45 protein-coding genes and 1 pseudogene (2 of these 46 cut by a window edge) are annotated in these 57,671 nt (G+C 67.3%); 19 read left to right on the forward strand and 27 right to left on the reverse strand.

Annotation, left to right across the window (positions count from 1 at the left end):
• The 5 genes from QXH22_RS16065 to QXH22_RS16085 form a co-directional block, all read right to left on the reverse strand.
• Positions 1–341: the 5' portion of an MmpS family transport accessory protein gene (locus QXH22_RS16065; protein ID WP_306244575.1), read on the reverse strand. It extends 115 nt beyond the left edge of the window; only the first 341 of its 456 coding nucleotides appear in the window; its start codon is at positions 339–341; the stop codon falls past the left edge of the window.
• A 165-nt stretch (positions 342–506) separates the two neighbouring features.
• Positions 507–1,565, reverse strand: a complete 1,059-nt coding sequence (locus QXH22_RS16070; RefSeq protein WP_306244573.1) for a dihydrodipicolinate reductase — start codon at positions 1,563–1,565, stop codon at positions 507–509.
• A gap of 46 nt (positions 1,566–1,611) precedes the next feature.
• Entirely contained in the window at positions 1,612–2,712 is a 1,101-nt protein-coding gene (gene pe / locus QXH22_RS16075; protein WP_306244570.1) for an acyltransferase PE, read from the reverse strand.
• 83 nt (positions 2,713–2,795) lie between these two features.
• Entirely contained in the window at positions 2,796–5,795 is a 3,000-nt protein-coding gene (locus tag QXH22_RS16080) for an RND family transporter (RefSeq protein WP_306276285.1), read from the reverse strand.
• A 162-nt stretch (positions 5,796–5,957) separates the two neighbouring features.
• Entirely contained in the window at positions 5,958–7,379 is a 1,422-nt protein-coding gene (locus QXH22_RS16085; RefSeq protein ID WP_306244566.1) for a condensation domain-containing protein, read from the reverse strand.
• A gap of 305 nt (positions 7,380–7,684) precedes the next feature.
• Between QXH22_RS16085 and QXH22_RS16090 the strand changes: the two genes are divergently transcribed.
• Complete coding sequence (locus QXH22_RS16090; protein ID WP_306276286.1) at positions 7,685–18,733, forward strand: SDR family NAD(P)-dependent oxidoreductase; 11,049 nt, start codon at positions 7,685–7,687, stop codon at positions 18,731–18,733.
• On the opposite strand, the gene QXH22_RS16095 is transcribed toward QXH22_RS16090, so the two are convergent.
• From QXH22_RS16095 to QXH22_RS16105, 3 genes and pseudogenes are all read right to left on the reverse strand, one after another.
• Complete coding sequence (locus tag QXH22_RS16095; protein ID WP_306276287.1) at positions 18,730–19,152, reverse strand: PPOX class F420-dependent oxidoreductase; 423 nt, start codon at positions 19,150–19,152, stop codon at positions 18,730–18,732. The genes QXH22_RS16090 and QXH22_RS16095 overlap by 4 nt on opposite strands.
• A 4-nt stretch (positions 19,153–19,156) precedes the next feature.
• Positions 19,157–20,263: an acyl-CoA dehydrogenase family protein gene (locus QXH22_RS16100; protein WP_306248400.1), complete on the reverse strand. Its 1,107-nt coding sequence runs from the start codon at positions 20,261–20,263 to the stop codon at positions 19,157–19,159.
• A gap of 7 nt (positions 20,264–20,270) precedes the next feature.
• A pseudogene (locus tag QXH22_RS16105) lies at positions 20,271–21,427 on the reverse strand (acyl-CoA dehydrogenase family protein).
• Between the two features lie 231 nt (positions 21,428–21,658).
• On the opposite strand from QXH22_RS16105, the gene QXH22_RS16110 reads away from it, so the two are divergent.
• From QXH22_RS16110 to holA, 3 genes are read left to right on the forward strand one after another with little or no spacing between them, the layout of a single operon-like run.
• Complete coding sequence (locus QXH22_RS16110) at positions 21,659–22,486, forward strand: ComEA family DNA-binding protein (protein ID WP_306248404.1); 828 nt, start codon at positions 21,659–21,661, stop codon at positions 22,484–22,486.
• Positions 22,487–22,530: 44 nt separating this feature from the next.
• Complete coding sequence (locus QXH22_RS16115) at positions 22,531–24,039, forward strand: ComEC/Rec2 family competence protein (RefSeq protein ID WP_306248690.1); 1,509 nt, start codon at positions 22,531–22,533, stop codon at positions 24,037–24,039.
• 30 nt (positions 24,040–24,069) lie between these two features.
• Positions 24,070–25,029, forward strand: a complete 960-nt coding sequence (gene holA / locus QXH22_RS16120) for a DNA polymerase III subunit delta (protein WP_306248692.1) — start codon at positions 24,070–24,072, stop codon at positions 25,027–25,029.
• A 28-nt stretch (positions 25,030–25,057) separates the two neighbouring features.
• Here the strand turns inward: holA and rpsT are convergent, their stop codons facing one another.
• Positions 25,058–25,321, reverse strand: coding sequence for a 30S ribosomal protein S20 (rpsT, locus tag QXH22_RS16125; protein ID WP_306248406.1), 264 nt, complete (start codon positions 25,319–25,321; stop codon positions 25,058–25,060).
• 141 nt (positions 25,322–25,462) lie between these two features.
• On the opposite strand from rpsT, the gene QXH22_RS16130 reads away from it, so the two are divergent.
• The 3 genes from QXH22_RS16130 to QXH22_RS16140 are packed head-to-tail and all read left to right on the forward strand — an operon-like array spanning position 25,463 to position 28,982.
• Entirely contained in the window at positions 25,463–27,157 is a 1,695-nt protein-coding gene (locus QXH22_RS16130; RefSeq protein ID WP_306248407.1) for a circularly permuted type 2 ATP-grasp protein, read from the forward strand.
• The gene (locus tag QXH22_RS16135) at positions 27,157–28,143 is read left to right on the forward strand and encodes an alpha-E domain-containing protein (protein ID WP_306248409.1); all 987 of its coding nucleotides are present in this window, start codon (positions 27,157–27,159) and stop codon (positions 28,141–28,143) included. Before QXH22_RS16130 ends, QXH22_RS16135 begins: the two co-directional genes overlap by 1 nt.
• Positions 28,143–28,982, forward strand: coding sequence for a transglutaminase family protein (locus QXH22_RS16140; protein WP_306248412.1), 840 nt, complete (start codon positions 28,143–28,145; stop codon positions 28,980–28,982). Before QXH22_RS16135 ends, QXH22_RS16140 begins: the two co-directional genes overlap by 1 nt.
• A 7-nt stretch (positions 28,983–28,989) precedes the next feature.
• Here QXH22_RS16140 and QXH22_RS16145 read toward each other — a convergent pair whose 3' ends face one another.
• From QXH22_RS16145 to QXH22_RS16155, 3 genes are all read right to left on the reverse strand, one after another.
• Positions 28,990–29,319: a PE family protein gene (locus QXH22_RS16145; protein ID WP_306248414.1), complete on the reverse strand. Its 330-nt coding sequence runs from the start codon at positions 29,317–29,319 to the stop codon at positions 28,990–28,992.
• A 116-nt stretch (positions 29,320–29,435) separates the two neighbouring features.
• Complete coding sequence (locus QXH22_RS16150) at positions 29,436–30,827, reverse strand: PE family protein (RefSeq protein ID WP_306248416.1); 1,392 nt, start codon at positions 30,825–30,827, stop codon at positions 29,436–29,438.
• Between the two features lie 134 nt (positions 30,828–30,961).
• Positions 30,962–31,801 (reverse strand): ribonuclease Z, encoded by an 840-nt coding sequence (locus QXH22_RS16155; RefSeq protein WP_306248417.1) that lies wholly within the window; start codon positions 31,799–31,801, stop codon positions 30,962–30,964.
• Between the two features lie 131 nt (positions 31,802–31,932).
• Between QXH22_RS16155 and QXH22_RS16160 the strand changes: the two genes are divergently transcribed.
• Positions 31,933–32,361 carry a CBS domain-containing protein gene (locus tag QXH22_RS16160; protein ID WP_306248419.1) on the forward strand — a complete coding sequence of 143 codons (429 nt, stop codon included), beginning with the start codon at positions 31,933–31,935 and terminating at the stop codon, positions 32,359–32,361.
• An 87-nt stretch (positions 32,362–32,448) separates the two neighbouring features.
• On the opposite strand, the gene QXH22_RS16165 is transcribed toward QXH22_RS16160, so the two are convergent.
• Positions 32,449–33,060 (reverse strand): type II toxin-antitoxin system PemK/MazF family toxin, encoded by a 612-nt coding sequence (locus QXH22_RS16165; RefSeq protein WP_306248421.1) that lies wholly within the window; start codon positions 33,058–33,060, stop codon positions 32,449–32,451.
• On the opposite strand from QXH22_RS16165, the gene lepA reads away from it, so the two are divergent.
• Positions 33,027–34,991 carry a translation elongation factor 4 gene (gene lepA / locus QXH22_RS16170; RefSeq protein ID WP_371934236.1) on the forward strand — a complete coding sequence of 655 codons (1,965 nt, stop codon included), beginning with the start codon at positions 33,027–33,029 and terminating at the stop codon, positions 34,989–34,991. The two genes, QXH22_RS16165 and lepA, sit on opposite strands and share 34 nt — an antisense overlap.
• A 39-nt stretch (positions 34,992–35,030) precedes the next feature.
• On the opposite strand, the gene QXH22_RS16175 is transcribed toward lepA, so the two are convergent.
• Entirely contained in the window at positions 35,031–36,983 is a 1,953-nt protein-coding gene (locus QXH22_RS16175; protein WP_371934237.1) for a glycoside hydrolase family 15 protein, read from the reverse strand.
• A gap of 200 nt (positions 36,984–37,183) precedes the next feature.
• On the opposite strand from QXH22_RS16175, the gene QXH22_RS16180 reads away from it, so the two are divergent.
• The 5 genes from QXH22_RS16180 to QXH22_RS16200 all read left to right on the forward strand — a co-directional run bounded on the left by QXH22_RS16180 (position 37,184) and on the right by QXH22_RS16200 (position 41,533).
• The gene (locus tag QXH22_RS16180; protein WP_306276897.1) at positions 37,184–37,387 is read left to right on the forward strand and encodes a hypothetical protein; all 204 of its coding nucleotides are present in this window, start codon (positions 37,184–37,186) and stop codon (positions 37,385–37,387) included.
• A 352-nt stretch (positions 37,388–37,739) separates the two neighbouring features.
• Entirely contained in the window at positions 37,740–38,780 is a 1,041-nt protein-coding gene (locus QXH22_RS16185) for a sulfate ABC transporter substrate-binding protein (RefSeq protein WP_306276289.1), read from the forward strand.
• On the forward strand, positions 38,777–39,649 hold the full coding sequence (gene cysT, locus QXH22_RS16190) for a sulfate ABC transporter permease subunit CysT (RefSeq protein WP_306276290.1): 873 nt from the start codon (positions 38,777–38,779) through the stop codon (positions 39,647–39,649). Before QXH22_RS16185 ends, cysT begins: the two co-directional genes overlap by 4 nt.
• Positions 39,646–40,458, forward strand: a complete 813-nt coding sequence (gene cysW, locus QXH22_RS16195; RefSeq protein ID WP_306248428.1) for a sulfate ABC transporter permease subunit CysW — start codon at positions 39,646–39,648, stop codon at positions 40,456–40,458. The genes cysT and cysW overlap by 4 nt, the downstream gene beginning before the upstream one ends.
• A 22-nt stretch (positions 40,459–40,480) precedes the next feature.
• A complete protein-coding gene (locus tag QXH22_RS16200) occupies positions 40,481–41,533 on the forward strand; it encodes a sulfate/molybdate ABC transporter ATP-binding protein (RefSeq protein ID WP_306248430.1) in 1,053 nt (350 codons plus the stop codon).
• Positions 41,534–41,549: 16 nt separating this feature from the next.
• Here the strand turns inward: QXH22_RS16200 and QXH22_RS16205 are convergent, their stop codons facing one another.
• The 5 genes from QXH22_RS16205 to QXH22_RS30485 form a co-directional block, all read right to left on the reverse strand.
• Positions 41,550–41,786 carry a DUF6480 family protein gene (locus QXH22_RS16205; RefSeq protein WP_306276291.1) on the reverse strand — a complete coding sequence of 79 codons (237 nt, stop codon included), beginning with the start codon at positions 41,784–41,786 and terminating at the stop codon, positions 41,550–41,552.
• 231 nt (positions 41,787–42,017) lie between these two features.
• On the reverse strand, positions 42,018–42,749 hold the full coding sequence (locus QXH22_RS16210; protein ID WP_371934238.1) for a sirohydrochlorin chelatase: 732 nt from the start codon (positions 42,747–42,749) through the stop codon (positions 42,018–42,020).
• A complete protein-coding gene (locus tag QXH22_RS16215; RefSeq protein WP_306248436.1) occupies positions 42,728–43,468 on the reverse strand; it encodes a phosphoadenylyl-sulfate reductase in 741 nt (246 codons plus the stop codon). Before QXH22_RS16215 ends, QXH22_RS16210 begins: the two co-directional genes overlap by 22 nt.
• Positions 43,465–45,135 carry a nitrite/sulfite reductase gene (locus QXH22_RS16220; protein ID WP_306248438.1) on the reverse strand — a complete coding sequence of 557 codons (1,671 nt, stop codon included), beginning with the start codon at positions 45,133–45,135 and terminating at the stop codon, positions 43,465–43,467. The genes QXH22_RS16215 and QXH22_RS16220 overlap by 4 nt, the downstream gene beginning before the upstream one ends.
• A 112-nt stretch (positions 45,136–45,247) precedes the next feature.
• Positions 45,248–45,349 carry an Ms4527A family Cys-rich leader peptide gene (locus QXH22_RS30485; RefSeq protein ID WP_371934239.1) on the reverse strand — a complete coding sequence of 34 codons (102 nt, stop codon included), beginning with the start codon at positions 45,347–45,349 and terminating at the stop codon, positions 45,248–45,250.
• A gap of 149 nt (positions 45,350–45,498) precedes the next feature.
• Here QXH22_RS30485 and hemW point away from each other — a divergent pair, with 149 nt between their 5' ends.
• On the forward strand, positions 45,499–46,671 hold the full coding sequence (gene hemW, locus QXH22_RS16225) for a radical SAM family heme chaperone HemW (RefSeq protein ID WP_306248440.1): 1,173 nt from the start codon (positions 45,499–45,501) through the stop codon (positions 46,669–46,671).
• A gap of 6 nt (positions 46,672–46,677) precedes the next feature.
• Here hemW and QXH22_RS16230 read toward each other — a convergent pair whose 3' ends face one another.
• Both QXH22_RS16230 and QXH22_RS16235 read right to left on the reverse strand, forming a co-directional pair.
• Positions 46,678–47,919, reverse strand: a complete 1,242-nt coding sequence (locus QXH22_RS16230; RefSeq protein ID WP_306248442.1) for a sodium-dependent bicarbonate transport family permease — start codon at positions 47,917–47,919, stop codon at positions 46,678–46,680.
• A 286-nt stretch (positions 47,920–48,205) separates the two neighbouring features.
• The gene (locus tag QXH22_RS16235; RefSeq protein ID WP_306248444.1) at positions 48,206–48,415 is read right to left on the reverse strand and encodes a hypothetical protein; all 210 of its coding nucleotides are present in this window, start codon (positions 48,413–48,415) and stop codon (positions 48,206–48,208) included.
• Positions 48,416–48,753: 338 nt separating this feature from the next.
• Between QXH22_RS16235 and QXH22_RS16240 the strand changes: the two genes are divergently transcribed.
• The 3 genes from QXH22_RS16240 (at position 48,754) to QXH22_RS16250 (ending at position 52,090) form a co-directional block, all read left to right on the forward strand.
• Positions 48,754–50,109, forward strand: coding sequence for a salicylate synthase (locus tag QXH22_RS16240; RefSeq protein WP_306248445.1), 1,356 nt, complete (start codon positions 48,754–48,756; stop codon positions 50,107–50,109).
• A 185-nt stretch (positions 50,110–50,294) separates the two neighbouring features.
• Positions 50,295–51,059, forward strand: coding sequence for a sigma 54 modulation/S30EA ribosomal C-terminal domain-containing protein (locus QXH22_RS16245; protein WP_306248447.1), 765 nt, complete (start codon positions 50,295–50,297; stop codon positions 51,057–51,059).
• A gap of 8 nt (positions 51,060–51,067) precedes the next feature.
• Positions 51,068–52,090 (forward strand): acyl-ACP desaturase, encoded by a 1,023-nt coding sequence (locus QXH22_RS16250; RefSeq protein WP_371934240.1) that lies wholly within the window; start codon positions 51,068–51,070, stop codon positions 52,088–52,090.
• Here the strand turns inward: QXH22_RS16250 and QXH22_RS16255 are convergent.
• The 4 genes from QXH22_RS16255 to QXH22_RS16270 are packed head-to-tail and all read right to left on the reverse strand — an operon-like array spanning position 52,077 to position 56,281.
• A complete protein-coding gene (locus QXH22_RS16255) occupies positions 52,077–52,988 on the reverse strand; it encodes a MerR family transcriptional regulator (protein WP_306248451.1) in 912 nt (303 codons plus the stop codon). The genes QXH22_RS16250 and QXH22_RS16255 overlap by 14 nt on opposite strands.
• Positions 52,985–54,463, reverse strand: coding sequence for a flavin-containing monooxygenase (locus QXH22_RS16260; RefSeq protein WP_371934241.1), 1,479 nt, complete (start codon positions 54,461–54,463; stop codon positions 52,985–52,987). The genes QXH22_RS16255 and QXH22_RS16260 overlap by 4 nt, the downstream gene beginning before the upstream one ends.
• A gap of 2 nt (positions 54,464–54,465) precedes the next feature.
• Entirely contained in the window at positions 54,466–55,386 is a 921-nt protein-coding gene (locus tag QXH22_RS16265) for a ferritin-like domain-containing protein (protein WP_306248453.1), read from the reverse strand.
• Positions 55,387–55,420: 34 nt separating this feature from the next.
• On the reverse strand, positions 55,421–56,281 hold the full coding sequence (locus tag QXH22_RS16270; protein ID WP_306276293.1) for an SDR family oxidoreductase: 861 nt from the start codon (positions 56,279–56,281) through the stop codon (positions 55,421–55,423).
• Between the two features lie 196 nt (positions 56,282–56,477).
• On the opposite strand from QXH22_RS16270, the gene QXH22_RS16275 reads away from it, so the two are divergent.
• Complete coding sequence (locus QXH22_RS16275) at positions 56,478–56,906, forward strand: hypothetical protein (protein WP_306276294.1); 429 nt, start codon at positions 56,478–56,480, stop codon at positions 56,904–56,906.
• Positions 56,907–57,049: 143 nt separating this feature from the next.
• Here the strand turns inward: QXH22_RS16275 and usfY are convergent, their stop codons facing one another.
• The gene (gene usfY / locus QXH22_RS16280; protein WP_306248457.1) at positions 57,050–57,334 is read right to left on the reverse strand and encodes a protein UsfY; all 285 of its coding nucleotides are present in this window, start codon (positions 57,332–57,334) and stop codon (positions 57,050–57,052) included.
• A 134-nt stretch (positions 57,335–57,468) separates the two neighbouring features.
• A protein-coding gene (locus tag QXH22_RS16285; RefSeq protein WP_306248459.1) for a hypothetical protein crosses the window boundary here: on the reverse strand, positions 57,469–57,671 show its 3' portion. The gene runs 175 nt beyond the window's last position; 203 of the gene's 378 nt are visible here — the last part of the coding sequence; its start codon lies beyond the right edge, outside the window; its stop codon occupies positions 57,469–57,471.

Genomic DNA, 57,671 nt, shown 5'->3' on the forward strand with positions numbered 1-57,671 from the left:
GCCACGATGTTGGCGCTGACCGAGGGCAGTGTCGTCGAGATCGTGAACGTCCACGGCAGCGGCGCCGCGTTGACCTGGTGAGTGTTCGCGTCGGCATCCCAGTAGTTGATGTTCGCGGTGGCCCCGGCCGGCCCGAAGATGTCGTACTTCACGACCTTGGGGTTGAACTGGACGATCTCGATGCCCGCACCGGCGTTGGCGTTGAGGTCCTGGGATCCGAAGATCTTGTGCAGCCGCGACACGACGAGTCCGGAGACGGCCAGCACCACAATCAGAACCAGCGGTATCCATGCCTTGCGGAAAAAGCGGGTAGTGGGACCCGCGATCGCACCAGCCTTCATCGCCACCGCCTTTTACGAGTCTCCGGCCACCTGAAGGGTTGTAACGCGCCGTGGGACAGCTTGCTTCCCCCGGCGCCCCGCCAGAATATTTGCTCGGCTAAGTATGTTAGCCCTTAGTGGACGGCAGCGTTCCGTCAGGGGCCGGTACTGTGCCGCAGGACACAGTCAGTGCGCGACCCGGCCGGTGACCGGCGGCAGGTCGGCGAGCGTCACGATGCCCGGCCTGGCGGCCACCACGGCAGGCACGGCGTTGGTCACCGGCATCGCGGTGTAGATCATGCCCAGGCCCATGAATCCGGGTTCGGTCCAATCCTTCGGCGGCAGGCAGTGCAGCACCGTGCGCATGTTGGGCAGGCCGAACACCTGAATCACGTGTCCGTGCTCGAGCGGCTTGGGTGGCACGACGTGATCGCCCATCGTCCAGTTGAATCCGACGCTGACGACGTTGCGGTCGCCTTCCCAGGCGCGGTGATATCCGTAGACGCCACCGACAGTGCCGGCGGGGATGGTCATGAACCCCAAATCTGTGTCGCCGGTCGCGGCGGTGAAGGTGACGTCGAAGGTCATCCGGTCCACCCGCGCGCCGATGGCATCGGCCATCATCGCGGCCGACTCGGCGAACACCTCGCTTTCCCGTCGCACGCTCTCGGCCAGGCCGGGTGTGGCGGGGTCTTGGGAGAAGCCCATCGCGGTCTGGGTTCCCGCCGACTCATAGGTCGAGCAGTCGACCGACTCGGTGATACGGATCTCGTCGACACGCTCGCAGGACGCCGAGAGCACCATGCCGACCATGTTCGTCATCCCCGGGTGCGCGCCGCTGCCGAAGATGCTCGAGTCGCCCCGTTCGCACGCCGCGAGGATGCGCTCGCGGTCCTGCGTAGTCTGCTTGCCGCCGGTGATCCACGCCGCGCTGGTGCACACGTTGACGCCCGATTCCAGCAACCGCACCAGCTCATCGATGTTGGGCCACAACGGGTTATAGCAACACGCGTCGGCGCCCAGCGCGATCAGCGCGTCGATGTCATTGGTCGCCTGCACCCCGGTCGGCTCCGGCCAGCCGGCCAGCTCGGCGGCGTCCACGCCTACCTTGTCCGCCCCGTGCGCGTAGACCCCGACGAGTTCCATGTCCGGGCGCCCGATGATGGCGTGCAACGAGCGGCGCCCGATGTTTCCGGTGGTCCACTGGATCACCCGCAGGGGACGGTCGGTGCTGGCTGTACTCATCGGGCTCCTTCGCTGTGACGGCAGCCATTATTGCCGCACCCGTCTTTTACCGGGCACCCCGGTTCAGCACGGACATGGCGCCCGACAGGATCTGGGAGAGCGGGTCGGCCCCACCACCGAAGGTGGCCTGGGTGGCCGGCGCCGTGACGGCCGCCGGGTCGTAGCCGTTCACCGGGTCCACCTGGACCGGAGCGGTCAGTGGATCGTCGTTGCGCGTGTACCCGGCATTGACCATCGGCAGCAGCACCGCGTCGAGCTCGTTGAGCGTCTGCTCGGGCACGCCCGCGTACTGGAACGGCAACACCAGCGGCAGATGCCGTTCCGGGATCAGATAGGTGGTCGTCGTCGCGCCCCGGGAGTTGACCGTCGTCCGGATGTTCTGCGGCGGCACCATGCTCGGGTTCGTGAACGCCACCGCGGTGTGGCCGGTCATGAGCCCCACGAGCGTGTTGGCCAGCGACATCCAGTTGTCCGGCCGGTCGGGGAAGTCGGCGATCGAGTCATAGGCGGAGATGAACATCTTGGTGTCGTACTGGCTTTCGACGGGCGGCGGTACCGGATAGTCGAGCGCGGGAACCACACTGCCCACGGGGAACATGGCGGTCAGAAAGCTCTGGCCGAAGGCATGTCGCGCCACCGGGTCGCCGAAAGTGGCGAACGTCAGTTGATCGGGGGGCGGAGCGGTCGGATCGGTGGCGAGCCGGGCCTGCAGGGCGTTGAGTACGAGCGCACCCTCGGACAGGCCGATGGCCGTTCCCGGGCCGCCCTGGCGGATCGCCGCGTCCAGGTTGTCCGCCCCGGTGACGACCGATTCGCCGACACTCGGTCCGTCCGCGCCCAGGCCCGGAAACATCTCATCGAGCTGACCGATACCCGGAAAAAGTCGTCCCAGCACGTGCCCCTGTACCTGGCCGGCGGGGTAGTCGACGATCTGGCGCCGCAGCCCAGGAAACCACTCGGCACCTTCGCGCCGGATGTACTCGTCGTACGGGATGCCCAATACGTGCGCGCCACCGAGTGCATACGCCGTCCCACCACCTGGTGGGGGATCGGCCGGCGTCTCGTCTGCGGTGGCCGCCGGGCCGCCGAAACACCCTGTGGCCGCGACGATTCCCAGCGCGGTAACCCCCGCGAGTAGCTTCTTCATCCCCACTCCTGGCCTGATCGGGGCCTGATCGGCTCGGTTCCGCGAGTCTCGCACACCCGCACGCGGTCCCGCTAATTCGGTCGTCACCCGGCGCGTCCGGACAGCGGCCGCCGCGTGTTCAGCCGCTTACCCAGTCGTGAAGGCCACCAGCTCGCCCGTCCGATCAGGGTGGCCACGGCCGGCACCGTGATGGTACGGACCAGGAAGGTGTCCAGCAGGATGCCGACACCGATCACGAAACCGCCCTGGACCACCGTGCCGATGCTCGAGAACAGCAGACCGCCCACCGAGGCCGCGAAGATCAGGCCGGCCGCGGTGATCACGCCGCCGGTCGAGCCCAGGGCGCGGATCACGCCGTACCGCACGCTGCCTGGCGACTCGTCGCGCATTCGCGAGATGAAAAGCATGTTGTAGTCGGCGCCCACCGCGACCAACACCACGAAAGCCAATGGTGGCACCGACCAGTGCAATTGCTGGCCGAGCAGGAATTGAAAGACCAGGACACCGATCCCCACCGCGGACAAGAACGAAACGACTACGGATCCAACCAAATACAGCGGCGCGACAACCGCACGCAGCAGCGCCATCAAGGTCAGCAATACGACGATCAGGGTGACGGCGATGATGAATCGAATGTCGTGCCGGTAATAGTCGCGGGTGTCGCGCAGCGTGACGGGATATCCCGTCATCGAGATCGAGGCATCCGACAGGGCGGTGTTCGGTTGCGCGCTGCGCGCCGCGTCAGTGATGGCGTTGACCTGATCCATCGCTTCCGCGCTGAATGGGTTGAGTTTTGTTTGCACCAGGTAGCGCACCGAATGTCCGTCCGGCGAAATGAAAAGCCGGGCCGCCTTCTTGAACTCGTCCATACGCAGTAGCTGTGCCGGAATGTTGAAACCGGCCATCGACGGTTCTGCGGCTTCGTTTTTCAAAGTCAGCAGGAATGCCGCCGCCTCACCGAGACCGGCGCCCAGTTCTTTGACCTGGCCGACGAGCTGTTCCACCCCGTCGGCCACTTGCCGGCTTCCGCCCGCGGCCCGGTCGGCACCGCGCTGGAGATTGTTCAGGCCGGCCTGCAGGCCACCGGGCTGGTCCAGGCCCATGGCATGCACCGCTTTGTTGAAGCTGGTCAGTGCGTTGCGCAGGCGGTCGACCGTCGCGTTCAGGGTTTGCCGGTCCTGGAAGGTTTCCATCTGGCGCGCCAGATCGTTGATCTGGTCGAGGCTGCCGTCGTCGCGTGCGGCGACCAGCCGTTCGAATTGCGCACGGGTGGCGCTGCACGAGGTGTTCAGGTCGCAGACCGGGTTGCCCTGCAGCGCCACCAGCACCGGGGCCACCCAGGCGAACATGTCTCGCACGGCGGTGAAGTTCAGGCCCATGGAGTTGCCGAGCGCATTGATGCTGTTGACCAGCTTGGCGGCGGTGGAGACCTCCCTGACCAGAGTGTCGCCACCGTACTGGTTCTTCATCGACGAGAACGAGTCGAGCAGTCCCTGCATGCCCGAAACCATCTGGCTGACCTGGCCGCGGACGTCGCCGAGGTTGTCAGCCAGGGTGTCGGCGCCTTTGGCCAGCCGGTTCAGGTCATCGTTGCGGTCGCTGATCATCGCCGAGCCCTCGCCCAGCCGCGCGCCGATGGCGCCCGCCTGATAGGTGGCCCGAAACTCCTCCGGCACCGCTCCGGTGGGCCGGGTGATGCCGCTGACGGCGGCGATGTTTGGCAGCTGGCTGACCCGGTCCGCCATCTGCTCCAGGTCGGCCAGCGCCCGCGGGGTGCGCAGGTCGTGCGGGGACTGGACCAGGATGTATTCGGGAATGGTCTGGTTCACCGAGAAGTGCCGGTCCAGCGCGGCGTAGCCGAGCGAGCTGGGAGCCGACGCCTGCACGGCCTTGCGGTCGTCGTAGTTGTACCGCACCAGGCCCGCGCAGCCGGCCAGGATGATCAACACCAGCACGCTGGCGACCAGGTGGGTCTTCGGCCGGCGCACGATGCGTATCCCGGAGCGTCGCCAGAACCCCGCGGTCAGCTCGCGCCTGGGCTTGACCCAGCCGCGTGGTCCCGCCACGACCAGGATCGCCGGCAGCAGCGTGACCGCTGCCAGGAACGCGACGCCGACGCCGATCGCCGAGGACACCCCGACCGTGGAGAAGACGCCCATCCGGGCGAAGCTGATGCCCAGGAAGGTGAGCCCCACCGTGGCCGCGGAGGCGGCGATCACCTTTCCGATGGAAAGCAGCGCCCCCCGCACGGCGTCGTCGAAATCCGCGCCGCGCCGCAGATAGTCGTGATAGCGGCTGATGAGAAACACCGCATAATCGGTTCCCGCCCCGGCGATCATGGCGCTCAGGAAGACGATCGACTGGTTGGACACCCCCAGCCCGCTCGCCTGCGAGACTCCGCCGACCACGGCCTGAGCGATCACCATCGAGATGCCGATGGCAATCAGCGGCAGCAGCATGGTCACCGGGTTTCGGTAGACCAACAGCAACACGACGAGCACCAGAACAGCGATCGCGAGCTCGATCGGCAGTCGATCCTTCTCACCCGCCACCGTCAGGTCGGCGACCGTGGCGGCCGGACCGGTCAGGTTCGCGGTCAGTGACGTGCCGGCGAGGTTCTGTTTGACCACACCGGTGACCTGCGTGAAGGCCGCGTAGGAGCGGGGAGTGCCCAGTTCGCCGGCGAGGCCGACCGGCAGCACCCAGGCCTTGCGGTCCTTGCTGGTCAGCACCGAACGCAGCGGGGGCGTACTGACAAAGTCCTGCAACATGACGACGTTGCGGGTGTCCGCCCGCAGCGCGGCCACCAGCTTGCGGTAGGTGACTTCGTCGGCGGGCCCGAGGCCCTTCTCGTTGGTGAGGACCACCAGCAGCAGGTCCTCGTTGCCCGACTCGTGGAACGCCTCGGTCATCTTCCGTGCGGTGACGGCGGAGGGCGCATCGCTGGGCAGGATGGCGAGCGGGTGCTTTTCGGCCATGTCGCTCAGCGACGGCAACGTGAGCGGCAGTGCGACCGCCAGCGCCACCCAGAGCCCGATTACGGCCCAGGGCCAGCGCACCGCAAAATCGGCTAATCGTCGCAAATTGTCCCCACCTCAGGTTCTCGCGTTCCGCGCCCGCAGGCTACCGCCGTTGCCATCCGGCCGTTCATATTGTGTGTCGCCCCCGCCGCGACTTTGGGCATTTTCGCCGAACGGCGACCATAGAAATCCGCAGCCTCCGAAGATCTCCCAAGTCCTCCCAGACTACGTGACGCGTCCCCAATGCCCGCTATCGGCGACCCGCGTGCAGACGGATTTCATCGCCTCGACATATCGGGCGACTGATTTCTGCGCGATGGGATTGTCGGGGAACATGACCGCCATGGCGGTGCCCTGCTCATACCGGAATATGTAAATGGTCAATTGATAGGAATATCGCCGGTCCGAATAGATTCCGATGCTCTTCGCGGCACTCATTTCCGCAGCGGCGATCACGGCATTCAGTGGAGCCGCGCCCCCGTGCAGAAAATTGGTTACCGGAAAATTTGGCCGCGGCCATTCCAGCCACGGGGCAATTTCCAGCACCCGGTAATACGGCACCTTTGCCATGTCCAGGCTCGAATCGAACGATTCCTGTGCCGACCACGCGGCTTCTGCGAACGACGCCGCGGCGATGGGAATGATGATGGGTACCAGGCCGGTAAACCAGCCCTGGGTCATGAAATTCTCGTCGCTCTTGCGGGAGTCCCGGGGAGTCAGCGCGTAATAAGTGGATGCCCCGGTGAACTCGTGGTCCACCAGTGCCATGCAGGCGAAAAGGCCGCCGACGAAGCGCGCCCCGGCCGCCGTGCAGGCGGATTCGAATCGGGCGGTCTGTTCGGCGTCCATCAGGTTCTCGGTGACCATGTCGCTGTTGGTCAGCTCCAGCGGGTTTCCCAGCGGAAGGGGGAATTCGGGAAGGCTGCCATTGTTGTTCTCGGCGAAATCGATCCATTTACGGACCTGTGGCGAATCCAGGCCCAACTCCGAGGTGCGCTCGCGCTCCCGGACGCAATAATCGTCGTAGCTGCCGGTGTCGGGCAGCGCCAGGCCCTCGTTGCCGCCCACCATGGATGCGTACACGGCGTTGGATTCCAGCATCGTGATGCCGATCAGCGTCGCATCGCCGTGCACATGGTCGATGCTTGCGTAGAACGTGAAGTGATCGTCGCTCTGGATGATTCCGAACGAGAAGCAGCCCCACTGCAGCGGGTCCGGTGTCGCCACCACGTGGTCGTGTATCTGTTCGACGGTCAACTCGCCGTGATCGACGGGTATGAATTCGATGTGAGCTGAATCCGTCATCGTATGCCTGACGATGTCGCCGTTATCGTCGAACTCGAACCAGCTGCGGTACGTGTCATGCCGGCGCAGATATGTATTGAGCGCCTGGTTCATGATCGCAATATCGCAATGTCCGGGCGCCTCACAAGTGGCGATGAGCAGTCGCGAAAAGTCGAGACCGGCATCTTTTCTCTGGCGGTAATTCTGCAGATGCTGGCCCTGCATATAACTCACCGGCACCGAACTGACCGGTGCCAAACGTGCCTTTTCCCTCGCGGCCTGGGTCGGATGCCAGGAAATTAAGGTGCCGGGGCGTACCGTCCAATCCTCGAGTGAGCCGATGGTGATTTTCCCGATTTGCAAATCTTCCTCCCGGGTCGCGCCACCTTTCGCTGGCAGCGGTCGGCGCCGATAACACGATAACCGCTTCGGCAATCACGGTACCGGCCACGTCGGAATGCGAGCGGCGACTCGCATTCGGCCACCGGCTATGGTAAAGGCTGGTACCCGAGCGCACGACGGCCGCGCCACCTGGTAATTTCCCGATGTCGGCGCGAGGCGCATTCCTGCTTGTAATAATCGCGGTGGGGGAGATCCGTCTGCTGCTCGACCGGGCCGTGGCACAGAGGGAAACCAGTCTCCACCGGCCAAGCTAGAGAGGACAGTGCATGGCAACCGCCGATGCAGAGGTGACGGCGCCGCCAGCCGGGTTTGCGATAGTCGGCTACGCGGCCCGCTTCCCGGGCGCCGGCGATGCAGCCGAGTTCTGGGACCTGTTGCGCGAGGGGCGTGACGCCGTCTCGGAGGTGCCACCGGAGCGGTGGGACGCCGACGAGTTCTACGACCCGGACCCCGATGCGCCCGGGAAGGTGGTGACCCGGCGCGCGGGCTTCATCGACGATGTCACCGGCTTCGACGCTCCCTTCTTCGGGCTGTCGGCACGCGAGGTCAGGTTGATGGACCCGCAACACCGACTGCTGCTGGAGACGGCGTGGCGTGCGGTGGAGCATTCGGGTACCGCGCCGACGTCCCTGGCGAACACCAACACCGGGGTTTTCATCGGCCTCTCCACCCACGATTACCTGGGCATGGCCTCCGACGAACTGGACTATCCCGAGATCGAGGCCTACATGGCGATCGGGACGGCGGCGGCCGCGGCGGCGGGCCGCATCAGTTACCGGCTGGGTTTGCAGGGACCGGCGGTCACGGTGGATACGGCGTGCAGCTCGTCGCTGGTGGCGATCCATCAGGCATGCCAGGCGCTGCGGCTGGGTGAGTGCGATCTCGCGCTGGCCGGTGGTGCCAACGTGCTGCTGAGCCCGGCGACCATGATCACCTTCTCGCATGCGCACATGCTGGCGCCGGACGGCCGGTGCAAGACCTTCGATGCCGCCGCGGACGGCTACGTGCGCGGTGAGGGATGCGGTGTCATCGTCGTCAAGCGGCTTGCCGACGCGATCCGCGACGGCGACCGGATCCGCGCCGTCATCCGCGGCAGCGCGGTCAACCAGGACGGTGCCTCCGGCGGTCTGACCGTGCCCAACGGTGTTGCGCAGCAACGGGTCATCGCTGAGGCGCTGCAGCGGGCCGGCGTCGCGCCGGCCGACGTCGGGTATCTGGAGGCGCACGGGACCGGGACGTCGCTGGGCGACCCGATCGAAGTCCAGGCCGCCGGGGCCGTGCTCGGGGCCGGACGCGAGGGCGCGGCACCCCTGCTGATCGGGTCGGCCAAGACCAATATCGGGCATCTGGAGGCCGCCGCCGGGATCGCCGGCATCATGAAGGTCGTCCTGTCGCTGGAACACGAGCTGTTGCCGCCCCACCTGAACTTCCGGGACCCGTCGCCCCACATTCCCTGGGACCGGCTGGCGGTGCGGGTCGTCAAGGAGGCCACCCCCTGGGAACGCAACGGCCGCCGGCGTCTGGCCGGTGTCAGTTCGTTCGGTTTCTCCGGCACCAACGCGCACGTCATCCTCGAGGAAGCACCCGCGGGCCCGGTTCAGGCCGAGGCCGCACCCGATTCGGCGCCGCAAGGGTTCAGCGTGCTGCCGCTGTCGGCGCGAACCCCCACAGCGTTGATCCAGCTCGCCGAGCAGTATCGCGGCTGGCTGAGCGAGCACCCCGAGGCCGCACTGGCCGACGTGAGCTTCTCGGCCGGCGTGCAGCGAGCCCATTTCGAGTACCGCGCCGCGCTGGTGGCCAATTCGACGGAATCGGCCCGGGAGTTGCTCGCTGCGCTTGCCGACGACCGCCCGGCGCCGGGACTGGTGCGCGGTGAGTGCGCCGACCCGCCGAAGACCGCGTGGCTGTTCCCCGGGCAGGGCAGCCAGTTCCCCGGCATGGCCCGCGAATTGTTCGACAGCGAGCCGATTTTCGCCGACACGCTGACGCGGTGCGCGACCGTGGTGGCCGATGTGCTCGAAAGGCCGTTGCTGGACGTCATTTTCGAGACGGACAGCCCGGACGGCCAGGACATGTTGCGCCAGACCGCATACGCCCAGCCTGCGTTGTTCGCCGTGGAGATGGGCCTGGCCAGGCTCTGGCAGTCCTGGGGTTTTGAACCCGACGTGGTGCTGGGGCACAGCGTCGGTCAGTACTCGGCGGCCTGTGTGGCCGGCATGGTCAGCCTCGAGGACGGGGCGTTGTTGCTGGCCGAGCGGGGCCGCTTGTTCGGAGCGCTGCCGTCCGGCGGGCGGATGGCGGCGGTGTTCGCCGACAGCGAGCGGGTGGAAAGCCTCACCGAAGAGTTCCCACGTCTGTCGGTGGCCGCCTACAACGGCGCCAACACCGTGCTGTCCGGGCCGGGTGAGGAGCTGGGCCGGGCGGTGGCCCGGCTGCAGGCCGACGGCGTGCGCTGCGAATGGCTGGACACCAGCCACGCGTTCCACTCGGCACTGTTGGATCCGGCCCTCGACGAATTCGAGGCTTATGCCAACCGGTTCGAATTCCGTTCGCCGCAACGGATTCTGGTCTGCAACCGGACGGGGGCGGCGCTGGGCCGGCAGGTGAAACTGGACGGCCTGTACTGGCGCCGGCATGCCCGCCAGCCGGTGGAGTTCGCCAAGAGTGTCGCCACCCTGGCCGACCTCGGCTGCAAGCTGCTGCTGGAAGTCGGTCCGCAACCGGTGTTGACCGCGGCAGCGTTGCGGGCCTGGCCGGACCCGTCGACCGCGCCGCGCGCGATCGCGTCGATGCGCCGCAACGGCGACGAGCGCCGTCAGCTCACCGAAGCCGTCGCCGACGCCTACGTCGCCGGGCACCTGCCCCGATTCGGCGCGCTGCAGCAGGGACCGCGGCGCAAGCTGGATTTGCCCACGTACCCGTTCCAGCACCGCCAGTACTGGTTCCGGGACAACCGAGCTCAGCCGACCGTCAAGACCGACCGGTCGGCGGGCCTGCGCACCGAAGCCGTCCGGCTTCTCGAGGACGGCCGGATTGACGAACTCGCCGCGTTACTGGACGGGGTGGGTGGCAACCAGCAGACCGTGGATGTGCTGACAAGGCTTGCGGCGCAACACAATCAGCAGCGTGAGACTCAGTCCATCGCCGGGGACCGGTACGAGATCCGTTGGGAGAAGCGGGTTGTGCCGGCGGCCGGCGCGGATGCGTCCTGGCTGCTCATCGCCGACGACGCGGAGGCGGTGCGGCCGCTGGTGGACGTGCTGGCCGCGCGCGGGCATCAGCACCGCGTTCTGGGGTTACCGGGGTCCGACGCCGACGAAGAACGACTCGAAGAGCTGCTGCGCGAGGCGGCCGCCGACGGGGCTGCGCTGCGCATCCTGGTGCTCTCGGCCATCGAAACGGACACCGCGCCCTCGATGCGGTCGTTGCTGCGGATGCAGCACCGGGTACTGGGCGGAGCGCGGCGTCTCTTCCGCGCCGCGGCGGCCGCCGAAGTCCGCCACCCGATCTGGCTGGTGACCTCCGGCGCGCAACGGGTTACCGACACCGACGCGGTGTCGCCGGTGCAGACCAGCCTGTGGGGTTTCGGCCGGGCCGCATCGCTGGAACACCCGCAGGTGTGGGGCGGGCTGGCGGATCTGTCCTCGGGCAGCGCGGACGAATGGTCGCGGCTGGTCGACGCCGCCGCGGGCGGGACCGAAGACCAGGTGGCGCTGCGCGATCAAGCGGTATACGTCCCGCGCCTGGCGCGGCGTGCCGGCGCACCGCCCGCAACACCGCTGGCGCTTCGCGCCGATGCGACCTACGTGGTGACGGGTGGGCTGGGCGCAGTCGGCCTGGAAATCGCCGGCTATCTGGCCGCACACGGCGCCCGGCACCTGGTCCTGACCGGCCGGCGGGCGCCGAAGGACGACACCCGGCAGCGCATCGACGCGCTACAACAGCAGACCGGTTGCGAATTCCGGATCGCGGCGGCCGACGTCGCCAACCCGCACGACGTCGATCGTCTGATCGCCATGGTGCACGCCGAGATGCCGCCGCTGGCCGGTATCGTGCACGCCGCGGGCGAGATCGGGACCACCCCACTGCGTAGCCTGGACGACGCCGAGGTTGATCGTGTGTTCGCCGGAAAAGTCTGGGGCGCATGGAATTTAAGTGAAGCTACCGCGGACATGCGGCTGGACTTCTTCCTCAGCACCTCCTCGATCGCCTCGGTGTGGGGCAGCTTCGGCCAGACGGCCTACAGTGCGGCCAACGCGTTCCTCGACGGCTTGGCCTGGCGGAACCACGCGCAGAACTATCTCAGCGCCAACTTCGGTCCCTGGTCGGCAGGCATGGCCGACGAGGAGGCCCGCGCCCAGCTGAAGAAGCGCGGCGTGGTCACCCTGGCGCCGGGCGACGCACTGGCCGGCATGGCCGAGCTCATCGTCACGCACTCGGCCCAGGGAGTGGTCGCCCGTATCGACTGGGCGCGCTTCCTGCCGATCTACCAGCAGACCGGCAAGCGGCCATTCCTGGCCGAGCTCGCGCGGGAGTTGCCCGAGACCGAGCCGGAGGTGACGGCCTCCGGGACCACGCGGCTGGTCGAGCAGCTCACGGTGGCCCCGGTGCAACAGCGCAAGAAGCTGGTCGTGGACTACCTGCGCGACGTCGTCGCGGAGGTCACGCGGGTCGATGCCGCGGAGATTCGGGACGAGGCCGGGTTCTTCGACCTCGGCATGGATTCCCTGATGGCCGTCGAATTGCGGCGCCGGGTCGAGCACGGCGTGGGCAAATCGCTGCCGGCGACGCTGGCGATGGACTACCCACGTCTGGTCGACGTGGCGGATTATCTGCTTACCGACGTGCTGCGGCTGAATGCTCCGGCGACGGCGAAAACCGTTACACCCGTGGCGACTTCGGCGACCGCCAGCGCCGTGGACGAGCCGATCGCGATCGTCGCGGTGGCCTGCCGCTTCCCGGGCGCCAACGATCCGGAGGCGTACTGGGAGCTGCTGGCCAACGGGGTCGATGCGATCCGCGAGATTCCGGATGACCGCTTCGACGTCGACGAGTACTACGACCCGGATCCAGAGACGCCGGGCAAGATCTACAGCCGCTGCGGGGGCTACCTCGAGGGGATCGACGGATTCGATCCCGAATTCTTCGGCATCTCGCCGCGCGAAGCCGTGTGGATGGACCCGCAGCAGCGGTTGATGCTCGAAATCGCCTGGGAGGGCCTGGAACGTGCCGGCTATTCGCCGGCGTCGTTGCGCGGCAGCCGAAGCGGCATCTTCGTCGGGGTGGCGGCCAACGAGTATTCACACCTGTTGACGGCCGAGTCCGTCGACAGCATCGAAGCCCACTTCATCACCGGCAACGCGCTCAACGCCATCGCCGGCCGGGTTGCCTTCGCGCTCGGGCTGGAGGGGCCGGCCGTGGCGGTGGATACCGCCTGCAGCTCGTCGCTGGTGGCTGTGCACGAGGCCTGCGGGGCGCTGCGCTCCGGGGACTGCGATCTGGTGCTGGCCGGCGGGGTCAACGTGTTGCTGAGCCCGGCGTCCCTCATCGCGGCCTCCCGCGCCCGGATGCTGTCCCCGGACGGCCGGTGCAAGACGTTCGACGCCGCCGCCGACGGCTACGTGCGCAGTGAAGGCTGCGGCATCCTGGTGCTCAAGCGGCTCAGCGACGCGGTGCGTGACGGCGATCGGGTCCAGGCGGTGATCCGGGGCAGCGCGGTCAACCAGGACGGCGCGTCCAGTGGCCTGACGGTGCCCAACGGTGGTGCGCAGCAACGGCTTATCGCCGCGACTCTGGCGCGGGCCCAGGTGGCCGGCACCGACGTCGATTACCTCGAGGCGCACGGCACCGGCACGTCGCTCGGTGACCCGATCGAAGTGCAGGCCGCCGCGGCGGCCTACGGCGCGGGGCGCGACCCGAACCACCCGCTGCTGATGGGTTCGGTGAAAACCAACATCGGCCACCTGGAGTCGGCCGCCGGGGTCGCGGGTCTGATCAAGATCGTGCTGTCCCTGCAGCACGAAGTGCTGCCTCGCAACCTGCATTTCGAGAACCCCTCGCCGCATATCCCGTGGAGTTCGCTCCCGGTCCGCGTCGTCGATCAGCCGACCCCGTGGCACGGCAACGGCCGGCCGCGCCGCGCCGGTGTCAGCTCCTTCGGGTTCACGGGCACCAACGCGCACGTCCTCATCGAGGAGGCCCCGCCGGCGCCGGCGGACGCGTCCGCCGAGGTCGCGGACGGCCCGGTGCATGTGCTGCCGTTGTCCGCGCGCTCCGAGCAGGCTCTGGTCTCAATGGCGCAGCGATACGCCTCCTGGCTGGACGCTCACCCGGACGTCGACATCAGCGACGTCTGCTACACCGCCGGTGTCGGCCGTTCGCATTTCGAACACCGGGGTGCGCTGGTGCTGGATTCCGGTACAGCGCCGGTACCGGGGACGCGCGACCTGTTGGAAGACCTTGCCGCAAATAGGCTGCGCCCCGGCGTATTGCGTGGCGTGTGCGGCGACCCGCCGACCACCGCGTGGTTGTTCACCGGCCAGGGCAGCCAGTACCCGGGCATGGCCCGCGAGCTTTTCGACACCGAGCCGTTGTTCGCCGAAACTGTGCAACGCTGCGCGGACGCGATCGACGGCATGCTGCCGCGCCCCTTGCTGGAGGTGTTGTTCGCCAGCGATCGCGAAATTGCGGAAACGTTGCGGCACACCTCCTTTGCCCAGCCGGCCCTGTTCGCGATCGAGATGGGCCTGGCTCGGCTGTGGCAGTCCTGGGGCATCGAGCCCGACGTGGTCCTCGGGCACAGCGTGGGCCAGTATGCGGCGGCGTGTGTGGCCGGAGTGTTCAGCCTCGAGGACGGGGCGCGGCTGATGGCCGAACGGGGCCGGCTGTTCGGCAGCCTGCCCGAGGGCGGGCGGATGGTGGCGATCTTCGCCGACGCGCGCCACGTGGAGGAGGTCGCCAGCGGGTCCGCGCAGGTGTCGGTCGCCGCGTACAACGGCCCCAACACCGTGTTGTCAGGTCCCGGTGCGGATCTCGAACAGCTCGTCGCCACGTTCAACGAAGAAGGCATTCGGTGCACCTGGCTGGACACCAGCCACGCCTTCCATTCGGCGTTGCTGGACCCGGTGCTCGACGAGTTCGAGGCGTACGCGGCGGGGCTGGAGTTCACTGTGCCGACGCTGCCGCTGGTCTGCAACCGCACCGGCACGGTCCTCACCGCGGAAACCCCGCTCAACGGCCAGTATTGGCGCCGCCACTCGCGTCAGCCCGTACAGTTCGCCGACAGCGTGCGCACGGTGGCGGCACTGGGATGCACGGTGCTGATGGAGATCGGCCCGCAACCGGTTCTCACCGCGGCCGCGGTGCAGGTCTGGCCGGAACATGCGGCGCCGCCGCGCGCCATCGTCTCGCTGCGCAAGGGCGCCGATGCCCGCCGGCAGATCTCCGAAGCCCTGGCGTCTGCGTACGTCGCCGGGCATCGGCCGGACTTCGCCGCCCGTTACCGGCGGCCGGGGCACCGGCTCGAGTTGCCCACCTATCCCTTCCAGCGCCGCCACTTCTGGCCCAAGAGTTCCGGCGTCACCCCTGGCGACGGCGCGGTGGTGTCGGGAATTCTGGGCAGTGCAAAGGATCTCGCGTCCGGCGACGCCGTCTACACCAGTCGGCTCTCGGTCAAGACGCAACCCTGGCTGTCCGATCACGTCATCTACGGCACGGTGGTGGTGCCCGGCGCGACCTACGCGGCGATGGCCCTGGCCGCCGTCGGCACTCCGGCGCACGTGCGGGACGTCTTCTTCTATGAGCCGATCATCCTGCCCGACAAGAGCTCTCGTGAGGTTCAGCTGACCCTGCACCCGCTCGAGGACGGCGGCGGCTGGACGTTCCGGGTACACAGTCGCCCCTATGGCGTCCGCGAGTCGGAGTGGGCGCTGAACGCCGACGGCACCGTCCTGAGCGGTGTCGAGGACGAGCCGGCAACCGAGGCGGCGGATTCCATCGAGGCGGCGACCGAGCGGTTGAGCCGCACCCAGACCCAGCAATTGTTCGACACCTTCGCCGACATGGAGTTGGCTTGGGGCCCAACGTGGTCCACATCTCTCAAGGCGCTGTGGGTCGGCGACGGCGAGGCCATCGGCGATGTCGCCATCGGCGAGGAACTGGCCGAGCAACTCGGCAGCGAGCCGATTCACCCGGTGCTGCTGGACCTGTGCACCGGGGTCGCCTTCCCCGCGTTCCCGGCGCTGCTGGCCGCCGAGCACGGCGTCGCGGACCTGTTCCTGCCGCTGCGGTACGGCCGGGTGATGCTGAGCGAGCGGATGCCACGGCGGTTCTACTGCCGCGCACGCTGGCAGGCAGGCGGTCTGGACAGCGAGACGCAGGTCTTCGACCTCGATTTCGTGGACCGGGATGGGCGCCTGCTGGGCGGCATTCGCGAATTCACCGTGAAGCGTGCACCGCGCGAGGCGTTGCTGCGCGGGCTCGGCGGCGACGCCACCCGTCTGCTCTACACCCTCGGCTGGAACGAGGTGCCGCCGCCGGCGTCGGATGCCGAGGGCGGAGCGGCCGAGAATGCCGACACCTGGTTGATCGCCGGATTCGACGAGCTTGCGGCCGTCATACCGGACAGCGTGCGCGCCGACGGCACTGTCGACGCGGAGCACTGGCTGCAGCTGTTCGCGCAGGCCCAGGAGCGTGGTGCGCCGGTCTCCGGCATCGTCTGGCGCAGTGGCCGGCGACCGCGTGCCGAGGAGTCCAGTGCGGAGTTCGCCGGACGGCTGGAAGGTGAACTCGACCGGCTGCTGACTCTGGTGCGCACGGCGCTGGGCCAGCAGGACCTGAAACTGCCTGGCGGACTGTGGGTCGTCACCGAGCGGGCGGTGGCAACCGAACCCGGCGAGCCGGTCGACCCGGTGCAGGCGGCGTTGTGGGGGCTGGGGCGCACCGTCATCGCCGAGCAGCCGCAGTTGCGCTGCCGGCTGGTTGACCACGACGGGTCCGAGGACGCCGTACGGTGGCTCGCCAGACTGCTGGCCGCACCCGCCAGCGAACCCGAACTCGCTCTGCGGCAAGGGAAATTCCTGGTATCGCGGTTGCTGCCGTGGGCGCGCGGCGGGCATCTCTCGGTGCCACGCGGGACCGACTACGTCCTGGCGCCGACCGAACGCGGTGCCATCGACAACCTCCGCCTGGCCGAGGTGGAGGTCACCACTCCGGCTGCCGGCCAGGTGCAGGTCCGGGTGGAGGCGGCCGGTCTGAACTTCCGGGACGTGCTCAACGTGCTGGGTCTCTATCCCGGCGATCCGGGGCCGATCGGCGGCGACTTCTCCGGCATCGTCACCGAATTGGGTGAGGGCGTCACCGGAGTCGAGGTCGGCCAGCGCGTCTTCGGCTTCATGCAGGGCGCGTTCGCCAGCCGGGTCAACGTGCCGGCGCAGCTGGTGGCCCCGGTGCCCAAGGGCCTGGGTGCGATCGCCGCGGCGAGCATACCGGCGGCGGCGCTGACAGCCCGCCTGGCCTTCGACTGGGCCAAGCTGCGCCCCGGGGACCGGGTGCTGGTGCACGCCGCCAGCGGCGGCGTCGGCCTGGCCGCGGTGCAGATGGCGCGCCAGTGCGGTGCGACGGTGTTCGCCACCGCCAGCACCTATAAGCGCGCGATGCTGCGCGAGCTTGGTGTCGAGCACGTGTACGACTCGCGGACAACGGAATTCGCGGACCAGATTCTGGCCGACACGGACGGCGCCGGCGTTGACGTCGTGCTCAACAGCCTGACCAATGAGGGGTTCCTCGAGGCGACCGTGCGGGCAACGGCCCAGAACGGCCGGTTCGCCGAGATCGCCAAGCGCGACATCTGGACACCCGAGCAGATGGCGGCGGTGCGACCTGACATCGACTACGAGATCGTGGCGCTGGACGGGACCATCATGGCGGACCCGGAGCACATCCACCGGCTGCTGTGCGAGGTGTCCGACGGGCTGGGCAGCGGGGAGTGGGAACCGCTGCACGCCGAGATCTATCCGCTGACCGAAGCCAAGACGGCGTTCCGTCGCATGCAGCAGGCGCGGCACATCGGCAAGATCGTGCTGCAGATGCCCAGTCCGCTTGCCCCACGCGGTGATCGGACCTACCTGGTCACCGGCGGTCTGGGTGCGCTGGGTCTGCACACCGCCTCCTATCTCGCTCAGCTGGGAGCCGGCGACATCGTGCTGACCAGCCGGCATCTGCCCGACACGGAGGCGCAGCAGGCGATCGACGCCATCACCGAGCGCTACCGGTGCCGGATCCACATCTTCGGTGCCGACGTCGGTGACGAGTCACAGGTCGCGGAACTGCTGGAGCGGATCCGCGCCGAATTGCCGCCGCTGGCCGGCGTGGCACATCTGGCGGGTCTGCTCGATGACGCCCTGCTGCCTCAGCAGAGTCATGAGCGAATCCGGACTACGTTGGCGCCCAAGGCTTTTGCCGCGTGGCACCTGCACCGGTTGACCATGAACGACGACCTGGACTTCTTCATCATGTACTCGTCGATCTCCAGCGTTCTCGGTTCTCCGGGGCAGGCCAACTATGCGGCGTCCAACGCGCTGCTGGACGGCCTTGCCGCCGACCGCAATGCGCAGGGCCTGACCGCGACCAGCGTCAACTGGGGGCCGTGGGCGAAGGGCGGCATGGCCGCATCGCACGCCGCGCGCGTCAATCTCGGCGCGCAGGGCCTGATTCCGCTGGACCCCACGGCCGCGCTGAGTGCCCTCGGCGAGCTCTTCGCCGAGGGGACCGGGCAGGCGACCGTGATCAAGGCCAACTGGCAGCGCACGGCAAAGGTGCTCGGCGGGTCCCGTCCGCCGATACTCGACTACGTGCTGCCCAGTGCAGTCGCGGCCACCCAGGGCGACAGCGAGCTGCTGCGCCAGTTGCAGGAGATACCGGAATCGCAGCGGGCCGACTTCCTGACCGAGTACCTGCAGCAGGAGGTGCAGAGCTTCCTTCGGCTGGCCCAGCCACCCGCGGCCACCAGCCGGTTCCTGGACCTGGGCACCGACTCGCTGATGGCGGTCGAGCTCCGCAACCGGTTGCTCGGGCAGTTCGGCGGCAAGCTGACGATCAGCGCTACCGCGGTCTTCGACTACCCGACGATCAGGTCGCTCGCCGAGTACCTGGCCGAGCAGCTACCGGAGATCATGGCCGGGTCAGACCCGGCGCCGGCCCCCGCACAGGTGGAAGCCGCCGATGCCCCGGAGCCGGCCTCCGAGCAGGCGGAAGCCGCCGATGCCCCGGAGCCGGCCTCCGAGCAGGCGGAGGCTGCCGAGCCCGCCGACGGTTAGTTGCTGATGTCGAAACCCGCCACGACCTTGGTGGGACGCACCCGCACCACCAGTTCGCCGGGAACCGCGTTGCGGCGGCCGTATTCCTCCGCCCGCTCGGCGCCCATGTACCGGGCGCCGGTGCGGGTGGCGACGGCCAGCAACTCCTGTGGGTCATCGCTCACCGTCGCCACGCCCTGAACCTGCACGAACGAGTAGGGCGGGTGCGGATCGTCGACGCAGATGACGGTCCGCGGATCCCGGTGCAGGGCGCGGCCTTTGGGTGTCTCACGATGGGTGGTGAACACCAGCTCGTCGCCGTCGACGACGAACCAGACCGGCGCCACCAGGGGCCGGCCGTCCGAGGCGACGAATCCGAGCATGCCGGTGCGGGTGCCCGCCGACAGGAACTCGACGACCCGCGCGGACAGTTCGGTCATCGCGTCAGATCTTGGCCAGGTCGTAGTCGCCGATGTGGTCGATGAGCACCCGCAGCTGGTCCGCGGTGGACCCCAGCGTGTGGTCGATCGCGGTGAGCCGGGCCGTGTAGTGGCCTACCGGGTATTCGGCGGTCATGCCGATGCCGCCGTGCAGCTGGATTGCTTCCTGCCCGATGTGCCGGCCCGAGCGGCCGATCTGCAGCTTGGCCCGCGCGGCGATCACCGGGTCGTAGTTACCGTCGGCGATCGACATCGCGGCGTACAGGTTCATGCTGCGCGCCAGCTCCAGCGACACGTACATGTCGGCGGCCCGTTGGGTGAGCGTCTGGAACTTGTTCAGGGTGACCCCGAACTGCTTGCGCGTCTTGAGGTAATCGGTGGTCAGGCGAAGCGCCTCCTCCATGGCGCCCAGCGCCTCGGCGCACAGCGCTGACTGGATCCGGATGACGGCGTTGGCGACGGCCGCAGACGCGTCGGACCCGTCACCCAGCGGCTCGGCGGCCGCCTCGTCCAGGTCGATTTGGGCGCCGCGCTGACCGTCGAAGGTGCGGTATGGCGCACGCGTAACCGCCTCGGCGTCCACCAGGAACAGCCCGGTGCCGCCGTCCGGCAGCGCCGCGGTGACCACCAGCGTCTCGGCGCAGTCGCCGGCCAGCACCGGGTTCTTGCGTCCGCTGATCGTCCACGAATCACCCTGTTGCACAGCGCGAGTGGCCGGTTGGCCCGATCCGGTGCGCTGGCCCGGTTCGAGGTGGGCGAAGGCCAGCAGCCGCCGGCCCGCGGCGACCTCGTCCAGCAGTTCCTTCTGCGCGTCGTTGCCGAGTTCGGCGATCAGCGAACCGGGCGCCAGCGCGCCGTGCACGATCGGTTCGGGTGCCAGCCGGCGTCCCACCTCGACGAGCACCGCCATGATCTCCAGTTGCCCGGCCTCCTCGGGATCGAATCCGAGGCCCAGGATGCCGATCTCCGCCAGCTGGTTCCACACCTCGCGGCTCCAGCCCAGATCGGTGTCGATCGCCTTGTTGCGACTCTCGGCGTCGTAGCTGCGCGACAGCAGTTCCCGGGTGGTGTCGCGCAGCAGGGTCTGCTCTTCGCTCAACTGAAAGTCCATGACAGCCTCACAATCCGAGAATGGTCGAGGAGATGATGTTGCGCTGAACTTCGTTGCTACCGCCGTAGATCGACGTCTTGCGGTAGTTCAGGTACGTCGGGGCACTGGACTGTGCCCACTCCGGGGACGCGATGCCGTCGACGCCCACCGGCAGCGCGTCCGGTCCGGCCACCTCGACCAGCAACTCGGTGGCGATCTGCTGCAGTTGGCTGCCGCGCAGCTTCAGCACCGACGACGCCGGGTTGGGTTTGCCGCCCGAGGAACTCGACACCACCCGGGCCTGGGTGAGTTCCAGAGCCAGTACCTCGTTCTCGGCCTCGGCCAGTCGTGCCGCGAACAGCGGATCCTCGAGCAGCCCGTTCTCGGCGGCACGCCGCTTCACTTCGGCCAGGCGCACCTTGGTGCGGCCCACCTGGGCGATACCCGTGCGTTCGTTGCCGAGCAGGAACTTCGCGTAGCTCCAGCCCTGATTCTCTTCTCCACAAGCTGATTGGCCGGGACGCGGGCGTCCGAGAAGAACACCTCGTTGACCTCGACGCTGCCGTCGATCAATTTGATCGGCCGTAGCGTGATGCCCGGGGTGTCCATCGACATCAGCAGGAATGAGATGCCGGCCTGGCGTTTGGGCGCCTGCGGGTCGGTGCGAACCAGGCAGAAGATCCAGTCCGCGTACTGGCCGAGCGTCGTCCAGGTCTTCTGCCCGTTGACGACGTAGCTGTCGCCGTCGCGGACCGCGGTGGTGCGCAACGAGGCCAGATCCGATCCGGCTTCGGGCTCGGAGAAGCCCTGGCACCACCAGATATCCAGGTTGGCCGTCGGCGGCAGGAACCGCTCCTTGACCTCTTGTGACCCGAACTCGGCGATCACCGGGCCCACCATCTTGGTGTTGAAGTTCAACGGCTCCGGGACGCTGGCCAACTGCATCTCGTCGGTCCAGATCTGAAACTGGGTGGGCGTCCAGTCTTTTCCGCCCCATTCGACGGGCCAGCTCGGCACCGCGATCCCGTGCTCATGCAGCCGCTTGTGAGTGGCGACGATCTCGTCGCGGGTCAGGTGTCCACCTTCGCGGACCTTGTCCCGGATATCGGCGGGAATCTCGGTGGTGAAGAAGGTTCGCAGTTCGTCGCGGAACGCGGCTTCGTCGGGCGTGAGCGCCAGCTTCATCGGCAGCCTCCTGTATCCGGGGTCACCGCCGACGCAGGGGCTTACGGCGGTCCTGCACTGCACGTTAGGCGCTGCGCGACGGCATTCGCCAACCGGGTCGTGCAGGCACACCTCAGCGCCGCCGGCGCCGCCGCCACCGGCTCATCCACAGATCGGGCTTGATCCACAGACGGCACGGTCCGCCCGGTGACGCGGGGCCGTTGTGGCGGTGGCCGCGCATACCGTCCTGCCATGCGAACCGAACTACCCGCCGAGCGCCTGCAGCGCCGGCTGGCCGGCGATCCCGACCCGCAATCGGAGGACTCCGAACGCGATTGCGCCGAAGACGACCCGAACTCGTTGCTGCCGCGGTGGCTTCCCGACACGGCCACCCGGCGTAGCTGGATGACTCGGCTGCGCGCAGATCCCGGCCGTGCCGGCGCCATCGCGCTGGCGGTCGTCGCTGCACTCGCGGTGCTGATCACCGTCTTCACCCTGGCCCGCGACCGCCCGGCCCCGGTGACATCGGCCAAACTCCCACCGGTAGAACGGGTTTCGTCAACCAAGCCCTCGGCCAGCACGGGGCCGGATCGGCCCGTGGTGGTCAGCGTCGTCGGCCTGGTGCACAAGCCGGGGCTGGTCACCCTGGCTCCGGGTGCGCGGATCGCTGACGCGCTGCAGGCCGCCGGAGGACCGGTCGACGGTGCCGACACCATCGGGCTCAATATGGCCCGGCCGCTGGGTGACGGTGAGCAGATCGTGGTCGGGCTGGCGCCGACGCCGGGCAAGCCGCCGGTGCTGGGCAGTTCCGTCGGCCCCGGTAGCCCCGCCGCGCAATCGCCTCCGGGCGGGCCCAGTACGTCTGGCAAGCCGAAGTCGGGTGCCCAGGCGGCGGTGGATCTGAACACCGCGACCGTCGAAGAACTGGACGGGCTTCCCGGGGTGGGTCCCGTCACGGCCGCGGCGATCGTGGCCTGGCGCCAGGCGCACGGCAGGTTCACCACGGTCGATCAGCTTGCCGAGGTCGACGGAATCGGACCGGCGCGGCTGGACAAGCTGCGCGCGCTGGTCCGTGTGTGAGTCCGGCAGGCCAGTGCCCGGCCGCTGCGGCCCCGCCGGCGGACGTGCGTCTGGTACCGGCCGCGCTGACCGCCTGGGTCGTGACGGCGGCCGGAACGGCGTGGCCCGTCGGCGGCACGCTGGCCTGCTGCTGCGCCGTGGTGGCCGCCGCCGCGGCCGTGCTGTGGCTGCGGGTGCGCTCCGGACCCGCAACGGGGACTGCCGCGCTGTGCGCCGGGCTGATGGCGGTCGGGGTGGTGGGCGCGGGGTACGGGATGGCGATCGCCCTGCGCGCCGGGGCGGTCGCGCACCACCCGATCACCTCGGCATTCGGCACCGTCGCGCCGGTGACCGTCGTACCCAGCGAGACCCCACGTCCGCTGGGGCGTGGCCGGATGATGTTCCGGGCCACCCTGCAGCGGTATGGCGATGACGAAGTAACTGGCCGGGTGACGGTTTTCGCAAACGCTGCGGATCTCGATGCGGACGAGTTGACGGTGGGCCGGCCGGTGCGGGTGATTGCCCGCATCACCCGGCCGGCGCGCCGCGATCTGACGGTCGCGGTACTGACCGCGGTGGGCCGGCCGGAGCAGGGCCGCGCGCCGCCGGTATACCGGGCCGCGCACACGGTCCGCGGGCGGTTCGCGGTCGCGGTACGCCGCGCGCTGCCGGCCGATCAGGCCGCGATGTTGCCTGCGCTGGTGCTCGGCGACACGTCGCTGGTGGCCACGGGCACCAGCGATGAGTTCCGCGCGGCCGGGATGAGTCACCTGACGGCCGTATCGGGGGCCAACGTCACGATCGTGTGTGCCGCGATGCTGCTGTCCGCGCGGCTGGTCGGACCGCGGCCCGCCGTGCTGCTGGCCGCCGTGGCCCTGGTCGCCTTCGTGTTCGTGGTTCAACCGACGGCCAGCGTGTTGCGGGCCGCTGTGATGGCCGCCATCGCGTTGGTCGCGATGGTCTCTTCGCGCCGGCGCCAGGCGATTCCGGCGCTGTCGGCCACCGTGCTGGTGTTACTGGTGGCGGCTCCCCACCTGGCCGTCGATGTCGGGTTCGCGCTGTCGGTCATCGCCACCGGGGCACTCGTGGTCGTGGCCCCCGGCTGGTCGCGCCGGCTGGTCGGTCGGGGCTGGCCGAAACCGCTGGCCGATGCGGTCGCGGTCGCCGGGGCGGCCCAGGTGGTGACGGCGCCGCTCGTCGCCGCCATCTCGGGCCGCTTCAGCGCGGTGGCCGTGCTGGCCAATCTGGCTGCAGCGCCGGCGATCGCACCGATCACGGTGCTGGGAACCGCGGCCGCGGTGGCGGCGGTCTGCTGGCCGGCGGGTGCGCAGCTGCTGATCCGGTTCACCGGCCCCGAAGTGTGGTGGGTGCTGCACGTCGCGCACTGGGCCGCCGGCGTCCCTGGCGCGAGCGTTCCGGTGCCTGCCGGAGCTTCCGGTGTGCTGGTGGTCGGCTGCGCGACGGTCGTCGTCATCGTGCTGGCGCGCACGCGTCGCGGTCGACTGGTACTGGCCTGGGTGACGGTCGGGTGCGCGGTGGCGTGGTCCGTGTCAGACGCCGTCGCACCCCCGTGACACCATCGACGGATGAGCGGGGAATCGTCGTTGCACCTGGTGCTGGGGGAAGAGGAACTGCTGATCGAGCGGGCTGTCGCGCAGATTCTGCGGTCGGCCCGGCAGCGGGCCGGCGCCGCCGCGGACGCGGGCATCGCCGACGTCCCGGTCAACCGGATGCGGGCAGGTGACGTCAGCACCTACGAGCTCAGCGAGCTGCTGAGCCCCTCCCTGTTCGCCGAGGAACGGATCGTGGTGCTCGAGGCCGCCGGCGAGGCGGGCAAGGAGGCGGCCGCATTGGTGGCGTCGGCCGCCGCGGACCTGCCGGCGGGCACCGTGCTGGTGGTGGTGCATTCCGGCGGCGGGCGGGCCAAGGCGCTGGCCGCGGACCTGCGGTCATTGGGTGCCCAGGTGCACCCGTGCGCTCGAATCACCAAGGCCGGCGAGCGCAGCGACTTCGTCCGGGGCGAATTCCGCGCGCTGAAGGTCAGGGTCGACGACGAGACCGTGACGGCGCTGCTGGATGCCGTGGGCTCCGATATCCGGGAGCTCGCCTCGGCCTGTTCGCAGCTGGTCGCCGACACCGGTGGGTCCGTCGATGCCGCCGCCGTCCGGCGCTACCACAGCGGCAAGGCGGAGGTGAAGGGCTTCGATATCGCCGACAAGGCTGTGGCCGGTGACGTCGCCGGCGCCGCCGAGGCGTTGCGGTGGGCGATGCTGCGCGGCGAGCCGCTGGTGGTCCTGGCCGACGCACTCGCTGAGGCGATCCACACCATCGGCGTGGTGATGCCGCTCAGCGGTGACCCGTACCGGCTTGCCGGGCAACTGAAGATGCCGCCGTGGCGGGTGCAGAAAGCGCAGAAGCAGGCCCGGCGCTGGTCGCGCGATCGGCTGGCGGTTGCGTCGCGCGTGGTCGCCACCCTGAACGCGAACGTGAAGGGCGCAGTCGTGGACGCCGACTATGCGCTGGAATCCGCGGTACGGCAAGTCGCGGAGCTGGCCGCGAACTGACGGCTCTCCGGATTTAGCGGGAGAAGACTCAGCCGAGCTTGTTGAGCGAGCGCGCCAGCGCCGACTTCTTGTTGGCGGCCTGGTTCTTGTGGATGACGCCCTTGCTGGCCGCCTTGTCCAGCTTGCGGTTGGTCGACGCCAGCAGCTCTGCCGCCTTTTCCTTCTCGCCTGCGTGGGTGGCCTCGCGGAACGCCCGGATGGCCGTGCGGAGCGAAGACTTCACCGACTTGTTGCGCAGCCGCGCGCGCTCGTTAGTGCGGTTGCGCTTCTGCTGCGACTTGATGTTGGCCACGCGTCAGTTCCCTATCCCGTTTCGTTTTGGCTTTGCTCGGGGTACCTGCAACCCGATAGCGACTGCTCAGGTTATCAGTCGGTTACGTTTTCGCCCAAAAGCGGAACTCTCGGTCTGCCGGGATGGGGGAATTGAGGCAGCATGACACAGGTGAGTTTTCCGAACCAGATCGAGGCAACCCAGCGGCGGTCGCGCGTCCGTTCCGAGCGCATCTTCGAGGGCTACAACACCTCAGACGCCTATTCATTGGCCTTCGACGAGATGTTCGACGCGCAGGGCAACGTGCGCGGCCCCTACAAGGGCATCTACGCCGAACTGGCGCCCACGGACGCCTCCGAGCTCAAGGCCCGGGCCGACGCGCTGGGCCGCGCGTTCATCGATCAGGGCATCACGTTCTCCCTGTCCGGCCAGGAGCGGCCGTTTCCGCTGGACCTGGTGCCGCGGGTGATCTCAGCCGCCGAGTGGACGCGCCTGGAACGCGGCATCACCCAGCGGGTGAAAGCCCTCGAGATGTACCTCGACGACATCTACGGCGACCAGGACATCCTGCGTGACGGGGTGATCCCGCGCCGGCTGATCACCTCCTGCGAGCATTTCCACCGCGAGGCGGTAGGGATCGTCCCGCCCAACGGGGTGCGGATCCACGTCGCCGGGATCGACCTGATCCGCGACGAAAAGGGTGATTTCCGCGTCCTCGAGGACAACCTGCGCTCGCCGTCGGGTGTGTCGTACGTCATGGAAAACCGGCGCACCATGGCGCGGGTTTTCCCGAACCTGTTCGCCACCCACCGGGTCCGCACCGTCGACGACTACTCCTCGCACCTGCTGCGGGCGCTGCGCAACTCGGCGGCCACCAACGAGGCCGACCCCACCGTGGTGGTGCTGACCCCCGGCGTCTACAACTCGGCCTATTTCGAGCACTCGCTGCTGGCCCGCCAGATGGGCGTGGAACTCGTCGAGGGCCGCGACCTGTTCTGCCGCGACAACCAGGTCTACATGCGCACCACTGAGGGGGAGCGTCAGGTGGACGTCATCTACCGGCGCATCGACGACGCCTTCCTGGACCCGCTGCAGTTCCGGGCCGACTCGGTGCTGGGGGTGGCCGGGCTGGTCAACGCCGCCCGTGCCGGCAACGTTGTCATCTCCAGCTCGATCGGCAACGGCGTCGGCGACGACAAACTCGTCTACACCTACGTGCCGACCATCATCGAGTACTACCTGGGCGAGAAACCGCTGCTGGCAAACGTGGACACTTACCGCTGCTGGCTGGACGACGAACGCGAAGAAGTGCTCGACAGGGTCCGGGAACTGGTGATCAAGCCGGTAGAGGGGTCCGGCGGCTACGGCATCGTGTTCGGCCCGGAAGCCTCCGAGAAGGAACTCGCCGCGATCAGTAAGAAGATCCGCGACGATCCGCGCAGCTGGATCGCCCAGCCCATGATGGAACTCTCCACCGTGCCCACCCGGATCGAGGGCAACCTGGCGCCGCGCTACGTCGACCTGCGGCCGTTCGCCGTCAACGACGGCAACGAAGTGTGGGTGCTGCCCGGCGGGCTGACCCGCACCGCACTGGTCGAGGGATCGCGCGTGGTGAATTCCAGCCAGGGCGGCGGCTCCAAGGACACCTGGGTGCTGGCGCCGCGCACCTCGGTGGCCGCCCGCGAGCTGGGACGCGCCCAGGTGGTGCGGTCACTACCCAGGCCGGTGCCCGAACAGCACCCGGACGTCAACAGGCCGGCGCAGACCCAGCCCCTGCAGCAGCCACGCCAGACCCTCGACGGAGAGCCGAAGCGGGAACAACAGCAGCAGCAGCAACAGCAGCAGGTGATCGACTGATGCTGGCCCGTAACGCTGAGGCGCTGTACTGGATCGGCCGCTATGTCGAACGGGCCGACGACACTGCGCGCATTCTCGATGTCGCCGTGCACCAACTGCTCGAGGACTCCAGCGTCGACCCCGACCAGGCGTCCCGGCTGCTGCTGAAGGTGCTCGGCATCGAACCTCCCGACCACCGGCTCGACGTCTGGTCGTTGACGGATCTGGTGGCGTTTAGCCCCAACACCGACGGTGGGTGCTCGATCGTCGATGCGATCTCGGCGGCGCGGGAGAACGCCCGGTCGGCCCGCGAGGTCACCTCCAGCGAGACCTGGGAATGCATCAACACCACCTACCACGCGCTGCCCGAACGCGAGCGTGCCGCCAAACGCCTTGGGCCGCACGAGTTTCTGTCGTTCATCGAAGGCCGCGCGGCGATGTTCGCCGGGCTGGCCGACTCCACGCTGTCGCGCGACGACGGTTACCGCTTCATGGTGCTGGGCCGCGCGATCGAGCGGGTGGACATGACGGTGCGGCTGCTGCTGTCCCGGGTGGGGGACAGCGCCTCGTCGCCGGCGTGGGTGACGCTGCTGCGCTCGGCCGGGGCCCACGACACATATCTGCGCACCTATCGCGGTGCGCTGGACGCCGGCCGGGTGGTCGAGTTCATGTTGCTGGACCGGCTTTTTCCCCGCTCGGTCTTCTACTCGCTGCGGCTGGCCGAACACAATCTCGAAGAGCTGCTGCACAATCCGCAGAGCCGTATCGGCGCCACCACCGAAGCGCAGCGGCTGCTCGGTCAGGCGCGCAGCGAACTGGAGTTCGTCCAGCCCGGGGTGCTGCTCGAAACGCTGGAGAACCGGCTGGCGGGCTTGCAGCGAACCTGTCGAGATGTCGGAGATGCGTTGGCGCTGCAGTACTTTCACGCCGCGCCCTGGGTGGCGTGGACGGACGCCCGGCAGCGTGACGTTTTGGCGGACGCGCTGGAAACTCAAGGAGAATCCTGATGTGGCGGATGCGGGTGGTGCACACCACCGGGTATGCGTACCGGTCGCCGGTGACAGCGTCCTACAACGAAGCGCGGCTCACGCCGCGCTCCAACACCCGCCAGAACGTCGTGCTGAACCGGGTGGAAACCATCCCGGCCACCCGGTCGTACCGCTACATCGACTACTGGGGCACGGCGGTCACGGCTTTCGACCTGCATGCGCCGCACACCGAACTGACGGTGACGTCCTCGTCGGTGGTGGAGACCGAGCGACCGGAGCCGCCGGCGGCCAAGACCAGCTGGGAGGAGCTGCAGTCAGGGGCCATCATCGACCGCTTCGACGAGGTGCTGCGGCCCACCGACTACACGCCGAACAGCAAACGTGTTGCCGCCGTGGGCAAGCGGATCACCAAGAACCACGACCCGGCCGAGGCGGTGGTCGCCGCAGCGCGGTGGGCGCGCAGCGAGCTGGACTACCTGCCCGGGACCACCGGTGTGCACTCGTCGGGGCTGGATGCGCTGGAAAAGGGCAAGGGAGTGTGCCAGGATTTCGCCCACCTGACGCTGATTCTGTTGCGCAGCATGGGGATTCCCGGACGCTACGTGTCCGGTTACCTGCATCCGAAGCCGGACGCCGCGATCGGCAAGACCGTAGCGGGCCGCAGCCACGCCTGGATCCAGGCGTGGGTCGGTGGCTGGCTGAATTACGACCCCACCAATGACACCGAGATCACCGAGCAGTACATCAGCGTCGGGGTCGGCCGCGATTACGCCGACGTGTCGCCGCTGAAGGGCATCTATTCGGGGCTGGGCGCGACTGACCTCGACGTGGAGGTCGAGATCACCCGACTGGCGTAGCGCCCGGTCAGGCCGACGGGCCCAGCAGGTCCCGCACGCCCTGCATCGACGAGGCTGCGGCGGCTTCGGCGTTGGCGTAGGCGTTGCCCCCAGCGGTCAACGCTTGGACGAACTGATCGTGGAAGGCCGCCATCTGGTTGCTGATGTCAACGTATCCCCGGGCGTGCGCATCCCAGAATGTCGCGATGGCAGCCGACACCTGATCGGCGGCGGATGCGGGCACTCCTGCGGTCTGCTCGGCCGCGGTCGCATTGGATTCGCCGATGGTCGAGCCGATGCGGGCCAGGTTGCCTGCCGCGGCTGCCATCGCCTCCGGCCCTGCGACAAACCACGACATCCGGCATACCTCGAGTTCGGTGACGGCGGGCGACGACGGGCCGCCTTTTCGCCTCGCTAACTATTATTACGCGTCACGAGAGCCTACCGCTGCACAAATTTGTATTCGTGTGGGTTTTAGCCGTGTTTACCGGGGCTGCCGAACGTACCTGGTGCACCACCGGCCCCACCTGCACCATTGGTACCGGGAGCTATGCCTATCCCGCCCGGACCACCGTTGCCGCCGTTGCCGATGAACTGCGCATCGCCACCCGCACCGCCCTGGCCGCCGTTGGGGTTGCCGACGATGCCGACGCCGCCGGCACCGCCGTTCCCGGCGTTGCCGATGAGCAGGGCGCCGCTGCCACCCTGGCCGCCGAAGCCGCCGCCCGCGCCGCCTGTTCCGCCGTCGCCGGCGATGCCGAACAAGCCGACCAGGCCGCCCACCCCGCCGCTGCCGCCGGAGTTGGGGGTGGGCCCCAGACCGGTGCCGCCGTCACCGCCGGCGCCGGCAAAGCCGAAGAGCAATGCCGAGCGGCCACCGTCGCCGCCGTTGCCACCGAAGGTGGTCCCGGTCCCGCCGGTGCCGCCGTGTCCGCCGTTGCCGAAGCCGTATCCGGCTCCGCCGCCCGCACCGCCGTTGCCGCCGAAGTCCCCGTTCCCGCCACCGCCGCCGACACCGCCGGCGCCGAACAGCGCCCCGCCCGCGCCGCCGTCGCCACCCTGACCACCCTGGTTGCCGCCGCCGTTGCCACCGAGCCCGCCGAGGCCGCCGTTGCCGAACAACTGTGCGTCGCCGCCCATGCCCCCGGCCCCGGCGGCGCCGACTCCACCGGCCCCGCCGGCGCCTCCGGCACCACCATTGCCGTAGAACAGGCCACCCGCGCCGCCGTTGCCGCCGATCCCGGCGGCGCTGGAAGCTGTGCCGGCCACCCCGGCGCCACCGGCTCCGCCGGAGCCGAGCAGCCACGCGCTACCGCCGTTCCCGCCAGCGGCCCCCGCGGCACTGATGCCGCCCGCGCCGCCGTTGCCGATCAGGCCCGCCGCGCCGCCGTTCCCGCCGGGGACACCCGCGAGGGTGCTGCTGCCGCCGCGGCCGCCGTTTCCGTAGAGCAGTCCGCCGGCCCCGCCGGCCTGTCCGATGCCGCCGACGGTTGCGCCGTCTGCGCCGTCACCGATCAGCGGCCGCCCGAGCAGCTGCTGGGTAGGCGCATTGATCACGCCGAGCAGCTCCTGCAGAGGCGACGCGGCCGCCGCCTCAGCGTTGGCGTAGGCGGCGCCGCTACCGGACAGCGCCCGGACGAACTGTTCGTGGAACGCCGACATCTGGGAGCTGATGTTCTGGTAACCCTGGGCGTGCGATCCCCAGAAGGCCGCGATCGCCGCCGAAACCTGGTCGGCCGCGGCTGCGGGGACCCCGGCCGTTTGCATCGCCGCGGCGATATTGGCCTCATCGATGGTCGAGCCGACGCCGGCCAGGCTGTTCGCGGCAGCCGCGACTGCCTCCGGCCCCACGGCGAACCACGACATGCGGCACCTTTCGACGAATCGGCAGGAGCGGATAGTACCGCGATGTCAGGCCGAAAACATCTATTTCCACCTGCACAAACATTTAGTGGCGCGGGTCTGCAAATTCGGCAGATGCGGACCCCGCCCGGGCGCGATCAGCGTGGCGAAACTTCCACGCGGTGCAGGTCGTCGCCCAGCTCGATGCGTCCGCCGAACTCGGTGGCGGCCAGTGACCGCCACTGCTCTTCCTGCCCGGGCACGATGGCGGGCACGTAGTGGGTCAGGATCAGAGTGCTTACCCCGGCGCGTGCCGCGGTCGCGGCGGCTTCCTGCACCGACGAGTGGTAGTCGCAGACGTCCTTCACCCGTTGCTGCGGAACATGGGTCAGGATGTCTTTGCGGATCACGGTGTGCACCAGGGCGTCTGCGCCGGCACTCAATTCGTCCAGCGTCGCGCAGGGCACCGTGTCGCCTGCCAGCACCACCGCCGCCCCGTCGAACTCGATGCGGAATCCGATCGTCGGTGCCACCGGACGATGGTCGGTGGGGGCCACCCGGATCGTCACGCCGTCGCGCTCCCAGACCGGCCCCTCGGTGTACTCATGGACCTCGATCGGCGGTGGCGCGTTCAGATCGGCGTGGTGGGCAATGCGGTAACCGATGTCGTGGCCGAACGCCTTCAGCGTCGCCTCGACCACGTCGGCGGTGCCCGGCGGCCCGATGATCTGCAGCGGCGGGGGATCCGGCGCGAAATTGGTCACCCAGCTGGTGATCAGCACGTCGCCGAGCTCGGCGATGTGGTCGCTGTGCAGGTGGGTGAGCAGCAGCGCCGAGAGCCCGGCGGCTCCCACGCCGACCGCCGCCGCACGTTGCAATACCCCCCGGCCGCAATCCACCAGGAACACCTGGCCGCCCGCGCGCACCAAAGTGGCGGGTCCGGCGCGGTTGGGATCGGGGATGGGGCTTCCGGTTCCGAGCAGGGTCACCTCGATCATGGACCCATCCTTACAAGCCGAGCGGATGTGTTCACCGCAATCGACCAGACACGGGTTCGATTGCGTCCTTTTCCGCCGGGCGAGTTAGTCGTAGCCTGTGTGAATCAGATCACCATCGACGGGAGGCATTGATGCGGATCGCGGACGTCTTGCGGAACAAGGGTGCGGCGGTGACGACGATCAACCCGGATGCGACGGTCCGTGAACTGCTTGCCGGTCTTGCCGAACAGAACATCGGCGCCATGGTGGTGATGGGCGACGAGGGCGTGGTCGGCATCGTGTCCGAGCGCGACGTCGTGCGCCAACTGCACGTACACGGTCCCAGCGTGCTGTCGCGCCCCGTCTCCAAGATCATGACCAGCGCCGTTGCCACCTGCACCAAGTCCGACACCGTGGACAGCATCAGCGTGCTCATGACGGAGAACCGGGTGCGTCACGTGCCGGTGCTCGATGGCCGCAAGCTGATCGGCATCGTCAGCATTGGTGACGTCGTGAAGACGCGGATGGGTGAGCTCGAGGCCGAGCAGCAGCAGCTGCAGTCCTACATCACCCAGGGCTGAGTTTCACCGCAAGTTCCACCCGCGAGCAGACGCGAAATCGCACGGGAGCAAACGCTCCGATGCGATTTCGCGTCTGCTCGCGCAACCTCAGCGCCAGGAGTACTCGGCGCGCAGCCGTGCCGCGACCACTTCGAAGGTTTCGCGTTCCAGGATCGCGCCCTCGCGGCGAATGCCTTCCTCCGGCACGTCGAGAACCCGGTCCAGCCGCACCCAGCTCGGCCTGCCCTCGTAATCCCAGTCACCGGAACCGATGGCGACCCAGTCCCGGTCGTCGGTGTGGCGTTCCTGGCTGGAGAGCATGAGCCCGAGCAGCACGGTGCGGTCCCGGCCCACCACCAGAACCGGCCGGTCCTTGCCGCGCGTCGGGTCGTCCTCGTAGACCACCCAGGTCCAGACGATCTCGCCCGGATCGGCCCGACCGTCAAGGTCGGGTGCGTAACTCACTTTGCGGGCCCGCTGCGCAGTCGGGAAGCTCGTTTTGGTCACCGGCCGGCCGGCGGTGATCTCGGTCGGCGGCGCCGGCAGACCCATCGCCATGATGTTCGCGGTGATCTTCACCGCCTGCTGGATGGTCTTCAGCGTCTCCTGCGTGTTCTGCAGGCGCTGAACGACCTTCGGAGCCTCGTTGACCAAGTTCTCCGCGAACCGCTGAAACGTCTTCCACTGTGACTTGCCGGACGACTTCTTACCCGGTGCCATGCTCGCAGCATAACCGCGCGATTGTGTCCCGGCTGCCGCGCACGGATACGCTGGGCATACTCGCTGACCGCCCGACCAGGAGATTTCCCATCGCCAGTTTCGCCGACACGACCTTCACCCCGCCGGCGCAGATTCGGAACTTCTGCATCATCGCTCACATCGACCACGGCAAGTCGACGCTGGCCGACCGGATGCTGCAGCTGACCGGGGTTGTCGACGAGCGCTCGATGCGCGCCCAGTACCTGGACCGGATGGACATCGAGCGCGAACGCGGCATCACCATCAAGGCGCAGAACGTGCGGCTGCCCTGGAACGTTGACGGCACGGATTACGTGCTGCATCTCATCGACACGCCCGGCCACGTCGACTTCACCTACGAGGTGTCCCGCGCCCTGGAGGCCTGCGAGGGCGCGGTCCTGCTGGTCGACGCCGCCCAGGGCATCGAAGCGCAGACGCTGGCCAACCTGTACCTGGCGCTGGACCGCGACCTGCACATCATTCCCGTACTCAACAAGATCGACCTGCCGGCCGCCGACCCGGATCGCTACGCCGGTGAGATCGCGCACATCATCGGCTGCGAATCCGGCGACGTGCTGCGTGTGTCCGGCAAGACCGGCGAGGGCGTCGCGGATCTGCTCGACCACGTGGTCCGCGAGGTGCCGCCGCCGCAGGGTGACGCCGAGGCCCCCACCCGCGCGATGATCTTCGACTCCGTCTACGACATCTATCGCGGCGTGGTCACCTACGTCCGCGTGGTCGACGGCAAGATCGTCCCGCGCGAACGCATCGCGATGATGTCCACCGGCGCCACCCACGAACTGCTGGAAGTCGGCATCGTCTCACCCGAGCCGAAGCCGAGCCAGGGACTCGGTGTTGGCGAGGTGGGCTACCTGATCACCGGCGTCAAGGACGTCCGGCAGTCCAAAGTGGGTGACACGGTGACGACTGCCCGCCACGGCGCCACCGAAGCGCTGACCGGCTACCGCGAGCCCAAACCGATGGTCTACTCCGGCCTCTATCCCGTTGACGGCAGCGACTACCCGAACCTGCGCGACGCCCTGGACAAGCTGCAACTCAACGACGCGGCACTGACCTACGAGCCGGAAACCTCAGTGGCACTGGGCTTCGGGTTCCGCTGCGGCTTCCTGGGCCTGCTGCACATGGAGATCACCCGCGAACGCCTGGAGCGCGAATTCGACCTGGACCTGATCTCGACCTCACCCAACGTCGTCTACCGCGTGGTCAAAGAAGACAATACCGAGATCGTGGTGACGAATCCGTCGGACTGGCCGGAGGGCAAGATCCGCACCGTCTATGAACCCGTGGTGAAGACCACCATCATCGCGCCCAGTGAATTCATCGGCACCATCATGGAATTGAGCCAGTCGCGCCGCGGCGAGTTGGGCGGCATGGATTATCTGTCGCCCGAACGGGTTGAGCTGCGTTACACAATGCCGTTGGGCGAGATCATCTTTGACTTCTTCGACTCGCTGAAGTCGCGCACCCGCGGGTACGCCAGCCTGGACTACGAAGAGGCCGGCGAACAGGAAGCGCAGCTGGTCAAGGTCGACATCCTGCTGCAGGGCGAGGCGGTCGACGCGTTCAGTGCGATCGTGCACAAGGACTCGGCGTTCGCCTACGGCAACAAGATGACCACCAAGCTCAAGGAGCTGATCCCGCGCCAGCAGTTCGAAGTGCCGGTGCAGGCTGCCATCGGGTCGAAAATCATTGCGCGCGAGAACATCCGGGCCATCCGCAAGGACGTGCTGTCCAAGTGCTACGGCGGTGACATCACCCGTAAGCGCAAACTGCTGGAAAAGCAGAAGGAAGGCAAAAAGCGGATGAAAACCATTGGGCGGGTTGACGTTCCGCAGGAAGCGTTCGTGGCAGCCTTGTCCACCGAATCGCCGGGGGACAAGGGCAAGAAGTAGCGCTCCGGCCGAAAGCAGGCCGGGACGCCCGGGCCGGGCTCAGACGGGCGCGTTGGCGGGCTGGAACGTCCCCGACCCGTCGGCTTCCTCCTCCGCCCGGATCACATGCACCACCGCGTTGATCAACGCCAGGTGGGTGAACGCCTGCGGGAAGTTGCCCAGGTGCCGTCCGGTCCGCGGCTCGATCTCCTCGGCGTACAGGTGCAGGGGACTGGCATAGGCCAGTAGTCGCTCGCACAGCCGCTTGGCGCGCGCCACCTCACCGATCTCGACCAGCGCCGACACCAGCCAGAACGAGCAGATGGTGAAGGTGCCTTCCTCGCCGGACAGCCCGTCGTCGGTCTCGTGCACCCGGTACCGCAGCACCAGGCCTTCCTCGGTGAGCTCGTCGGCGATGGCCAGCACCGTGGCGCGCACCCGCGGGTCGTCGGGCGGAAGGAACCGGGTCAGCACGACCAAGAGCAGCGACGCGTCGAGGGCGTCGTTGCCGTAGCGCTGGGTGAACACACCCCGGGAGTCCACGCCGTGCTCCAGGATGTCGGCCTTGATCTCGTCGGCGATCTCGTGCCACTGCTGGGCATAGCTGAGTTCGCCCTGCTTCTCGGCCAGCTTGGCCCCACGGTCCAGCGCCACCCAGCACATCACCTTCGACGAGGTGAAGTGCTGTGGCTCGCCACGCACCTCCCAGATCCCGCGGTCGGGCTCCCGCCAGTGCTTGATTGCCTCTTCGACCTGCTTTTTCAGCACCGGCCACAGCGTCTCGGGAACCTGTTCGCGCGATTTGGCGTGCAGGTAGAACGAGTCGAGCACCGAACCCCAGATGTCGTGTTGTACCTGGTCGTAGGCGCCGTTGCCGATCCGGACCGGGCGCGCGTGGTCGTAGCCGGAGAGATGGTTGAGTTCCTCTTCGACCAGGCTGCGCTCCCCGCCGACCCCGTACATCACCTGCAGCGGGTGACGTTCGTTGCTGTTGGCGCCGGAGACGTCGGCGATGAAGGCGAAGAAGTCGTCGGCCTCGCGGTCCAGGCCCAGCGTGTAGAGACCCCACAGTGCGAATGTCGAGTCGCGTATCCAGGAGTAGCGGTAGTCCCAGTTGCGCTCGCCGTGCGGCGTCTCGGGCAGCGAGGTGGTGCTGGCGGCCAGCAGCGCGCCGGTCGGCGAGTACGTCAGGCCCTTCAGCGTCAGGGCACTGCGCTGCAGGTAGGCGCGCCACGGGTGGTCCGGGAAGTTGCCGATATTGATCCACTGCCGCCAGCACTCGGTGGTCTGCCACATCTTGTCGGCGGCCTCTTGGTAGGTCTGCGGCGGCGGATGCTTGGTCCAGCTCAGCGCGACGAACACGTCGTCGCCCTCTTTCATCCGGGTACGGGCGCGCGCCTCGCGGCCCTCCAGCCCGATGCGCAGGTTGGTGGTCAGCCGCAGCGTCGGGTGGGCGTCAGGCTGCTTGCTGGCCCGGGCGATGGCCTCGCCGTACGCATTGGATGAGTACTCCCAGACCGCGCCGAGGCGGTGGTAGTCGAAGGCCGGTTCGCAACTCATCATCAGTTCGACGGTGCCGCTGACGCAGCGCACGGTGCGTAACAGGATGTGCTCGGCGTCCCAGTCCATCGGGGTGCGGCGATGCGTCCGGGAACGCCGTTCGATGTCATGCCACGGCCCCATCACCAGCGCGTCGCGCACGATCAGCCAGCCGGTATGGGTCTGCCAGGTGGTCTCCATGATCAGGCTGCCGGGCAGGTAACGCCTCGCCGAGGGTACCGAGACGCCGTAGGGGCCCAGCCGGAAATGGCCGGCGCTGCGGTCCAGAATCGCGCCGAACACGCTGGGGGAGTCCGGGCGCGGCACACACAGCCACTCCACCGAGCCAGCCGGCGAGATCAGGCAGGTCGTCTCCCAGTCCGACAGAAAGGCGTAATCGGCGATCGGCGGAAACGGGTTACGCGACGACGACGTGGACGCGTATGGCGCAATCGAGTCGAATTCGACGGGCATCGAAGGGTCGACCGTTTGAAGTTCAGTGGACGCGGAGACCGTCGGGGACTCCTCCGCCAAAGGGACCACCTCGTCGTTAGCTGTATCAGCGGCATCGGGGTGCAGGGCCATCCCGACATCATCGACCGTCGACCCGCTCTGCGTCCACCGCCGCAACCGAGGTGTTACGTGTGCGCAAACCCGTCCCGGCCACGACTAGGGTGGGCACGGTGAACGGCTTCCTCAATTGGTGGGACGGCGTTGAGCTGTGGCTCTCCGGCCTGCCGTTCGTGCTGCAGGCGCTGGCGGTGATGCCGGTGGTCCTGGGGCTGGCCTACCTGTTGGCGACGTTGCTGGACGCCGCGCTCGGAAAAGGAATCCAGTTGCTGCGCCGCGCCCGCCACTTCGACGAGACCTCCGGGTAATCACCATGCCCCGTTCGCACGTCACCCTTATTCTGGTCGCGCTCGTGGCCTTGGTCATCGTCACCTGGCTCGTCACCCACTGATTTGCCCGCCAAATTGCCGACGGCGTGAACTCTGTTAGGCTTCGCGACATGCATGCCGCAGCCCCTGTTCTGGAGCGCCGCGTTTCGGCGTTCGGCTGCGCTGTTTTCGCCGTGGTGAGTTGCGCCGCGGTCGATGCACGCTGTTGTCGCTGACTCCTGAACCCGTGTGCGGTCTGGTATGGAGTTCGTGATCTCCGTCGTTACTGACTAATCGCCTTTCCGCAGCGCACGGGACCCCAATCCAGATGTCCCGTACCGAAAGGCAATCGATGTCGCAGAGGTTCTCCGATCTCAGGTCTCGATGGCGGCATTGTGCCGCCCTCGTCCTGATTACCGGTGTCGCTGCCGCGTGCAGCGGTGGTCCCAGCGATGTCGTCGGTGGCGGGGGACTGGCTGACGCGAAGTCGAGCATCACGCTGGTCGCCTATTCGGTCGCCGAACCGGGTTGGAGCAAGGTGATTCCGGCGTTCAATGCCTCCGAGGAAGGCAAGGGTGTGCAGGTCATCACCTCCTTCGGCGCCTCCGGAGACCAGTCGCGCGGCGTCGCCGAAGGCAAGCCGGCCGACCTGGTGAATTTCTCGGTCGAGCCCGACATCACCCGTCTGGTCAAGGGCGGCAAGGTCGCCAAGGACTGGGACACCGGAGCCACCAGAGGCATCCCGTTCGGCTCGGTGGTGACGTTGGTGGTGCGCAAAGGAAACCCGAAGAACATTCACGACTGGGACGACCTGCTTCGCCCGGGCGTGGATGTGGTGACTCCCAGCCCGCTGAGTTCGGGCTCGGCCAAATGGAATTTATTGGCCCCGTATGCCGTCAAGAGTGAAGGCGGCCGGAACGGCCAGGCCGGTATCGAGTTTGTCAACCGATTGGTGAGGGAACACGTCAAAATGCGTCCAGGCTCGGGGCGAGAGGCGACGGACGTTTTCGTCCAGGGCAGTGGAGATGTGCTGATCAGCTACGAGAATGAGGCCATCGCCGCGGAGCGAGCCGGTAAGCCGGTCGAACACGTCACGCCGCCACAGACATTCAAGATCGAGAACCCGATGGCCGTGCTGAGCACCAGCACTCATCTCGCCGCCGCGACAGCCTTCAAGAACTTCCAGTACACCGCGGCCGCACAGACGCTGTGGGCGAAAGCCGGTTTCCGGCCGGTCGATCCCGCCGTCGCGGCGACGTTCCGGGACCAGTTTCCGGTGCCGCTGAAACTGTGGACCATTGCCGACCTGGGCGGGTGGGGCACCGTCGACCCGCAACTGTTCGACAAGAACTCGGGCAGCATCACCAAGATCTACACGCAGGCCACCGGATGACCGCCGTGACGACAACCCCGAATCCCGAGGCGATCCGGCCGGAACTCGAGGCCGACGCCCAACCGCCTACCGGTGGACGCACGGGCAGCACGTCCCTTCGGGTCGGCGTGGCGACCGTCTGGCTGTCGGTGATCGTGCTGCTGCCGCTGGCCGCCATCGTCTGGCAGGCCGTCGGCGGCGGTTGGGACGCCTTCCGGCTGGCCGTCACCTCGCACGCGGCACTTGAGTCCTTCCGCGTGACGCTGACCATTTCCGCCGGCGTCACACTGCTCAATACGGTGTTCGGGTTGCTGATCGCCTGGGTGTTGGTGCGCGACAACTTCTTTGGCAAGCGCATCGTCGACGCGGTGATCGACCTGCCGTTCGCGCTGCCGACCATCGTCGCCAGCCTGGTGATGCTGGCCCTCTACGGCAATCACAGCCCGGTCGGCCTGCACCTGCAGCACACCTCGTGGGGTGTGGGAGTTGCTTTGGCGTTCGTGACGCTGCCGTTCGTGGTGCGCGCCGTTCAGCCCGTGCTCCTGGAGATCGACCGTGAATCGGAGGAAGCGGCGGCGTCGCTGGGTGCCAGTGGACCGAAGATCTTCACCTCCGTCGTGCTGCCATCGTTATTGCCCGCCCTGTTGTCCGGTGCCGGACTGGCGTTTTCGCGCGCCATCGGCGAGTTCGGGTCGGTGGTGCTGATCGGCGGCGCGATACCGGGCAAGACCGAAGTCTCCTCGCAGTGGATCCGGACGTTGATCGAGAACGACGACCGCACCGGTGCGGCTGCGATATCCATTGTGCTGCTCTCGCTTTCGTTCATCGTGCTGCTCGTGCTGCGCCTCATCGGCTCCCGTGCGGCCCGGCGTGAGGAGTTGTCCGCGTGAACTCGTCCCGGACGGTCCGTTACCTGCTGCGCTACTCGGCGCTGGCGTATATCGCGGTGCTGCTGCTGGTTCCGGTGGTGCTGATCCTGTGGCGCACTTTTCAGCCCGGTCTGGGTCAGTTCTACGACTGGGTCAGCACGCCGGCCGCCGTCTCGGCGCTGAACCTGTCCCTGTTGGTGGTGGCGATCGTGGTGCCGCTGAATGTGGTGTTCGGGATCCCGACCGCATTGGTGCTCGCGCGCAACCGTTTTCGTGGCAAGGGCGTTCTGCAGGCGGTGATCGACCTGCCGTTCGCGGTGTCGCCGGTGATCGTCGGTGTGGCGCTGATCGTGCTGTGGGGCAGCGCCGGCGCCCTCGGATTCGTCGAGCGCGACCTTGGCTTCAAGATCATCTTCGGCTTCCCCGGCATCGTGCTCGCCAGCATCTTCGTCACGCTGCCGTTCGTGGTGCGCGAGGTCGAACCGGTGCTGCACGAGCTGGGAACCGATCAGGAGCAGGCCGCCGCCACGCTGGGTTCCGGTTGGTGGCAGACGTTTTGGCGGATCACGCTGCCGTCCATCCGCTGGGGCCTGACCTACGGCATCGTGCTGACCATCGCGCGCACCCTCGGTGAGTACGGCGCGGTGATCATGGTGTCGTCCAACCTGCCGGGCGAGTCGCAGACGCTGACCCTGCTGGTGTCCGACCGCTACAACCGGGGCGCGGAGTACGGCGCGTACGCACTGTCGACATTGTTGATGGGGGTGGCCGTGTTGGTGCTGATCGTTCAAGTGGTACTCGATGCCCGTCGGGCAAAAGCAAGCAAATAGGCCGGACAAGGAGACACGAAGCATGACCGGGACCGACCAGGGCAAGAACGCCATCGTTGTGCGGGACGCCTACAAGCACTACGGCGACTTCGTCGCGCTGGACCACGTGGACTTCGTGGTCCCCACCGGATCGCTGACCGCCTTGCTGGGGCCCAGTGGGTCGGGTAAGTCGACGCTGTTGCGCACCATCGCCGGCCTCGACCAGCCCGACTCCGGGACCGTCACGATCAACGGCCGCGAAGTCACCCGGGTGCCCCCGCAACGCCGGGGGATCGGGTTCGTCTTCCAGCACTACGCGGCGTTCAAACATCTGACGGTGCGCAACAACGTCGCCTTCGGGTTGAAGATCCGCAAACGTCCCAAGGCGGAGATCAACGAGAAAGTGGACCATCTGCTGGAAGTGGTGGGGCTCAGCGGTTTTCAGAACCGCTATCCCAACCAGCTGTCCGGCGGTCAGCGTCAGCGCATGGCGCTGGCCCGGGCGCTGGCCGTCGACCCGGAGGTGCTGCTGCTCGACGAGCCGTTCGGCGCCCTGGACGCCAAGGTGCGCGAGGACCTGCGGTCCTGGTTGCGGCGTCTGCACGACGAGGTGCACGTCACCACCGTGCTGGTCACCCACGACCAGGCCGAGGCGCTGGATGTCGCCGACCGGATCGCCGTGCTCAACAAGGGCCGCATCGAGCAGATCGGTTCTCCGACCGAGGTCTACGACGCTCCCCAGAACGCGTTCGTGATGTCCTTCCTGGGCGCGGTGTCGGCGCTCAACGGAGCACTGGTGCGCCCGCACGACATCCGGGTGGGCCGCAATCCGGAAATGGCGGTGGCCGGCGGCGACGGCACGGCGGAGTCGATCGGTGTCGTACGCGCCACCGTCGACCGGGTGGTGACACTCGGATTCGAGGTCCGCGTCGAATTGACCAGCGCCGCCTCCGGTGGGCCGTTCACCGCCCAGATCACCCGCGGTGACGCCGAGGCGCTGGCGCTCAAGGAGGGCGACGAGGTGTACGTGCGCGCCACCCGGGTGCCGCCGATCGCCGATGAGGTGCAGGTGGAATCGACGCTCACCACCGCGTGATCGGCGGTGGAGCCGGTTAAGGCAGGCCCGCCAGCATCCACACGGCGACACCGGCGAACAGCACCGCGAACAGGATCACCGCGACGATTCCGGTCAGCACCATCGGCGTGAGGATCCGCTTCGGGCGCGGCTGCTGAGCGGATACGCCCGACGTCTGTGCGGAGTCAGGTGGTGTGGAGCCGGGCGGGACACCGCCGCCGGGCTCGAGGCCCGGTACTTGAGCCGGATTGGGGTCTGGAGGCATAGCCGTCATGGGTGCGCGGGTACCCGGTCGCGCGTGTATCACACCGGTGGGGCCGTGCCTCATCGAGCCTGCGGTCAGGGCGCGGTGTACTCGAACTTTGTCGCCACACGTGCAGACTCAGTGAGTCGGGGCCGCGCAGACGCGAGCGTGCTTCACCGAGCCTGCGCTCATGGCGGGGTGTACTCGAACTTTGTCGCCACACGTGCAGACTCAGTGAGTCAGGGCCGCGGCTGAGGCAAATTACGCGGCGGCGCGCTTCACAGCGGCCTGATCGAAGCGGTCCAGCACCGTCTCGGCCACCAACGGATGCGCCCCCAGCGGCGCGGCCATACCGACCCCGGCCTCGTCTGCGAAGCGCTGCACCCGGTCCGGTATGCGACCCGGCGCCAGGAACCAGGGGGCGATGACCACCCGGGCGACGCCCTGGTCGAGCAGCCGTTGCACCGATTCGGCCAGCGAGGGCTCTCGATGCGTTGCGAACGCGGTTGTGACTGCGGCCCAACGGGTTCCGGCTGCCAGGCGGGGCGCGACCTCGGCGGTACGGGCATTGGCCGCCGGGTTCGACGACCCGATGGCCACCACGAGCACGCCCAGGTTGTCGTCGAGCCGGGAGAACCCTGACTCCATGACCCGCCGGCGGGCCACCGCAATCAGCCGATCATCCTCACCCAAGACGCGGGCCTGACAGACTCGGTCACCGACGCAGCAGTCGGCGATCTGTGCCGGGATGTCCACGCGCGCATGGTAAGCGTCGGCCAGCAGCAGGGGAGTGACGACGGCTTCGCCCGGGCACTCGGTGAGCACGTCGATCAGACTCGGCGAGTTGTGCTCACAGAAGGCGACCCGCACATCCAGGCCGGGCCGCAGCCGCGCCACCTGGCGTGCGACGGCCCGGGTGTTGGCCGCCGAACGAGGGTCCGCGCTACCGTGCGCGGTCAGCACGAGAGAGGTCACGACGCGTGCAGACCGCATTCGGTCTTCGACAACCCCTGCCACCGGCCACTGCGCGGATCCGCGCCCTCGACCGGCTTGGCGGTGCACGGAGCGCAACCGATTGACGGATACCCTTCGTAGACAAGGGGATTGACCAACACGTCATGCTCGTCGATGTAGTTCTGCATGTCCTGATCCGACCAGGCCGCCAGCGGGTTGATCTTCACCAGCTTGAACGCCTCGTCGAAGCTGATCAGCGGGGCGTTGGCGCGGGTCGGCGCCTCGACCCGGCGAATGCCCGTCACCCACGCCGAGTAGCCGCGCAGCGCCTTGCCGAGTGGAACCACCTTGCGCAACCGGCAGCACTCGCCGGGGTCGCGGGCGAACAGGTCCTTGCCCAGCAGCTTGTCCTGCTCGGCGACCGTGTGCTCGGGGTTGACGTTGACGACGCGGATGTCGTAGACGGATTCGATCGCGTCGCGGGTGCCGATGGTTTCCACGAAGTGATATCCCGTGTCCAGGAACAGCACCGGCACACCCGGTCGCACCTTGGCCGCCATGTCCACCAACACCGCGTCCTGCATGTTGGAGGCCACCACGTAGTTGCACGTCGCCCAGCCGCGGGGTCCGTTGACACCGCCGAAGTGCTTTTCGGTCCACTGCAACAGTTCGGTGGCGTTGGCGCCGGCGAGCTCCGCCGCGCCGCGCGCCGCCAGGTCGCGAAGTTCCTCTTCGGTCAATGTGGTCGCTTCACTCATCGCAAGTCGTCCTCCTCGGCCCGGACGGCCCACTGCGCGAAGCGCTCACCCTCGGTGCGGTGCTTGAGGAAGTTGCGGGTCACCCGGTCGATGTAGTCGCCCAGCTCCTCGCTGGTGACCTTGTGCTGACGCAGTTTTCGCCCGAATCCACTGTCCAGGCCCAGGCCGCCACCCAGGTGCACCTGGAATCCCTCGACCGAGCCGCCTTCCCCGTCGTCGACCATCTGCCCCTTGAAGCCGATGTCGGCGATCTGGATCCGGGCGCACGAGTTGGGGCAGCCGTTGATGTTGACGGTGATCGGCACATCGAGGCTGGAGTTGATGTCTTCCAGTCGCCTTTCCAGCTCGGGCACCAAAGACTGTGCGCGCACCCGGGTTTCGGCGAACGACAACTTGCAGTACTCGATTCCGCTGCACGCCATCAGGTTCCGGCGCCACTGCGACGGTCGTACCTGCAGGCCGAGGGCTTCCAGCCCCGCAACCGTCTGATCGACCTTGTCGTCGGGGATGTCGAGGATGACCAGCTTCTGATAGGGGGTGAAGCGGATCCGGTCGGAGCCGGCCTGCTCGGCGAGTTCGGCGATCGCGGTCAGGATGGTGCCGGAGACACGCCCGGCGATCGGGGACGCCCCGATGGCATTGAGTCCGTTCTTCGTGCGTTGCACGCCGACATGGTCGATCGGGTGCGCAAGCGGAGCGGGCGCCGGGCCGTCGATCAACGGGCGCTTGAGGTACTCGGTCTCGAGAACCTGGCGGAACTTTTCGACACCCCAATCCTTGACCAGGAACTTCAGCCGCGCCTTGGCTCGCAGTCGCCGGTAGCCGTAATCCCGGAAGATCGACGTCACGGCCTCCCAGACCTCGGGCACTTCCTGCAGCGGCACCCAGACACCGAGCCGCTGGGCCAGCATGGGGTTGGTGGACAGCCCACCGCCGACCCACAGGTCCAGGCCCGGCCCATGCTCGGGGTGGTTGACGCCGATGAACGCGATGTCGTTGATCTCGTGGGCGACATCCTGCAGGCCGGAGATGGCGGTCTTGTACTTGCGGGGCAGGTCGGCGTACTCGGGCTTGCCGATATAGCGGCGCACGATTTCGTCGATGGCCCAGGTCGGGTCGATCACCTCGTCGAGAGATTCGCCGGCCAGCGGCGACCCCAGGACCACACGGGGGCAGTCGCCGCAGGCCTCGGTGGTCTGCAGGCCGACCTCGTCCAGGCGCCGCCAGATCTCCGGGACGTTCTCCACTTCGATCCAGTGGTACTGGATGTTCTCTCGGTCGGAGATGTCGGCGGTGTCGCGGGCGAACTCGATCGAGATCTCGCCCAGCGTGCGCAGGGCGGCCGCCGAGATCGCGCCGCCATCGCAGCGCACCCGCATCATGAAGTACTTGGCCTCGAGCAGATCCGCGTTGTCGTCGCCGGTGAACGAGCCGTCGTAACCCTGTTCACGCTGGGTGTAGAGGCCCCACCAGCGGAAGCGCCCGCGCAGGTCGCTCTTGTCGATGCTGTCGAATCCGCCTTTGGCGTAAATGTTCTCGATGCGCTCGCGCACCTCGAGCGGCGCGCCCGCCTTCTTCATCTCCTCGTTGGGGTTCAGCGGCTCGCGATTGCCCAATGCCCACTGACCCTCGTTACGGGGCGCCTTTGCGGGGCGTGCTGTGGTCATTCGGGTAACTCCTTCGCGGACATGCCGACTGGAACACGCGCAGCTCACCGTTGATTCCGGCGGCGCAGATCCGGCAGCCAGCAGGTGGTACGGGTGGGCTGGGTCTACGACATCAAGGCAGACAGCAACAGCTGCAGACGCGCTTGAGGTCGATATGCCGCCGCGCCACCAGCGCTACACGCAGGTTCGAATTGGCGGCGATCACGGGTGCCATTCTGCCATGGATCCGTCCCACCCGTGCTACCAGGTCAAATTTCTTCTCACGGTGATTAAAACTAGCGCCCGAAGCTGGATGATTCGGTAAACGAAACCGGGAATAGCCTGGGAAACGAGTCCCGCCGGGCACCCGTGCCAAGATTTGGCATGGCCCCAGCCGAGGCGCCGGCGGAACTGCCGGCCATCCAGCTCACCCCCGGACGACCGTTCGGCCTCTACGTCCACGTCCCGTTCTGCATCACCCGGTGCGGCTACTGCGACTTCAACACCTACACCCCGGCGGAGCTGGGCGGCGTCAACCCGGATGCCTGGCTCGCGGCCCTGCGCACCGAGCTGGAACGGGCCGCCGAGCGGCTTGCCGGTCCGTCGGTGGATACCGTGTTCGTCGGTGGCGGCACCCCCTCGTTGCTGGGCGGCGCCCGCCTGACGACGTTGCTGGACATGGTGCGTGACCACTTCACCCTCGCTCCGAACGCCGAGATCACGACCGAGGCCAATCCCGAGTCGACGTGGCCGGAGTTCTTCGAGGAGATCCGGGAGGCCGGCTACACCCGCGTGTCACTGGGCATGCAGTCGGTGGTGCCCCAGGTGCTGGGGGTGCTGGACCGGGTGCACACGCCCAACCGCTCGGCGTCCGCCGCCCGGGAGGCGCTGGCGCTGGGTTTCGAGCACGTCAGCCTGGACCTGATCTACGGCACACCCGGTGAAACCGACGACGACCTGCTGCGCTCGGTCGACACCGCGGTCGAGACGGGTGTGGACCACGTATCGGCGTACGCACTGGTGGTCGAGGAGGGCACCGCGATGGCCAGGCGGGTCCGCAGCGGTGAACTCGAGCCGCCGGACGACGACGTGCTGGCGCGCCGCTACGAGTTGGTCGACGAACGGCTTTCCGCGGCCGGAATGGGCTGGTACGAGGTGTCCAACTGGGCTCGGGCCGGCGGTGAGTGCCTGCACAACCTGGGGTATTGGGACCGCGGCGAGTGGTGGGGCGCCGGACCCGGCGCGCACAGCTATGTCGGGGACATCCGCTGGTGGAATGTCAAGCATCCCAACACGTATGGGTCCAAACTTGGCGAAGGTGCGCTACCCGTGGCCGGTTTCGAGCAATTGGGTGCCGACGCGCTGCACACCGAGGAGGTGTTGCTGCAGATCCGGCTGCGTCAGGGCTTGCCGCTGGCCCGGCTCAGTGCGGTCGAACGGGAGCGCGCCGAGGAGGTGGTCGCCGCTGGGTTGCTGGAGTCTGACGGCGACCACCTGGTCCTCAGCGACCGGGGCCGGCTGCTTGCCGACGCGGTCGTGCGCACCCTGCTGGGCTGACGGCGGTCATACGCCGAACCACTGCTCGAAGACGCGGGCGATCTCGATGTAGAGCGGAATCCCGATCGTCACGTTGTAGGAGAACGTCAGGCCCAGGGACGCGGCCAGGGGCAGCGTCGGACTGGCTTCCGGGATCGCCAGCCGCTGCACCGCGGGGACGGCGATGTACGAGGCGGCGCCGCACAGGACGGCGAACAGCACATAGGTGCCGGGCTTGAAGTCGGAGTGGGTGAGGGCGGCGTAGCTGCAGGCGACCGCAATCCCAATGGTGGCAAAGAGATTGGGCACCAGGAGGCCGAAGAGGATGAAGCCGGGCCCGGCCGATCGCAGGTCCTTCAGCTTGCGCGACGCCGTCATGCCCATCTCGAGCAGGAACAGGCACAGCACGCCCTGGAAGGCCAGGACGAAGAACCGGTCGTCGTCGGCGACGACCTTCTGCCCCTGCAGGCCACTGACCAGGCCGATGACGATGCCACCGATCAGCAGCACCAGCCCGGGATTAAGGAAGACCTCCTGGAAGAGTTCGCGGGAGAAGATCGGCATCCGCTTGCCCCGGGGTGCGGGCGGCGTCTGGTCCGGCTCCCAGTCCGGATGGTCCAGCTTCTCCATCGACAGTTCGCGCTCGAGCTCGATCGCGCGGAGCGCTTCGGCGTCCAGGCTCTGGCCGGGTGCCGGCTTGGCCGGCGTGCCGGGGCCGATCGAGGCCCGCACCGGCGGGGTGTAGCCGGCCTCGTCAGGCATGTAGCCCGCCGCGTCCAGGCCGCGGTGCCGCAGGCGGGCAACCAGGTACAGGGCGACCAGGCAGCCCGGAATCTCCATGACCGCCAGCATCACCGGCATGTAGGCGTTGAAGGCGATGTTGACGGCGGTCAGCACGGCGACGCAGGTGGCGAAGGTACCGGCCGAGTCCGACCCGTAGTAGCCCGCGACGGTGGCCTTATCGACCGCGCGCATGGTGCTGAGCCTGCTCAGCAGCAGGTAGGCCAGCCCACCGATTGCGAAGTTCAGGACGAACCCGAGCACCATGAAGCCCACGATGACGCCGATGCTGGAGGCGTTGATCTTGGCGAGTTCCTCGCCACCGTGCCAGCCGATGGCCAGCAGCAGGTACATGGTCAGGCCCTGGTAGATCACGTAGGGAAACTCGAACCGCACCTTGAGGATCGGAATCAGAAAACCGAAGTAGAAGAACAGCAGCAAAGGCTTGAACAGGTTGTGGGTGAAGTTTTCCCAGAACTCGTGCAGCATTGAGCACCTCTCGAGCATCCTGCGGCGATTCGAAGGAAGTACTGACCGTCTTGGCGACCACGAACATCCAGACAACGCAGCGAACTTAGCTTGGGCCGTTGACCGGTCGCCACTCAGAATCCGTGTCTAACAGCTGTTTTGGGGACAGTTTTCCTGGCGTTGCGACTACCGAAACACCGGCGTAACGAGCGGAAAGCGTAATTGCGCTGGCTAACGCGTTTTGGGCCCTATTTGTGTGGACTAGGTACCAATTACCTGTTAATTCGCTGGGAGAATTCGTGTCGCGTCAGCGAACAGAGGACAGGCGCGACGACTTGACGTCGATGTCGCGCTTGCGGTGCGTCACCGACAGCCAAGCGGCGGGCGAGTAGTGGGTGGTGGTCTCTTCGAACCCGTCGACGGTGCATACCGTCAGCACCCCGGTCTCCTCGTTGAACGTCAGGTTCTCGACGTCGCCTTTGATCTCTTCACCGTCAGTCATTCGGATGACGAACATGGACGGTCCTCCCCAGTGGTGACGGCCGCGGTGGAGGGTGAATCCCCCCGCGGTTTTCCGTTGAGATGCTAGGAGCGCGGGGGGTTGTTGACTCGTCGCGCCAGCGGACGAGAGGTAAACGATCGGGAAACTTTTGGTGTGCGCCGATCGTCGAACGCACCAGTCGGTGCCGGCTGATTCGGGCCGCTGCCAGCACGAACACGTCGCGAAGGGGCCGAGCGGCCGATCGCTGCCGGATATGCGTCGGATGTTAGTTCGCTATGAGGCCCGAACTGTCCTCATGGCGAAATGTGCCGGGGGTCGCGCGCCGGGTAATAGGTTAGGCTACATTTACTTACGTGACGGACACCGGCGTGCAGACAAGCTCTGTCATCGGGGCGTCGCTGTGTCTGCCCCTTCCTGCTGACGTCGAACCCGCCGACCTCGCCGCCGAATTGGCCGCGGTGCTGGTCGAGCCGCTCGGCGAGGAATACCTGCTCTACGAACACGACGGCGAGTGGGTGCTGGCCGCGGGTGTGCAGGCGATGGTGGAGCTCGACAGCGACGAACTGCGGGTCATCCGCGACGGCGTTACCCGCCGGCAACAGTGGACGGGGCGCCCCGGAGCCGTGCTCGGGGAAGCGGTCGACCGGTTGTTGCTGGAGACCGATGAGGCTTTCGGCTGGGTTGCCTTCGAATTCGGGGTCTACCGCTATGGCCTGCAGGCGCGGCTGGCCCCGCACACCCCGCTGGCCCGGGTTTTCTGGCCGCGGTTGCGCATCGCGGTCACCGCCGACGACGTCCGGCTGTTCGGCGGCGGCACCCGGGAGCGGGAAGCGGTGGAGAGGCTGCTCACCGGGGGGCTGCGCGACATACGACGCTCCCGTGCGGTCGACCTGTCTGCGGATCCGTCCGGCTACCGCAACCGGGTGGCGGTGGCCGTGAGCGAAATCGCCGCGGGCAGCTATCACAAGGTGATCCTGTCCCGCTGCCTGGAAGTGCCGTTCCCGCTTGACTTCCCGGCCACCTATCGGCTCGGCCGGCGGCACAACACACCGGTGCGGTCATTCTTGTTGCGGCTCGGTGGTATTCGCGCGCTGGGTTACAGCCCGGAGCTGGTCACCTCGGTCCGGGCCGACGGCGTGGTGATCACCGAGCCACTGGCCGGCACTCGCGCATTGGGGCGCGGTGCGGTGCCGGACAAGCAGGCTCGCGACGACCTGCAATCAGACTCCAAAGAGATTGTGGAACACGCTATCTCGGTTCGGACTTCGCTGCAGGAGGTGACCGAGATCGCGGCGCCCGGAACTGCGTCGGTCACCGACTTCATGGCGGTGCGCGAGCGCGGGAGTGTGCAGCACCTCGGATCCACCATCACCGGGCAGTTGAACCCGACGAGCGACCGGATGGTGGCGCTGGAAACCCTCTTCCCCGCGGTGACCGCCTCGGGAATTCCCAAAGCGGATGGCGTCGAAGCCATCCTGCGTCTCGACGAAGGTCCGCGCGGCCTGTATTCCGGTGCGGTGGTGAAGTTTTCGGCGGACGGTGCGCTCGATGCCGCATTGGCGTTGCGAGCGGCCTACGAACATGACGGCCGCACCTGGTTGCGGGCCGGAGCCGGCATCATCGAAGCCTCAAATCCCGAGCGGGAATTCGAGGAGACGTGCGAGAAGTTGTCGACACTGGCGCCTTATCTGGTGGAAAGTCACATTTAAGGCTCGCACGCCCCGGGTACGGCGCACTGTGATGTCGGCCACGGGAATTCATGCCCCCTGCATTCGTTCGGGACTTTAGGCACTCCCGGTGGGACTTTCGGCTCTATCTGACGCGGCCGTTCGCCAGCGAAGCTTCACTGCGCGGCGTTCGATATCGCGGAATGGACAGAAAGGGTCGCTAGGGCGTGAAGGCACTCGAGGTGGTGCGGGAATTCCCCGATGTCGACGTGACATCGTGTGGCCCGGTGACCGCCGTCCAGGCCGATCGGGTGGCGCAGGCGGTCGGTGAGGTTCTGGCCTCCCACGAGATCACCGGGGGCGCTCGGGTACGCCTCAAGACGGGAATTTGTGGCCGCGGTCCAATGGTGATGCAGGTGAACCTGTCGGTCGGCGAACTCCCGGCGCGCGTCGCCGCCGTCACCGCCGGCATCGACGATCTCTCGCCGGCGCTGGAAAGACTTGACCGTCATATCGGCCGGATGCTTGCGCCGTGGCAGCCCCGCCCATGGCCCGATCCAGCGCGCCGGATCCTGACGGTGGGTGACGATGCCGTCATCACCCGCCGCAAAAACGTTGCACTGCAACGCACCACGCCGCTGCAAGCGGTGGCCGTGATGGACGGTATGGACTACGACGCGCACCTGTTCACCGACGTGGAGACCGGTGAGGACGCACTGGTGTACCGGGCCGGACCGTCGGGATTGCGCCTGGCCCGCCAGTGGCATGTATTCCCACCGGGGTGGGCATGGTCACCGGGCATACCGGGACCACAGCTGCCGCTGATCGTGAATTCCCGTGCCACACCGACATTGAGCGAATCCGATGCAGTACGCCGCGCCTGTGAACACAGCTTGCCACTGCTGTTCTACACCGACCGGGAAACCGGTCGCGGTCATATGTTGTACCCCCGCCATGACGGCAACCTCGGCCTGCTGGTGCCGACCAAGTAACCCAGGAGATGTCTGTGCCCAAAGAACTGACGAATCTGCAACTGCTGCAAGAACTTGAACCCGTCGCCGAGCGCCTGCTCAACCGGCACCTGTCGATGTTCAAGGAATGGAACCCGCACGACTACATCCCGTGGTCGGACGGCAAGAACTACTACGCCCTCGACGGTCAGGACTGGGAGCCGGGGCAGAGCCGGCTCTCCGATGTGGCCCAGGTGGCGATGGTGCAGAACCTGCTGACCGAGGACAACCTGCCGTCGTATCACCGCGAGATCTCCATGAACTTCAGCCTGGACGGCGCTTGGGGGCAGTGGGTCAACCGGTGGACCGCCGAGGAGAACCGGCACAGCACGGCGCTGCGCGACTACCTGGTGGTGACCCGCGCGGTCGACCCGGTCGAACTGGAAAAGCTGCGGATGGAGCAGATCACCCGCGGCTTCAGCCCCGGCCAGAACCAGCAGGGCGACATGTTCGCGGAAAGCCTGTTCGACTCGGTCATGTATGTCTCGTTTCAGGAACTGGCTACCCGCGTCTCACACCGAAACACCGGAAAAGCCTGCGACGACAGCATCGCCAACCAGTTGCTGGCCCGGGTGTCGGCGGACGAGAACCTGCACATGATCTTCTACCGCGATGTCAGCGCGGCCGGTCTGGACATCGCGCCCAACCAGGCGATGAAGTCGGTGCACAGAATCTTGCGCAACTTCAAAATGCCCGGGTACACCGTGCCGGAGTTCCGGCGCAAGGCGGTGGTGATCGCCGTCGGCGGGGTCTACGACCCGCGCATCCACCTCGACGAGGTGGTGATGCCGGTGCTGCGGAAGTGGCGGATCTTCGAACGCGAAGATTTCACCGGCGAAGCGGAGCGGATGCGTGACGATCTCGCGCTGTTGATCAAGGAACTCGAGCAGGCCTCGGAGAAGTTCGAGGAATCCAAGCAGCGCTATCTGGACCGGGAGGCGCGCAAGGCTGAGCGGATCACCGCCGCCCGCGTGCTCCGCACCGAGGGGACGCTGACGCTCAGCGGGCACTGACGTCGGACTCGGCCGAACGCTCAAGATACTCCGACAGCAGGCGGCTGACCAGTGTCTCGATGTTCGACTCGATCGACGACGCAAGGGTCGCGGTGACGGTCGCCACCGCCTGGGTGCGGAAGCGGACCAGCATGGTGATCAGTTCGGCGACCTCTGCGTCCGCCGGCAGCGCCTCGCCGGGTTTGATCCGATTCGCCACGTGTTCGAAACCGGCGCGGACCAGCAGGTCGCTGATCTCGTCGACCTTGGGCAGGATCTGCTCGTGCAGGTCGATCAGCTTGTCGATGCTCACGCCGTAACCGCGGACTTCGTTGAACGCCTCGATGAGCTTGGGCCGGGTGACGGTGGCCTGCTCACCGTCGACGCGGATGACCTGCAGTGCGACCAGCCGGTCGAAAGCGGTTGCGTCGTCGACGAGTTGGCGGGCCTGCGGCAGCGACATCGTCTGAGGTTTCTCGGTGGTCCAGGTGCCCACGATCGCGGTTTCCAGGCCCAGGACGTCGCCCAGATTCTTGCCTTCCTCCCACGCGCTGAGCATCTCCCGGACGTGAGCGATGTTGTAGCCGCGATCGAGCATCGAGGTGATCAGGCGCAGCCGGGTCAGGTGCGTGTCGTTGAACAGTGCGATCCGCCCGACCCGCAGCGGGGGCGGTAGCAGGCCGCGGTCTCGGTAGACGCGGATGTTGCGCGTCGTGGTCCCGGCCAGCCGGGCGAGCTCCTCGATCCGGTACTCGCCGGACGCCGCGGCGCCGTGTGGGTGTCGCACCGCGGCGTCGAAGAGCTGTGTCACAGCCGTTTCGACGAAATCGCGTGACTGGCGCCGTACGCGGTGCGGCGCCCGCCGCACGTTGTACAGCACGCTGGCAATCGTGCCGGGTTCTGGCCGGGGGGAGGTCATGCGCCGACGCGGGTGACCGCGTCGTAATGCCGATATCGGAAGTCGCCCATCTGGCGAAGATACTGGGTTGCGGTCCCCGGATACATGGAACCGTTGTACCCGTCCTTGGTCAGATACCAACTCGAACAGCCGGACATCCACGTCGTCCGGGTCAGCCGGCGCTGGATGTCCTGGTTGTGCCGGCGCTGGACGTCTTCGCGCACATCGAGGTAACACAGGTCCTTGTCGAGGATGGTGGTGATACCGCGCACCGCGTAGTCGAGCTGGCCTTCGATGTACACGAGCAGGGAGTTGTGGCCGGGGCCTGAGTTGGGTCCGGTCATGAAGAACAGGTTGGGGTACCCGTGCGCGTTGATGCTCTTGTAAGCCTGTGCGCCGCGGGCCCATTCGTCGCTCAGCGAGCGACCGCCGAGGCCGGTGACCTCGAACGGGGGCCCGGTGAGGTGGACGTCGTAACCGGTGGCGAAGACGATGCAGTCCAGGTGGTGTTCGATGCCGTCGCTGGTGCGGATCCCGACCGGGCTCAGCGTCGCGATCGGCCAGTCGATCAGCTTGCAGTTCTCGCGCTGCAGCGCCGGGTAATAGTCGCTGGAGATCAGCATCCGTTTGCATCCGGGCGCGAAGTCGGGCGTCAGCTGCCGGCGCAACCAGGGATCTTTCACCTGGGCGCGGATATGGGCCTGGCCCAGCCGGGCCACCACCGAGGTCAGCGGGGTGTTCCACACCATCGCCGTCGCGGTGGCTTCGTGACCCCAGAACAGCAGTTGCCGGGCAAGTTGCTGGGTGGCGGGAACTTTCGCGAACAGTGCCTGCACCGCCGGTGGCGTGGCGACATCCAGCCGCGGCAGCACCCAGCCGGGCGTGCGCTGGAAGACTTTGACGAATCCAGCCTGCTTCACCAGTTCGGGGATGATCTGGATCGCGCTGGCGCCGGTGCCGATGACGGCAACCCGCTTGCCGGCGAAGTCGTATTCGGAATCCCACCGGGCACTGTGGATCTTGTGCCCCTGGTAGCTGTCCAGCCCACGGATGTCCGGGAAGCTGGCGTCCGACAGCGGCCCGGAGGCCAGCACGACGGTGCGCGCCCGAAACCGCTTGCGATTCTTGGTCGTTGCGGTCCACACGCCGGCTTTCTCGTCGAATCTCAGACCCGTCACCTCGTGACCGAACCGGATATGACGGCGGATGCCGAACCTGTTCGCCATCTCCTCGATGTGCCGATAGATCTCCGGGGCGGGGGAGTAGGTGCGCGACCACTTCGGGTTCTTGACGAACGAGTACGAGTACAGCAGCGACGGGACGTCGCAGCTGGCGCCCGGATACTGCGTGTCGCGCCAGGTACCGCCGACCCGGTCGGAGCGCTCCAGGATGATCACGTCCCCGGGTTTGTTCAGGCCGGCTTCGGCCAGCCGGATCGCCGCACCGAGCCCGGTGAACCCCGCGCCGATGATGAGTGTGGAGTGGATGTCCGCCATCGTCAGGCCGCCGGCTCGTGGGTGAGTTCCCGCGACCAGCTCGGCATGGGCTTCAGCAGCGGTTTGGGGTAGTAGTCCGAGAGCCACACCATGGAATTGGCCAGCAGCTGGTAGGGGTGCCGGGGGTTGACCACCCACGAGGCATGCCGCTTGAGCAGTTTGTAGGTCGGCACGCGCCGGGTACGTTCGCCCCGTTCGCCGAGCTGCCTGAAACGGTTGACGGCGTTGAACAGTCGTTCGGGCTCCATTCCCATGCCGGCCATCTCATTGCGCACCCGGTTGAGCAGCGGGACGTACATGACCATCCCGATGATCAGACCCGGTGAGGCGAGGCGCCCTACCAGCTCGATGGCCAACCGGCGTGCGGTGGCGTGGCCGATCATTTCCAGCACCTCGAAGTCGACTGCGATGTGCCGTGATTCGTCGTTGTTGATCTTCTCGAACACCTGGTGGCAGACCGGGTCCTCCACCGAGTCCAGGAGGAACTTCAGCAACGCCCCGTCCAGCGCCACTTCCAGCATCGGAATCACCGTGCCCAGCACCGACAGCGGCATGTCGTCGGCGAAGGTGTCCAGCCATTCGATGGCCATCCGGATGTTGACGTTGGGCTCGGGGATCTCACCCTCGTCCAGCATGCCCCAGCGCTTCATCAGCGCCAGTTCGGCATTCGCGTGCCGCTGCTCCTCGGCATGGAAGTACCGGTAGATCTCGGCGATGGTCGGGTTGGGCGCCTTCTTGGCCAGTGCCGCGAACCCCCGGGCGCCGATGTTCTCGATCCAGCACAGGTCGGCCATGAAAGCCTTGAGCTTGGGCCGGAATTCGGGCCGGATGGTTTCGGCTCCCGGCGCCTCCCAGTCGATGTCTGCGAGTGCCCACTGCCGATCCTTGATCTTGGCGAGCATGGCTTCCATTTCGATGGCCACCAGCCCCCTCCTTTCAGGTGGACGGGTGTTTGAATTACCTGGTCACCCGCGATACCAGACCGACCGCGCGCGTATATGCGCCCGGGGCAAGGCGTTTGACGTTCCAGCCGAACTTGGCTTCGAGCTGGGGCATGCAGTAGAGATCGCCGCGATCGTTGGCGTCCAGGCAGATTCGGGCGACCTTCGCGGCGGAGAACCCGGTCCAGCGCATCACTTTGCTGGCCAGCGCACTGGACTCCTCGCTGATGCGCCCGGCCTGCAGACCTGATTCGACGATGTTGGTCTTGACGAAGGTCGGACACAGCACGGTGACATGTATTCCGGTGCCCGATAATTCGGCTGCCAGCGTCTCCGAGAGCGAGAGGACGCCGGCCTTGCTGACGTTGTAGGCGGCCATACCTGGCGCGGCCCCGAACGCCGCCGCCGAGGCCACGTTGATGATCCCTCGTGCTGCCGGCCCCGACTCGCGCAGGATGGGTGTGAAGACATGACAGCCGTGGATCGGTCCCCACAGGTTCACCCCGAGCGTCCGCACCCAATTATCCAGCGGGATATCGCCGATCGGCTCGCCGCCGGCGCCGACGCCGGCGTTGTTGATCACCAGTGTCGGTGCCGTGCCGAACCACTCCTGCGCCTGGTCGGCCAATGCCCGCACGTCGTCGGACTCGGAGACGTCGCAGCGCACCGCGATGGCTTCGGTGCCCCGTGCGGTGAGCTCGTCGACAGTCTGCCGGGCCGCGGCCAGATCGATGTCGCTGCACACCACGCGGCCGCCGCGGCGGCCGAGCTCGACGGCGAAGGCCGCGCCGATGCCGCTGCCCGCGCCGGTGACCACCGCCTTCGCCTGCCGGCTCGGGTGTTTTCCGCCGAGCAGCCTGTCCAATGGTCCCAACATCAAACCGCCTCTGTCGCAGTGCTGTTCGGTCGCGATACGGTGCCGTGGGCGAGCGCCCGGTGCGCCGACGCCGTTTTAGTGATCGGTCGCGCCATTACGGTGCTCACCGCGATCGCCGTGGGCGACGTAGTGACCCCGCGTGCCGCAACGGCGTCGGTCATGCGACTGAGTCAATCGCAAATGGTGACATTCGTCAATGGCAGGTTTCACCGGTATCCCGCGTGCCAGCCGCCTCCGAGTCGGCAAGGTTCAGTTTTGTGCGCGCGCAACGGCCACCCCGATGCCGGCCAGCACTGCGTCCGGGGTTTGTCGGCGGTCCGCCGGCACCGCCCACGCCAAACAATGGGGAGACGGCACCGACGGCCCATTCACCTGGTGCCCAGGCGATCCGCCGGTTCCCACTGGAAACATCCGAGTGAACCCGGTGATCTGGGACAACAACATCTGCCACGAATGGTGGTTGGTCGATTACGGGAAGGGCAATGTCGCGCAAAACATCTGGGACGGCCCCAACCCGCCGCCCAGAGAACCCACCCAAGGGTACGTTCCTCCGCCGCCGCTTCCGCCGGGGTTGTGCTGGCCAACTGGCGGCAGCTTCATTCCCGTCCCGATCCCTTGCCCGTAGTAGAGCGGGCCAGCGATGGCGTAGATCTGGTGCGGTGCTGGTAAGTTCCCTCATGCCATGCGGGACAGGAACTTTCGGTATCTACACACTCCGGCGCACAGTTCATCCGTACATCGAGGCGAAGGATCGACGAGCGCGGAATGTCAGTGGTGACTCGTCCACCGCTTTTCTATGTGCGTCACGTAGCGAAGCTCCACCACGAACCACAGTGCTCCGGCAAGCGTGGCAAGCGCGGAAATCACGACGGTAGTCATAACCCAGTCGTGATGGCCATAGGCCGCCAGAGCCACAGTACAAATGAGCCCGGCGACGGCTACGGCAAACAGAATTAACCCGGGCCACAATAAATTGTCTTTGAGCGTTAAACCCGCACGCGGTTGTGTCGTCCTATACCGGTCTGACGGGTCTCGATGCGTGTCTCCCATCATCACCCCAATCCGCGGTAGTCGCGTCTGATGAACTTGATTTTACTTCAGGGGGTAAACGCCAGCGAGAAGTAATTTGCCCGTTGTGCGCAGGGTGAGAACCGGCTTTCCCCGGAACTGGGTTGGTCTCGCTCTGGTCAGATCGAACCGACTTGGTCGCGGACAAACACCGGCCAGATGATTGCTCCGATTGTGGTCACCAGCCACACCACGACAGTGGCGGCGACCCACGACTCCACACCACGCAGATCCAGGCCGCGGGTGAATACCGAGGCGAGCCACATGGCGGTCACGGTCAACGCCAAGCCGGTGCCGCCCAGCACCAGCGACGCATATCTCT

Origin of the sequence: Mycobacterium sp. TY814 (genome assembly GCF_030755175.1) — a bacterium.
Lineage (GTDB): Bacteria > Actinomycetota > Actinomycetes > Mycobacteriales > Mycobacteriaceae > Mycobacterium.

Bases quoted from the DNA above. Each gene is read 5' to 3' on its own strand.
- QXH22_RS16070 (WP_306244573.1), bottom strand. From the start codon at position 1,565: ATGAGTACAGCCAGCACCGACCGTCCCCTGCGGGTGATCCAGTGGACC.
- pe (WP_306244570.1), bottom strand. From the start codon at position 2,712: ATGAAGAAGCTACTCGCGGGGGTTACCGCGCTGGGAATCGTCGCGGCC.
- QXH22_RS16090 (WP_306276286.1), top strand. From the start codon at position 7,685: ATGGCAACCGCCGATGCAGAGGTGACGGCGCCGCCAGCCGGGTTTGCG.
- QXH22_RS16095 (WP_306276287.1), bottom strand. From the start codon at position 19,152: ATGACCGAACTGTCCGCGCGGGTCGTCGAGTTCCTGTCGGCGGGCACC.
- QXH22_RS16100 (WP_306248400.1), bottom strand. From the start codon at position 20,263: ATGGACTTTCAGTTGAGCGAAGAGCAGACCCTGCTGCGCGACACCACC.
- QXH22_RS16110 (WP_306248404.1), top strand. From the start codon at position 21,659: ATGCGAACCGAACTACCCGCCGAGCGCCTGCAGCGCCGGCTGGCCGGC.
- QXH22_RS16130 (WP_306248407.1), top strand. From the start codon at position 25,463: ATGACACAGGTGAGTTTTCCGAACCAGATCGAGGCAACCCAGCGGCGG.
- QXH22_RS16135 (WP_306248409.1), top strand. From the start codon at position 27,157: ATGCTGGCCCGTAACGCTGAGGCGCTGTACTGGATCGGCCGCTATGTC.
- QXH22_RS16140 (WP_306248412.1), top strand. From the start codon at position 28,143: ATGTGGCGGATGCGGGTGGTGCACACCACCGGGTATGCGTACCGGTCG.
- QXH22_RS16145 (WP_306248414.1), bottom strand. From the start codon at position 29,319: ATGTCGTGGTTTGTCGCAGGGCCGGAGGCGATGGCAGCCGCGGCAGGC.
- QXH22_RS16150 (WP_306248416.1), bottom strand. From the start codon at position 30,827: ATGTCGTGGTTCGCCGTGGGGCCGGAGGCAGTCGCGGCTGCCGCGAAC.
- QXH22_RS16155 (WP_306248417.1), bottom strand. From the start codon at position 31,801: ATGATCGAGGTGACCCTGCTCGGAACCGGAAGCCCCATCCCCGATCCC.
- QXH22_RS16160 (WP_306248419.1), top strand. From the start codon at position 31,933: ATGCGGATCGCGGACGTCTTGCGGAACAAGGGTGCGGCGGTGACGACG.
- QXH22_RS16165 (WP_306248421.1), bottom strand. From the start codon at position 33,060: ATGGCACCGGGTAAGAAGTCGTCCGGCAAGTCACAGTGGAAGACGTTT.
- QXH22_RS16175 (WP_371934237.1), bottom strand. From the start codon at position 36,983: ATGCCCGTCGAATTCGACTCGATTGCGCCATACGCGTCCACGTCGTCG.
- QXH22_RS16185 (WP_306276289.1), top strand. From the start codon at position 37,740: ATGTCGCAGAGGTTCTCCGATCTCAGGTCTCGATGGCGGCATTGTGCC.
- cysT (WP_306276290.1), top strand. From the start codon at position 38,777: ATGACCGCCGTGACGACAACCCCGAATCCCGAGGCGATCCGGCCGGAA.
- QXH22_RS16200 (WP_306248430.1), top strand. From the start codon at position 40,481: ATGACCGGGACCGACCAGGGCAAGAACGCCATCGTTGTGCGGGACGCC.
- QXH22_RS16205 (WP_306276291.1), bottom strand. From the start codon at position 41,786: ATGACGGCTATGCCTCCAGACCCCAATCCGGCTCAAGTACCGGGCCTC.
- QXH22_RS16210 (WP_371934238.1), bottom strand. From the start codon at position 42,749: ATGCGGTCTGCACGCGTCGTGACCTCTCTCGTGCTGACCGCGCACGGT.
- QXH22_RS16215 (WP_306248436.1), bottom strand. From the start codon at position 43,468: ATGAGTGAAGCGACCACATTGACCGAAGAGGAACTTCGCGACCTGGCG.
- QXH22_RS16220 (WP_306248438.1), bottom strand. From the start codon at position 45,135: ATGACCACAGCACGCCCCGCAAAGGCGCCCCGTAACGAGGGTCAGTGG.
- QXH22_RS30485 (WP_371934239.1), bottom strand. From the start codon at position 45,349: ATGGCACCCGTGATCGCCGCCAATTCGAACCTGCGTGTAGCGCTGGTG.
- hemW (WP_306248440.1), top strand. From the start codon at position 45,499: ATGGCCCCAGCCGAGGCGCCGGCGGAACTGCCGGCCATCCAGCTCACC.
- QXH22_RS16230 (WP_306248442.1), bottom strand. From the start codon at position 47,919: ATGCTGCACGAGTTCTGGGAAAACTTCACCCACAACCTGTTCAAGCCT.
- QXH22_RS16235 (WP_306248444.1), bottom strand. From the start codon at position 48,415: ATGTTCGTCATCCGAATGACTGACGGTGAAGAGATCAAAGGCGACGTC.
- QXH22_RS16250 (WP_371934240.1), top strand. From the start codon at position 51,068: ATGTCTGTGCCCAAAGAACTGACGAATCTGCAACTGCTGCAAGAACTT.
- QXH22_RS16255 (WP_306248451.1), bottom strand. From the start codon at position 52,988: ATGACCTCCCCCCGGCCAGAACCCGGCACGATTGCCAGCGTGCTGTAC.
- QXH22_RS16260 (WP_371934241.1), bottom strand. From the start codon at position 54,463: ATGGCGGACATCCACTCCACACTCATCATCGGCGCGGGGTTCACCGGG.
- QXH22_RS16270 (WP_306276293.1), bottom strand. From the start codon at position 56,281: ATGTTGGGACCATTGGACAGGCTGCTCGGCGGAAAACACCCGAGCCGG.
- QXH22_RS16275 (WP_306276294.1), top strand. From the start codon at position 56,478: ATGGCAGGTTTCACCGGTATCCCGCGTGCCAGCCGCCTCCGAGTCGGC.
- usfY (WP_306248457.1), bottom strand. From the start codon at position 57,334: ATGATGGGAGACACGCATCGAGACCCGTCAGACCGGTATAGGACGACA.